Origin of the sequence: Aestuariivivens insulae, from assembly GCF_022662195.1 — a bacterium.
GTDB lineage: Bacteria > Bacteroidota > Bacteroidia > Flavobacteriales > Flavobacteriaceae > Aestuariivivens > Aestuariivivens insulae.
Genome location: NZ_JAKMCS010000002.1, coordinates 346,029 through 402,904, shown reverse-complemented (window position 1 = coordinate 402,904; position 56,876 = coordinate 346,029). Strand labels below are relative to the sequence as shown.

General features: G+C 35.8%; 54 protein-coding genes and 2 tRNA genes (1 of these 56 only partly in view). 33 read left to right on the top strand and 23 right to left on the bottom strand.

Features of this window, described 5'->3' with window-relative positions; all coding sequences use genetic code 11:
* Positions 1–404: 404 nt before the first annotated feature.
* The 14 genes from cyoE (at position 405) to tsaB (ending at position 12,271) form a co-directional block, all read left to right on the top strand.
* Positions 405–1,298, top strand: a complete 894-nt coding sequence (gene cyoE, locus MR062_RS04375) for a heme o synthase (protein WP_317235774.1) — start codon at positions 405–407, stop codon at positions 1,296–1,298.
* A 1-nt stretch (position 1,299) separates the two neighbouring features.
* Complete coding sequence (locus MR062_RS04370; RefSeq protein WP_242202861.1) at positions 1,300–1,881, top strand: cytochrome c oxidase subunit 3; 582 nt, start codon at positions 1,300–1,302, stop codon at positions 1,879–1,881.
* Positions 1,882–2,018: 137 nt separating this feature from the next.
* Entirely contained in the window at positions 2,019–2,999 is a 981-nt protein-coding gene (locus MR062_RS04365) for a cytochrome c oxidase subunit 3 (protein WP_242202860.1), read from the top strand.
* A 94-nt stretch (positions 3,000–3,093) separates the two neighbouring features.
* A complete protein-coding gene (locus MR062_RS04360; RefSeq protein ID WP_242202859.1) occupies positions 3,094–3,474 on the top strand; it encodes a cytochrome C oxidase subunit IV family protein in 381 nt (126 codons plus the stop codon).
* Positions 3,475–3,567: 93 nt separating this feature from the next.
* On the top strand, positions 3,568–4,269 hold the full coding sequence (locus tag MR062_RS04355) for a hypothetical protein (protein ID WP_242202858.1): 702 nt from the start codon (positions 3,568–3,570) through the stop codon (positions 4,267–4,269).
* 3 nt (positions 4,270–4,272) lie between these two features.
* Positions 4,273–5,019 (top strand): SCO family protein, encoded by a 747-nt coding sequence (locus tag MR062_RS04350; RefSeq protein WP_242202857.1) that lies wholly within the window; start codon positions 4,273–4,275, stop codon positions 5,017–5,019.
* 35 nt (positions 5,020–5,054) lie between these two features.
* The gene (locus MR062_RS04345) at positions 5,055–5,576 is read left to right on the top strand and encodes a DUF420 domain-containing protein (RefSeq protein ID WP_242202856.1); all 522 of its coding nucleotides are present in this window, start codon (positions 5,055–5,057) and stop codon (positions 5,574–5,576) included.
* Between the two features lie 90 nt (positions 5,577–5,666).
* Positions 5,667–5,885, top strand: coding sequence for a hypothetical protein (locus tag MR062_RS04340; protein WP_242202855.1), 219 nt, complete (start codon positions 5,667–5,669; stop codon positions 5,883–5,885).
* 92 nt (positions 5,886–5,977) lie between these two features.
* The gene (locus tag MR062_RS04335; RefSeq protein ID WP_242202868.1) at positions 5,978–6,679 is read left to right on the top strand and encodes an ABC transporter ATP-binding protein; all 702 of its coding nucleotides are present in this window, start codon (positions 5,978–5,980) and stop codon (positions 6,677–6,679) included.
* Complete coding sequence (locus MR062_RS04330) at positions 6,672–7,901, top strand: ABC transporter permease (protein ID WP_242202854.1); 1,230 nt, start codon at positions 6,672–6,674, stop codon at positions 7,899–7,901. The genes MR062_RS04335 and MR062_RS04330 overlap by 8 nt, the downstream gene beginning before the upstream one ends.
* Position 7,902: 1 nt before the next feature.
* Positions 7,903–9,147: an ABC transporter permease gene (locus MR062_RS04325; RefSeq protein WP_242202853.1), complete on the top strand. Its 1,245-nt coding sequence runs from the start codon at positions 7,903–7,905 to the stop codon at positions 9,145–9,147.
* Between the two features lie 19 nt (positions 9,148–9,166).
* A complete protein-coding gene (locus tag MR062_RS04320; RefSeq protein WP_242202852.1) occupies positions 9,167–10,285 on the top strand; it encodes an efflux RND transporter periplasmic adaptor subunit in 1,119 nt (372 codons plus the stop codon).
* Positions 10,278–11,600 (top strand): TolC family protein, encoded by a 1,323-nt coding sequence (locus tag MR062_RS04315; protein ID WP_242202851.1) that lies wholly within the window; start codon positions 10,278–10,280, stop codon positions 11,598–11,600. Before MR062_RS04320 ends, MR062_RS04315 begins: the two co-directional genes overlap by 8 nt.
* Positions 11,600–12,271 (top strand): tRNA (adenosine(37)-N6)-threonylcarbamoyltransferase complex dimerization subunit type 1 TsaB, encoded by a 672-nt coding sequence (tsaB, locus tag MR062_RS04310; protein WP_242202850.1) that lies wholly within the window; start codon positions 11,600–11,602, stop codon positions 12,269–12,271. Before MR062_RS04315 ends, tsaB begins: the two co-directional genes overlap by 1 nt.
* Before the next feature lie 47 nt (positions 12,272–12,318).
* Here tsaB and MR062_RS04305 read toward each other — a convergent pair whose 3' ends face one another.
* From MR062_RS04305 to MR062_RS04290, 4 genes are all read right to left on the bottom strand, one after another.
* Entirely contained in the window at positions 12,319–13,134 is an 816-nt protein-coding gene (locus tag MR062_RS04305; protein ID WP_242202849.1) for a mechanosensitive ion channel family protein, read from the bottom strand.
* Positions 13,135–13,152: 18 nt separating this feature from the next.
* On the bottom strand, positions 13,153–13,506 hold the full coding sequence (locus MR062_RS04300) for a DUF1304 domain-containing protein (protein WP_242202848.1): 354 nt from the start codon (positions 13,504–13,506) through the stop codon (positions 13,153–13,155).
* Positions 13,503–15,614, bottom strand: a complete 2,112-nt coding sequence (locus MR062_RS04295) for a thioredoxin domain-containing protein (protein ID WP_449500924.1) — start codon at positions 15,612–15,614, stop codon at positions 13,503–13,505. Before MR062_RS04295 ends, MR062_RS04300 begins: the two co-directional genes overlap by 4 nt.
* 186 nt (positions 15,615–15,800) lie before the next feature.
* Positions 15,801–16,706 (bottom strand): NifU family protein, encoded by a 906-nt coding sequence (locus MR062_RS04290; RefSeq protein WP_242202847.1) that lies wholly within the window; start codon positions 16,704–16,706, stop codon positions 15,801–15,803.
* A gap of 160 nt (positions 16,707–16,866) precedes the next feature.
* Here MR062_RS04290 and MR062_RS04285 point away from each other — a divergent pair, with 160 nt between their 5' ends.
* Positions 16,867–17,874: a PorP/SprF family type IX secretion system membrane protein gene (locus tag MR062_RS04285; protein WP_242202846.1), complete on the top strand. Its 1,008-nt coding sequence runs from the start codon at positions 16,867–16,869 to the stop codon at positions 17,872–17,874.
* A 94-nt stretch (positions 17,875–17,968) separates the two neighbouring features.
* Here the strand turns inward: MR062_RS04285 and MR062_RS04280 are convergent, their stop codons facing one another.
* Positions 17,969–18,691: an SIMPL domain-containing protein gene (locus MR062_RS04280; protein ID WP_242202845.1), complete on the bottom strand. Its 723-nt coding sequence runs from the start codon at positions 18,689–18,691 to the stop codon at positions 17,969–17,971.
* 216 nt (positions 18,692–18,907) lie between these two features.
* Here MR062_RS04280 and MR062_RS04275 point away from each other — a divergent pair, with 216 nt between their 5' ends.
* From MR062_RS04275 to MR062_RS04260, 4 genes are all read left to right on the top strand, one after another.
* Positions 18,908–21,070 carry a histidine kinase gene (locus MR062_RS04275; RefSeq protein ID WP_242202844.1) on the top strand — a complete coding sequence of 721 codons (2,163 nt, stop codon included), beginning with the start codon at positions 18,908–18,910 and terminating at the stop codon, positions 21,068–21,070.
* Positions 21,071–21,282: 212 nt separating this feature from the next.
* The gene (locus MR062_RS04270) at positions 21,283–21,597 is read left to right on the top strand and encodes a GIY-YIG nuclease family protein (protein WP_242202843.1); all 315 of its coding nucleotides are present in this window, start codon (positions 21,283–21,285) and stop codon (positions 21,595–21,597) included.
* 84 nt (positions 21,598–21,681) lie between these two features.
* A complete protein-coding gene (locus MR062_RS04265; RefSeq protein WP_242202842.1) occupies positions 21,682–22,458 on the top strand; it encodes a LytR/AlgR family response regulator transcription factor in 777 nt (258 codons plus the stop codon).
* A gap of 300 nt (positions 22,459–22,758) precedes the next feature.
* Positions 22,759–23,274, top strand: coding sequence for a gamma carbonic anhydrase family protein (locus MR062_RS04260; RefSeq protein WP_242202841.1), 516 nt, complete (start codon positions 22,759–22,761; stop codon positions 23,272–23,274).
* Positions 23,275–23,505: 231 nt separating this feature from the next.
* Here MR062_RS04260 and murI read toward each other — a convergent pair whose 3' ends face one another.
* From murI to MR062_RS04220, 8 genes are all read right to left on the bottom strand, one after another.
* Positions 23,506–24,285: a glutamate racemase gene (murI, locus tag MR062_RS04255; protein ID WP_242202840.1), complete on the bottom strand. Its 780-nt coding sequence runs from the start codon at positions 24,283–24,285 to the stop codon at positions 23,506–23,508.
* A gap of 107 nt (positions 24,286–24,392) precedes the next feature.
* Positions 24,393–24,899, bottom strand: a complete 507-nt coding sequence (locus MR062_RS04250; RefSeq protein WP_242202839.1) for an OmpH family outer membrane protein — start codon at positions 24,897–24,899, stop codon at positions 24,393–24,395.
* A 34-nt stretch (positions 24,900–24,933) separates the two neighbouring features.
* The gene (locus MR062_RS04245; RefSeq protein ID WP_242202838.1) at positions 24,934–25,962 is read right to left on the bottom strand and encodes an OmpH family outer membrane protein; all 1,029 of its coding nucleotides are present in this window, start codon (positions 25,960–25,962) and stop codon (positions 24,934–24,936) included.
* A gap of 324 nt (positions 25,963–26,286) precedes the next feature.
* Positions 26,287–28,971, bottom strand: a complete 2,685-nt coding sequence (gene bamA / locus MR062_RS04240; protein ID WP_242202837.1) for an outer membrane protein assembly factor BamA — start codon at positions 28,969–28,971, stop codon at positions 26,287–26,289.
* A complete protein-coding gene (locus MR062_RS04235) occupies positions 28,904–29,644 on the bottom strand; it encodes an isoprenyl transferase (protein ID WP_242202836.1) in 741 nt (246 codons plus the stop codon). Before MR062_RS04235 ends, bamA begins: the two co-directional genes overlap by 68 nt.
* On the bottom strand, positions 29,645–30,334 hold the full coding sequence (gene porG, locus MR062_RS04230) for a type IX secretion system protein PorG (protein ID WP_242202835.1): 690 nt from the start codon (positions 30,332–30,334) through the stop codon (positions 29,645–29,647).
* Positions 30,335–30,469: 135 nt separating this feature from the next.
* The gene (locus MR062_RS04225; RefSeq protein ID WP_242202834.1) at positions 30,470–31,354 is read right to left on the bottom strand and encodes an NAD kinase; all 885 of its coding nucleotides are present in this window, start codon (positions 31,352–31,354) and stop codon (positions 30,470–30,472) included.
* A 6-nt stretch (positions 31,355–31,360) separates the two neighbouring features.
* Positions 31,361–32,020: a CBS domain-containing protein gene (locus MR062_RS04220; RefSeq protein WP_242202833.1), complete on the bottom strand. Its 660-nt coding sequence runs from the start codon at positions 32,018–32,020 to the stop codon at positions 31,361–31,363.
* 89 nt (positions 32,021–32,109) lie between these two features.
* On the opposite strand from MR062_RS04220, the gene MR062_RS04215 reads away from it, so the two are divergent.
* The 7 genes from MR062_RS04215 to clpX all read left to right on the top strand — a co-directional run bounded on the left by MR062_RS04215 (position 32,110) and on the right by clpX (position 38,804).
* Entirely contained in the window at positions 32,110–32,826 is a 717-nt protein-coding gene (locus MR062_RS04215; RefSeq protein WP_242202832.1) for a pyridoxine 5'-phosphate synthase, read from the top strand.
* A 90-nt stretch (positions 32,827–32,916) separates the two neighbouring features.
* Positions 32,917–33,678, top strand: a complete 762-nt coding sequence (locus MR062_RS04210) for an alpha/beta fold hydrolase (protein ID WP_242202831.1) — start codon at positions 32,917–32,919, stop codon at positions 33,676–33,678.
* 9 nt (positions 33,679–33,687) lie between these two features.
* On the top strand, positions 33,688–34,551 hold the full coding sequence (locus MR062_RS04205) for a class I SAM-dependent methyltransferase (protein ID WP_242202830.1): 864 nt from the start codon (positions 33,688–33,690) through the stop codon (positions 34,549–34,551).
* Positions 34,552–34,557: 6 nt separating this feature from the next.
* On the top strand, positions 34,558–34,905 hold the full coding sequence (locus MR062_RS04200; RefSeq protein WP_242202829.1) for a phage holin family protein: 348 nt from the start codon (positions 34,558–34,560) through the stop codon (positions 34,903–34,905).
* A gap of 194 nt (positions 34,906–35,099) precedes the next feature.
* Positions 35,100–36,428, top strand: a complete 1,329-nt coding sequence (gene tig, locus MR062_RS04195; RefSeq protein WP_242202828.1) for a trigger factor — start codon at positions 35,100–35,102, stop codon at positions 36,426–36,428.
* A 215-nt stretch (positions 36,429–36,643) separates the two neighbouring features.
* Positions 36,644–37,318 (top strand): ATP-dependent Clp endopeptidase proteolytic subunit ClpP, encoded by a 675-nt coding sequence (gene clpP, locus MR062_RS04190; RefSeq protein WP_242202827.1) that lies wholly within the window; start codon positions 36,644–36,646, stop codon positions 37,316–37,318.
* A 253-nt stretch (positions 37,319–37,571) separates the two neighbouring features.
* Positions 37,572–38,804, top strand: a complete 1,233-nt coding sequence (gene clpX, locus MR062_RS04185) for an ATP-dependent Clp protease ATP-binding subunit ClpX (protein ID WP_242202826.1) — start codon at positions 37,572–37,574, stop codon at positions 38,802–38,804.
* A gap of 230 nt (positions 38,805–39,034) precedes the next feature.
* Here the strand turns inward: clpX and MR062_RS04180 are convergent, their stop codons facing one another.
* A complete protein-coding gene (locus tag MR062_RS04180; RefSeq protein WP_242202825.1) occupies positions 39,035–40,549 on the bottom strand; it encodes a GH3 auxin-responsive promoter family protein in 1,515 nt (504 codons plus the stop codon).
* A 42-nt stretch (positions 40,550–40,591) separates the two neighbouring features.
* Between MR062_RS04180 and MR062_RS04175 the strand changes: the two genes are divergently transcribed.
* Positions 40,592–41,386, top strand: coding sequence for a DUF2797 domain-containing protein (locus tag MR062_RS04175; protein WP_242202824.1), 795 nt, complete (start codon positions 40,592–40,594; stop codon positions 41,384–41,386).
* On the opposite strand, the gene MR062_RS04170 is transcribed toward MR062_RS04175, so the two are convergent.
* Positions 41,379–44,045, bottom strand: a complete 2,667-nt coding sequence (locus MR062_RS04170; protein WP_242202823.1) for an AsmA-like C-terminal region-containing protein — start codon at positions 44,043–44,045, stop codon at positions 41,379–41,381. The two genes, MR062_RS04175 and MR062_RS04170, sit on opposite strands and share 8 nt — an antisense overlap.
* A 198-nt stretch (positions 44,046–44,243) precedes the next feature.
* Positions 44,244–44,948, bottom strand: a complete 705-nt coding sequence (locus tag MR062_RS04165; RefSeq protein WP_242202822.1) for a queuosine precursor transporter — start codon at positions 44,946–44,948, stop codon at positions 44,244–44,246.
* A gap of 72 nt (positions 44,949–45,020) precedes the next feature.
* Between MR062_RS04165 and folK the strand changes: the two genes are divergently transcribed.
* The gene (gene folK, locus MR062_RS04160) at positions 45,021–46,154 is read left to right on the top strand and encodes a 2-amino-4-hydroxy-6-hydroxymethyldihydropteridine diphosphokinase (protein WP_242202821.1); all 1,134 of its coding nucleotides are present in this window, start codon (positions 45,021–45,023) and stop codon (positions 46,152–46,154) included.
* Between the two features lie 13 nt (positions 46,155–46,167).
* On the opposite strand, the gene MR062_RS04155 is transcribed toward folK, so the two are convergent.
* The 3 genes from MR062_RS04155 to MR062_RS04145 form a co-directional block, all read right to left on the bottom strand.
* On the bottom strand, positions 46,168–46,671 hold the full coding sequence (locus tag MR062_RS04155; protein ID WP_242202820.1) for a hypothetical protein: 504 nt from the start codon (positions 46,669–46,671) through the stop codon (positions 46,168–46,170).
* A gap of 253 nt (positions 46,672–46,924) precedes the next feature.
* On the bottom strand, positions 46,925–47,584 hold the full coding sequence (locus MR062_RS04150) for a class I SAM-dependent methyltransferase (RefSeq protein ID WP_242202819.1): 660 nt from the start codon (positions 47,582–47,584) through the stop codon (positions 46,925–46,927).
* A 52-nt stretch (positions 47,585–47,636) separates the two neighbouring features.
* On the bottom strand, positions 47,637–48,173 hold the full coding sequence (locus MR062_RS04145; RefSeq protein ID WP_242202866.1) for an RNA methyltransferase: 537 nt from the start codon (positions 48,171–48,173) through the stop codon (positions 47,637–47,639).
* Positions 48,174–48,460: 287 nt separating this feature from the next.
* Between MR062_RS04145 and mutS the strand changes: the two genes are divergently transcribed.
* From mutS to MR062_RS04130, 3 genes are all read left to right on the top strand, one after another.
* Entirely contained in the window at positions 48,461–51,088 is a 2,628-nt protein-coding gene (mutS, locus tag MR062_RS04140; protein WP_242202818.1) for a DNA mismatch repair protein MutS, read from the top strand.
* A 98-nt stretch (positions 51,089–51,186) separates the two neighbouring features.
* Positions 51,187–51,258 (top strand) — tRNA-Gly (locus MR062_RS04135).
* A 26-nt stretch (positions 51,259–51,284) separates the two neighbouring features.
* A tRNA-Leu gene (locus tag MR062_RS04130) sits at positions 51,285–51,369 on the top strand.
* A gap of 128 nt (positions 51,370–51,497) precedes the next feature.
* Here MR062_RS04130 and MR062_RS04125 read toward each other — a convergent pair.
* Positions 51,498–51,806, bottom strand: coding sequence for a hypothetical protein (locus tag MR062_RS04125; protein ID WP_242202817.1), 309 nt, complete (start codon positions 51,804–51,806; stop codon positions 51,498–51,500).
* Between the two features lie 87 nt (positions 51,807–51,893).
* The gene (locus tag MR062_RS04120) at positions 51,894–53,156 is read right to left on the bottom strand and encodes a 3-deoxy-D-manno-octulosonic acid transferase (protein WP_242202816.1); all 1,263 of its coding nucleotides are present in this window, start codon (positions 53,154–53,156) and stop codon (positions 51,894–51,896) included.
* A gap of 310 nt (positions 53,157–53,466) precedes the next feature.
* Here MR062_RS04120 and MR062_RS04115 point away from each other — a divergent pair, with 310 nt between their 5' ends.
* Both MR062_RS04115 and galE read left to right on the top strand, forming a co-directional pair.
* Positions 53,467–54,600 carry a DegT/DnrJ/EryC1/StrS family aminotransferase gene (locus MR062_RS04115; RefSeq protein ID WP_242202815.1) on the top strand — a complete coding sequence of 378 codons (1,134 nt, stop codon included), beginning with the start codon at positions 53,467–53,469 and terminating at the stop codon, positions 54,598–54,600.
* Positions 54,593–55,612: a UDP-glucose 4-epimerase GalE gene (gene galE / locus MR062_RS04110; RefSeq protein ID WP_242202814.1), complete on the top strand. Its 1,020-nt coding sequence runs from the start codon at positions 54,593–54,595 to the stop codon at positions 55,610–55,612. Before MR062_RS04115 ends, galE begins: the two co-directional genes overlap by 8 nt.
* Before the next feature lie 59 nt (positions 55,613–55,671).
* Here galE and MR062_RS04105 read toward each other — a convergent pair whose 3' ends face one another.
* A complete protein-coding gene (locus MR062_RS04105) occupies positions 55,672–56,790 on the bottom strand; it encodes a sensor histidine kinase (protein ID WP_242202813.1) in 1,119 nt (372 codons plus the stop codon).
* 6 nt (positions 56,791–56,796) lie between these two features.
* Positions 56,797–56,876, bottom strand: partial view of a LytR/AlgR family response regulator transcription factor gene (locus tag MR062_RS04100; protein ID WP_242202812.1) — the end only. 703 nt of this gene lie beyond the right edge of the window; 80 of the gene's 783 nt are visible here — the last part of the coding sequence; its start codon lies beyond the right edge, outside the window; it ends in the stop codon at positions 56,797–56,799.

Sequence of the window (56,876 nt, the reverse complement as noted above, 5' to 3'; positions counted from 1 at the left end):
TGGGGATTGATCATGATTAAAAGATTAACGATTGAAGATTAAAGAAATTTGATTAACAGAACATAGAACATAGAGCATAGAGCACTGAACACCCCTGTGCTCCGTGGCCTTTGTGAAAACCTTTGTGGCCTTTGTGGTTAAAGATTGAAGATGGGTGATTGATGGGGTTGATGGGAGATTGAATGGGGATTGATTATGATTAAAAGATTAACGATTGAAGATTAACGAAATTTGATTAACAGAATTAAGAGCAATGAACAAAGAACTGAACACTGAACCCCTCTTATTTTAGGCAAACATGAAAAAAGCGGTGATGGCTAAATTACACATGAAAAGCATTGCTCAAAATGCTGCAATAAAGTATCTTTGCACTCGCAATTAAAAAGCTAGCAATAAAAAGCACATTGGGCAGTTCAAAAACTTCATTAACAACCCATTCTGTAATTTCAGACTTTAAGGAAATTACAAAAATGCGATTGGCATTGAGTGTGGTATTCTCATCATTGGCCGGCTATTTGCTGGGTGTTGAAACGGTAGATTATAAAACTTTAATTTTATTGGCTTTAGGGGGCTATTTTATGGTAGGGGCTTCCAATGCCTTTAATCAAATTATAGAAAAGGATCTTGATGCCTTAATGGACCGCACCAAGAACAGGCCCATACCGGCAGGGCGCATGTCGGTTAATACGGCATTTGTTATAGCAGCGATTTTTACCATTCTTGGGATTGTTATTCTGTATACCATTAACAAGCAAACGGCAATGTTTGGTGCCATATCCATATTTTTATATACCTGTGTATATACACCCTTAAAAACCAAAACTTCTTTGGCCGTTTTTGTGGGCGCTATCCCAGGTGCCATACCATTTATGTTAGGGTGGGTGGCGGCTACCAACGATTTTGGAATAGAACCGGGAACATTGTTTGCGCTTCAGTTTTTTTGGCAGTTTCCCCATTTCTGGGCCATAGGCTGGTTTTTATATAACGATTATGAAAAGGCAGGATTTTACATGTTGCCTACAGGCAAACAGGATAAAGGGACCGCAGTACAAACCATAATGTACAGTATTTGGACCATGCTGGTTTCTATAATACCTGTTTTTGGGTTTACGGGTAAGCTGCAATTATCTATTGTAGCTGCCGTTATTGTATTGCTTTTGGGAGTGTGGATGCTATATTATGCGATCCGCTTGTTTAATATTATGACCGAAAAGGCGGCAAAGCAATTAATGTTGGTGAGTGTGTCTTACATTTCGCTGGTACAAATAGTATATGTGGTCGATAAATTTATAAACTAAAATGGATTTAACTCAAGGAACATTAGAAGAAAAGAATAACAGGGCAAAGAAAATGATGCTTTGGTTTGGGATCGTTTCATTGATTATGACCTTTGCGGGATGGACAAGTGCCTACATTGTAAGTAAGTCCAGACCAGATTGGTTAAATAACTTCGATTTACCCAATGCATTTATTGTAAGTGTGTTCATTATAATAGTTAGTAGTGTGACGTTTATTTTGGCCAAAAGAGCCTTAAAACATGGAGATAGGTCTAAAACAACCTTGTTTTTAATGTTAACACTGGCTTTAGGTTTGGCTTTTATTTATAACCAATTTATAGCCTTTGGTGAAATTATTGGCAGTGGGTACCATTTTACGGGTCCTACCAGTAATATTACTATGACCTTTATTTTTATTATAGCATTTATGCATATCCTGCATGTTGTTGTGGGCTTAGTTTGTTTGGGGGTAGTGGTTTATAAGCATTTAAAGCAAAAGTACACTCCTACTAATTTACTTGGTTTTGAACTTGCTGCAACCTTTTGGCACTTTTTAGATCTATTGTGGGTGCTACTCTTTTTGTTTTTATATTTTTTTAGATAGATACTATTGTTTTTAAAGGATTAAAGAAACTTCCATTTAGATATTTATTTAGAACCATAATTTATTGTTGGATGTTTCTTTCGTTAATAAATAAAATGATTATTTTTGTGCAACTTTTTAAATAACAACCATTATATATGAGTACTACAGTTGTAAATGCTGGAACAGAAGGTAAAACATGGGGTGGTGGAAATGAACCACTAAAGGCTAGTTATGGTAAAATGATGATGTGGTTTTTCATCGTTTCCGATGCATTAACCTTTTCTGGGTTTTTAGCAGCCTACGGATTTTCAAGATTTAAATTTATTGATGCGTGGCCAATTGCCGACGAGGTGTTTACCCACGTACCATTTTTACATGGTCAGGAGTTGCCAATGATTTATGTGGCATTTATGACCTTTATCCTTATTATGTCGTCTGTAACTATGGTGTTGGCGGTAGATGCTGGTCATCATTTAAATAAGGCGAAAGTTACCCTTTACATGTTCTTGACCATTATAGGAGGTTTGATCTTCGTTGGTTCACAAGCTTGGGAATGGGCCACTTTTATTAAAGGAGATTATGGGGCAATACAGACCAAGGGAGGCAATATTTTACAGTTTGTTGATGCAGAAGGGCATCGCGTAGCTTTAAGGGATTTTGCTGTGGCAGAGCATAAAGACAGAGCAGCTCACGAACGTAAAAATGGATTATGGTTTGTTAGCGAAGGAACGTTGCCAACTTACACTGTTGAAGAAGTAATAGCTGGTTTGGAAAGCCATGAAAATGTTTTGGTAAGAACACAGTTGCTAGATGAGCATGGTGAAAAAACAGTGCTTTCTAGAGCAGAGTCGCTTAAGCAAGTTAAGGAAAACGGTAAATTGGTAGTTGAGGGTGCTAATCTTCATGTTAATGAGTATGGGTCGCCATTGTTTGCAGATTTCTTTTTCTTCATTACTGGATTCCATGGATTCCATGTATTCTCGGGAGTTGTCATTAACATCATTATTTTCTTTAATGTAGTTCTTGGAACTTACGAAAGACGTAAAAGTTACGAAATGGTAGAGAAAGTAGGGTTGTATTGGCACTTTGTAGATTTGGTTTGGGTATTTGTATTTACCTTCTTCTATCTGGTATAATTAAAAAAATAACTCCGGACACTATGTGTTGCGGTAACTTATAAATTTGTCATTCCCATGTAAACGGGAATCTAAAAAAAGAGAGATTAAAAAAATGGCACACGGACATAATTTAGCAATATTAAGAGGATTAATAAAGTTTAAGAGCAATACCCAAAAAATCTGGGGTGTATTAATTTTGTTATCTATTGTAACGGCAGTAGAAGTAGTTTTAGGTATATACAAGCCAGAAAGTATGTTTATTAAAGTGTTGGGTATGAAATTGCTTAACTGGATATTCATTATTTTAACTATTGTTAAGGCCTATTATATTACTTGGGATTTCATGCACATGCGTGATGAAACCAAAGGTTTAAGAAGAGCGGTTGTATGGACGGCTATCTTCTTGATTTTATATTTAATCTTCATTTTATTGCAAGAAGGAGGTTACGTCTTTGATGTTTACGATGCAGGTTACATCAAAAGAGATTTTTAAAAAAAAGACCTAAAAGGTTAATTATATGTTATTAGGCGGTTTTTAAACCGCCTTTTTTTATTTTTGCAATCCTAAAAACGATTAAGTTAATAGATGAATTATAAAAAGATAAGCGGGTATGTTGTTTTGGGGATATTGTTTTTTCTTCCAGTAACCTTTTTATTGTTTTTATATCCTGCAACACATAATTATACGCCCTTAGAAATTGTTAACGAAAATGTTGTAGAACTATCCAGTTTAGACGAATTAAAGCTGGAAGGGCATATTACGGTACTTGCTTTCTTTGGGAAAAAACCTTTAAATAAAGTCATCTCTGCCTCTAATTTAAAGGAGTTAGTATACGATAAATTTAAGGGGTTTAAGAAGTTTCAGATTATTGCGGTCTCACCTAAGTCTTCTAAGCAAGAGTATGTCGAGTTAGACAAGGAAATAAAACGTTATGAAGAGTTAAGGTTTTGGCACTATGCGTACAGTTCTGAAGAAGATATTTTAAAACTATATAATAGTCTAAAACATAAGCAGCCACTAGATGGTGATTTGTCTACTGATGCTGTTTTCATAATTGACAAAGATAGAAGCCAGCGCGGAAGGTTAGACGACAGAAGTGATAAAGAGATCGAAAAAGACAAGCCTATTTATGGTTTGTATAGCTACAACTGTGTTGAAGTAGACGAAATAAAAAATAAGATGAACGACGATTTACGGATTCTATTTACAGAATACCGTCAAAAACGAAAAGGTAATTTTAATACCGACACACGTAGAGCAAACGATTTAAAAGAAAAGGCCGATTAAATTATGAGCAAGAAAACGAATTATTCATACATAGGTATTGCGTTTATTATTTTGGTATTTGGAATTATTTTCGTCCCAAAAATAGTGGATCGCATATCCAATAACGATATTATAAGAAACGAAAGCCGAAGTGATTCTGCAAATGACAGAAAAGCTAAGGCAGATCCTTTAGCCTTTATAGAAACCAATGGAGTGAAGCGACAAGTACCTAGTTTTAGTTTTACGGACCAGAATGGAAAGACCATTACTAACGAGGATTACTTAGGAAAAGTTTACGTTATTGAATTTTTCTTTACCACCTGTCCAACCATTTGTCCGCGTATGAACGCCAATCTAGTACAAATTCAAAATACATTTAACGAATTTGAAGATTTTGGAGTGGCATCATTTACCATAAACCCAGAACACGATACGCCAGAAGTCCTTAAGGCCTACGCCGATGATTATGGAATAACCAATCCTAATTGGCATTTGTTAACAGGTGACAAAGATGCTATATATAAATTGGCTAACGAAGGTTTTTACATCTATGCCGCCGCCAATGAGGATGTCTTGGGCGGATTTGAACATTCAGGCAATTTTGCCTTAATAGATAAAAATGGCTATATCCGTTCCAGAAAGGATAGTTATGGTAACCCTATCATTTATTACAAAGGTATTATTTCTGAACGCGAAAAAGTAAACGATGAAGGTGAAAAAGAAGAAATAAGCATGTTAAAGGAAGATATAAAAAACTTGCTTGATGAATAATTTGTCATTCAGAGCAAAGCGAAGAATCTAGGAAAATGGAAGAAAAAGAAATTTTAGACGATAAGAAATATAACAAGCTAATTGTAATACTATCAATAGCTATACCCATAGCTGTAGCAGCACTATTTGGAATTAGGTTGGATTTTGAGCTTCCTGTTTTTCTGCCTCCAATTTACGCAACCATAAATGCGTTTACTGCGCTTATTTTAATAGCCGCTTTTATTGCCATTAAGAATAAAAAAATAGTGCTGCACGAAAATCTAATGACCACAGCCATTTGGTGTTCTGTAGTGTTTTTGGTGATGTATGTATTACATCATATGACAAGTGACTCAACGAGTTATGAAGGTAATTATAGAGCATTGTACTTATTCATTTTAATAAGTCATATTGTGCTATCGGTTGCGGTGATTCCTTTTGTTTTAATAACCTATGTTAGGGCGATTACCAAGAATTTTGAAAAGCATAAAAAAATAGCGAAAATCACTTTTCCGTTATGGTTATATGTCGCCGTAACTGGGGTGATTGTTTATATTATGATTTCGCCATATTATTAATGAAACTCTAATTTGTGAAGTTTGCAAAACGAACACAAATTAGTAAGTTGAATTAACAATGATGAAAATCGGGGTCTCACAAAATTTAAAATGAAACAAAAACTAGCCTTTTTTATTTTTTCTTTTATCTTTTTTTTAGAAAGTAATGCACAATGCGCAATGTGTCGTGCTGTTCTGGAAAGCGAGGAAGGTAAAGGGGTTGCCAAGGGTATAAACGATGGTATTGTATATTTGATGCTTATTCCTTACATCCTTGTAGGGGGCATTATTTTCATAATCTACAAGAAATACAGTAAGTTAAAAAAGTAATAAAAAGTTTTCGGAATAATTTTTGTAACATTTCTTTGTTTTATAAGTCTAACTATTAAGCTTTAGGGCTTAACAATCTAATCAAAGAAATGATACTAGAAATTAAAGACCTCCACAAATCTTATCCCATTGGCGATTCCAGTTTACATGTTTTAAAAGGTATTAACCTTTCTGTTAAAGAAGGCGAAATGGCAGCTATTATGGGCTCTTCAGGGTCTGGGAAATCCACCTTGTTAAATATTATTGGGATGCTCGACGAAGCCGATTCTGGCGACTATATCCTAGATGGGCTACCCATTAAAAACCTTACCGAAAAGAAAGCAGCCGTTTACAGAAACAAATTTTTAGGCTTTATTTTTCAGTCCTTTAACCTTATAAACTATAAGAATGCACTAGAGAATGTTGCATTGCCTTTGTATTATCAGGGAATGAAGCGGAAGGAACGTCAGGAAAAAGCATTGTTTCATTTAGAGAAGGTAGGTTTGGCCGATTGGGCGCATCATTTACCAAAAGAGCTGTCAGGTGGTCAAAACCAGCGTGTTGCTATTGCCAGGGCATTGGCGGCAAACCCTAAGCTACTTTTAGCCGATGAACCTACAGGGGCACTAGATACCAAAACATCATACGAGATTATGGAATTCATTCAGCAATTGAATGATGAAGGCAAAACCATTTTAATGGTAACCCATGAAGAAGATATCGCTAATATGTGCAAGCGTATTGTTAGGTTACGGGATGGTGTTATTATGGAAGACAAAGTAATAAATCAGGTAAGGGTAGAACAATATGCTTGATTTAGATCTTTGGCGAGAAATATTTCAAAGTATCAATAAAAATAGAACTAGAGCTATTTTATCTGGTTTTACAGTAGTGTTCGCCATTATGTTGTTTGGCATTCTTTTCGGAATGATTAATGGTTTGAACAATACCTTTACAGAGGCTTTCGCAGACGACGCCAATAATGTCATTTTTATAAATTCAGGGACCACTTCCAAAGCCCACAAAGGGCTACAGGCGGGCAGGCGCATTCAGTTTGAAAATAAAGACCTGCAATATGTAAAAGACGATAACGGCGATAAAGTAGAATATATTACGGCCAGACTATACAAAAATGTCACCGCTTCCTATAAAAACGAACAGAACAATTATAATGTAAGGGCTTGCCACCCAGACCATCAATACCTCGAAAACACCTTGATGAGAGATGGTCGGTTTATCAATCAAACAGACATAGAACATAGGACCAAAGTTGTAGTTATCGGCCGATTAGTAGAAAAGGATTTGTTTTTAAGAACATCGGCTTTGGGAAAATACATTAGCCTAAACGGTATCATGTATAAGGTGGTTGGAGTTTTTGAGGATGCTGGTGGGGATAATGAGGAACGGATGATCTATATGCCAGTTACTACAGCACAATTTATTTACGGCAATAAGGAATATATAGACCAAATCAATTTGACCTACAACCCCAAAATGGATTTTGACCAGGCCTTGGCTTTTAGTAATGATTTGGAGAAAAAACTAAAGGCTAGATTCTCTGTGGCTAAAACAGACCAACGGGCCATAAGGGTGAGGAATATGGCCGAAGCGAAAAAGAACGTCAACCAAATGCTATTTGTGTTGAAACTTTTAGCAATCGTTATTGGGATGGGGACCCTAATTGCAGGTATTGTGGGGATTAGCAATATTATGATTTTTATTGTGAAGGAACGCACTAAGGAAATTGGTATAAGAAAAGCGCTTGGAGCATCACCACGATCCATTGTATCCATAATCATTTTAGAAGCAACGCTTATTACCTCTATAGCAGGGTATATTGGGTTGTTTATAGGTATGTTTATTCTGCGCCAGTTCGGGCCTGCTTTAGAAGAGTATTTTATTAAGGATCCTTCAGTAAGCCCTTCATTGCTTATATCGGCTACAATTATTTTGGTCTTATCAGGGACTTTAGCTGGTTATTTGCCTGCAAAAAAAGCTTCTAAAATTAAACCCATTGTAGCACTTAGAAACGATTAGTATGCTTAGATTTTTATTCGATAGAGATACCTGGCAGGAAGTTTACGATAGTATGAGTAAAAACAAACTACGTACTGTAATAACCATGATAGGGGTTTGGTGGGGTATTTTATTACTTATTGGTTTGTTGGGTGCCGCTAGAGGAATGGAGAATTCATTTAACCGACTCTTTGGTGATTTTGCAACGAATAGTGTATTTATCTGGGGACAAAGCACAAGCAAACCCTTTAAGGGGTTTCAAGAAGGTAGGCGGGTAAGGCTGTCGCTTACCGATGCCAAAAAAGTTGAAGATAATGTAGAAGGTATTGAATTTGTTGTGCCTAGAAACCAAAATCAAGGCAAGGTAGTTAGAAATTTTTTGTCGGGTTCATTCAATGTTGCTGGTGATTACCCCTTATTGGATGTTGTTCAAAAAAAGAAAATGCTATTCGGGCGGTTCATTAACCAAAATGATATCGACAACAACAAAAAGGTTGCCGTAATATCCGAAGACGTTTATAAACAACTATTTGAAAAGGACGAAGAACCTATTGGGGCCTATATGCAAATTAACGGTATGAATTTTACCGTAATTGGTGTTTTTGATGTAGGGAATGTTAATATGGGGCCGAGTTCAGACATACATATACCCTTTACAACCTTTCAACAAATTTATAATCAAGGGGATGAGATAGGGTGGATTATGGTTACCGGAAAGCCAGAGTATAATATAAAGCAAATAGAGTTGGATGCCAAACTGTTGCTTAGGACTTTAAACAAGATTCACCCAAGGGATAACCGTGCGTTTGGAAGCTTTAATTTAGGGAATGAGTTTGCCAAGATTACGGGCTTTTTAACAGGAATGCAATTTTTAACCTGGTTTGTGGGTATAGCAACGCTCATTGCGGGAGTGATTGCCATTGGCAGTATTTTGTTGATAACCGTTAAAGAGCGCACCAAAGAAATTGGGGTGCGTCGTGCTTTGGGTGCAACACCTTTTGAAATTAAAAGACAAATAGTTATAGAGGCTGTCTTTTTAACTTTAAACGCAGGTATTTTTGGAATTATATCAGGAGGATGGATATTAATTTTTCTGGATAATAAGTTTGGACAAGGAGATGATGCGACTTTAGTTAATGCTTCTGTATCCATAGCCGTTGTTTTTGCAGCCCTTTTAATATTGGTGGTGCTAGGCACATTAATAGGACTCATACCAGCATTTAAAGCTACAAGTGTAAAACCTATAGAAGCGTTAAGAGAAGAATAGAATAATCAATCAATAAAAAATGAAAAAAACATTAAAAATTATTTTAGGCATTGTACTACTGGTTTTGTTAGTAGTTGTTATTAAGTATTTTAAGGATTCTAATACTGAAGCCATTGAGGAGTTTACAACCGAAGAGCCATACTTAGATACAGTAAAGACTAAGGTGGTGGCTACCGGTAAGCTTAATCCCGAAGAAGAAATCGAGCTTAAGCCACAAGTGTCTGGTATAGTAGATAAAATTATGGTAGAAGAAGGCGATATCGTTAAAAAAGGAGACCTTATTGCTAAAATAAGGGTAGTACCCAACGAGCAAAATTTGGCTAGTGCAAACAGTCGTATAAAAGCAGCGCAATTAAGCGCCAATAATGCGGAAACTTTATACAAGCGGAATAAAGCCTTGTTTGAAAAAGGGGTGATTTCCCAACAAGATTTCGAAAACAGCGAACTGTCTTATAATCAATCTAAAGAAAGTTTAAAGCAAGCACAAAACGATTACCAAATTATAAAACGAGGCTCGTTATCAGGTGGAAGTTCGGCCAACACCAATATCGTGGCCCAAATATCGGGAACTGTTCTGGAAATTCCGGTGCGCGAAGGTGATCAGGTAATTCAAAGTAACAACTTTAATGCGGGAACGACCATAGCCACTATAGCCGATATGAGTATTATGATTTTTGAAGGGAAAGTAGACGAAGCCGAAGTTGGAAAAATTGAAGAAGGTGAAGCTATAAAAGTTGTCTTGGGAGCTATTAATGATAAAGAGTTTCCGGCTAAGTTAACCTTTGTGGCACCAAAAGGAGTTGAAGAAAATGGCGCGGTACAGTTTACTATAAAAGCCAATGTAGAAGTAGAGCAATCCAAACAAATACGGGCTGGGTATAGTGCCAATGCTGAAATTGAAGTGGAAAATAAGGACAGTGTTTTGGTCATCAAAGAGGCTTTAGTGCAGTTTAATCGGTTTACAGACGAACCATTTGTTGAGGTATTGGGCGATGATGGAAAATTTAAAAAGAAGGATGTTAAATTGGGAACTTCTGATGGTATTATAGTAGAAGTGTTGGATGGTATAGAAGAAGGCGATAAAATAAAAGTGTGGAACAAAGCATCAAAAGAAGATGAGGAGGAAGACAATGACTAAAATAAAATTGACATTCATACTGCTAACGACTTTAGTAACAGCTTTTGCCCAAGACAAAACATGGACCTTACAGGAATGTGTAGATTATGCTTTAGAGCATAATATTTCGGTAAGGCAGGCACAAAATACGTTGTTGATAAATGAACAGGATATAAAAGCAGCCCAAGGTAATTTCTTGCCGTCGGTTGGTGTTGGATTAAGACAGTCCTTAAGTTTAGGGCAAGCTGAATTATTTCCTGGAAATTTTGTGGATAGAACCTTCCATTCTACCAGTGCAGGTTTAAGTGTTTCCCAAAGTGTGTTTAATGGTTTTAGAAATACTTATATACATAAGCAGGCCCAATTGGGGTTGAAAACCAATCAATTGGAGCTAAATAGGATAAAAGACGACATTGCTTTGAATGTCGTAAATGCCTATTTAAATGTATTGTTCAATAAAGAAAATTTGGAAACCGCTCAAGTTCAATATGAGTTTAGTAAAAAGCAATTGGAGCAGGTTAAGGAGTTGGTAACTGCTGGGGTACAGCCCCAAGCCAATATTTATGATGCTGAGGCCACGTTGAGTAGGGATGCTCAACAGGTAACCATTTCAGAGAACAATTTTAATCTGGCATTGTTAAATTTATCTCAGTTATTGCAATTGCCTTATAATGGTTTTGCAGTTGAGGTGATTGATGTGGGGACACCTTCCGAAAGTTTATTATACGCCGATGTGTCTCCTATATTGGATTATGCATTAGCCAATCGTATTGAGATAAAAGTAGCAGAAAAGAATATTGAGAATGCACAACTAAATACCAAAATATCTAAAAGTGGCTATTACCCAACGGTAAGCTTGGGGTACGGATTTAATACTGGGGCTAATTTTTCCAATCTTTCAAGCTCCAATTCATTTTTTCAGCAAATTAACGACAACAAAGGGCATAGCTTTAATTTAAGCGTTAATATCCCTGTTTTTTCCAGATATCAAAACCAAACCGCTGTTGCAAAATCCAAAATACGAGAAGAAAATAGCAAGCTTAATTTAGAGCAGGCTAAAATCACCCTTGAATCTAATGTACAACGAGCTTATACTGATGCACAAGCTGCATTTAAGGCCTACGATGCCGCCATGAAATCTTTAAGATCGCAAGAATTGGCTTTTAACAATGCCAAAGAACGTTACGATATTGGTAATATGACAGCCTTCGATTTAGAACAATCCCGCGTACAGCTTGTAAATGCACAATCGTCGTTAATAAATGCGAAGTATGATTTTGTTTTTAAGACAAAAGTTTTAGACTTTTACATGGGCAAATTTTTAACGCATTACTAGTGGCTTATATTTTAAGTATAGAAACAACAACAACCAATTGTTCTGTGGCGCTTTCCAAAGAGGGGCAAACAATTGTTTTAAAGGAAGATTACGACAAAAACTATTCGCATGCCGAACGCTTGCATGTCTACATAGATACTGTTTTAAAGGAGGCTAACATATCCCAAGAAGATTTAGAAGCCATAGCCGTAAGCAAGGGGCCAGGGTCTTATACTGGTTTGCGTATTGGCGTTTCGGCTGCAAAGGGGTTGAGTTATGCATTGGGGATTCCGTTAATAGCCATTTCTACTTTAGACGCTTTGGCACATCAAGTGGTAGCTCAAGAAGGGTTTATTGTGTCCATGTTAGATGCCAGAAGACAGGAAGTCTATTCTGCTGTTTTTGATGTTCAACATCATCAAGTTCGGGAAACCCAAGCCCAAATTTTAGACGAACATGCTTTTACCGACTATTTAGAAAAAGCTAAAGTCTATTTTATTGGGAATGGCGTTGCAAAGACAAAAGATATTATTAGTCATCCCAATGCCTTTTTTATTGAAGGCAAATTACCATCGGCTAACGAAATGAGTGTGTTGGCTTATAATAAATACAAAATAAGCGACTTTGAGGATGTCGCTTATTTTGAACCTTATTATTTAAAGGATTTTATGGCCTTAAAACCGAAATCTTAACTAGTATAGACCTTACAGGTTTTAAAATCTGTGAGGTCTACATTTTTTTAGCCTTTTCGCTGTATTTCCACTTGATGCGGATATGGAATTTCTATACCTGCAGCATCCAAAGCTTCTTTGGTTTGTTCTGTAACATCAAAATATACCGTCCAATAATCTGCAGTGTCGCACCAAGGTCTTACGGCAAAGTTTACTGAACTATCTGCTAGCTCCAATACGGTAACAGCAGGTGCTGGATCTTTTAAAATTTTTGGGTGATTGGTTAGTACATTCATTAAAACCTCTTTGGTTTGCTTAATATTGGCATCATAGCTTACCCCAAAAACCAAATCCACACGACGTGTACCTTCAGTAGTGTAGTTAATAATATTACCATTGGAAAGGGATCCGTTGGGGATAATGATCTCTTTGTTGGACAGTCCTGTAAGCTTGGTTGTGAAAATTTCAATTTCCTTAACCACCCCTATTTCACCTTGGGCTTCAATTAAATCTCCAATTTTAAAAGGTTTAAAAATCATAATTAAAACGCCTCCGGCAAAGTTGCCTAGGGATCCTTGTAAGGCCATACCAACGGCTAAACCTGCGGCGGCCAGAATAGCAGCAAACGAAGTGGTTTCTACACCTAGTTTTGCAAGAATGGCAAGAATCAATAAAATTTTTAAAATCCACCCAAGCAGATTTAACAAAAACTTTTGTAGGCTTTCATCATAATTACTTTTAGACATTACTGCCTTAGTCCCCTTTAACATCCTTTTAATAACCCAGGAACCAATAAGCCATATTATTATTGCAGCAATAATTCTAAGCCCGTATTCGGTAGCTAGGTTAATCCATTTTTCCATGTTTAGATGTTCCAAATCCATAATTTTATATTAATAGTTTTAAATTAAAGCAATTATTAAGGCCATGATGGCGGGTATTGCCTGAACATAAAATAGTTTCACTTTCTTTGTTGAATAAGACCCATAAATTCCAGCAATAGTCACACAAATTAGAAAGAAAGATGCTATTTTTATATCTTTCTCGATAATAGAAAACAATAAGCCGGCCGCTAAGAAGCCGTTGTATAGTCCTTGATTGGCAGCCAGTACTTTAGTGTCTTCAGCAAAAGCCTTAGATTTTAAGCCAAAAACTTTCATGCCTTTTGGGCTTGTCCAAAGAAACATTTCCAGAATTAAAAAGTATATATGCTCAATGGCTACCAAAGCGATTAAGAAGATACTTAATGTGCTCATTTTTTTATTAGATTGATGGCGTGCTCCACTTGAGTGACAGGCAGTTTACAAGCCTTGTTAACGCAAACGTATATATAGGTGTCCTCTGGAGTAAACCTGTTTTCTAATAAAGGCATGTTGCTATCGCTAGTGCTTCCTGCAATTAATTTATTAGGAATATAAGTTTTACTAAATTCCTTAATTTTTTCTTTGGCATCTTTACCTACAACGGCAACCTCGTAATATGGATTGGTGTAATTGAGCATTAAGTCGAACCAATTAGAATATCCAGAGGGATACTCCTGCATTTCTGGTTTTACATTATTAAGCATGGTCATGGCTGTATTACTATAGTGTTCGTTATCGAAATAATGAGATAGTTTAAACAAGTTTTTTGCCATAATAGAGTTGCTGCCCGGTATAACATTGTCACGATATTCGATGCTTCTGGAAACTAAGGAAGCATCACTATTTGATGTAAAAAAGAACAATTTGCTTTTGTCATCAAAAAAGTGATCGAAAGCGTAATTGGCGAAATCCCTTGAAGCATTGAGCCATTTGGGGTTTAGGGTAGCTTCATATAGTGCTATAAAGGCATCGATAGTAGCAGCATAGTCTTCAAGATAACCATTAATGCTACTCTTCCCTTCTTTGTAGTTATGGTTTAATCCGCCATCTTCACGTAATTGTTTGTTCAATATAAAATGGGCATTTTTTTCTGCTGAAGCAAGATAGTCTTCATTCCCTAATACACGATAAGCATCAACATAACCTTTTAACATTAAAGCATTCCATGAGGTTAGGGTTTTGTCGTCCAGTCTTGGTTTTGCCCTGGTATTTCTTGCTTTTGTTAGGATAGCTTTCCAGTTTTGCTTTTTCTCTTTTAAAGCATCTAAGGAAAGACCGTACTTTTCAATAATGTTTTCATCGCTATCTTTTCTAATAAGAACATAATTGTCATGTTCCCAAAACCCAAAATCATTAATATTGTAATAGTCTGAAAACAATTCGAAATCGTCTTTTAGCAATGATTTTAAAGCTTCTTTTTTCCAAACATAAAAAGCACCTTCTTCCAATTTGCCTTCTGGGGTAGTGCTATCGGCATCAAGCGAAGAGTAAAATGCACCTTCGCTATTGGTCATTTCTTCTTTTATATAATCTAATGTTTTAGTAATAACTTCCTTATACAAGTCGTTGTTGGTTAGTAGGTATGCATCGGCATAAAGGCTTACCAATTGCGCGTTGTCGTAGAGCATTTTTTCGAAGTGTGGCACGTGCCATTTGCTATCTACCGAATATCTTGAAAACCCACCGCCAACATGATCGAAAACCCCGCCATAGGCTATTTTGGTTAGTGTAAGGTTAACATAATCCATAAGCTCTTGGTCATTATTTTGGTATGCGTATCGCAGTAAAAAGTGATAGTTGTTGGGCATCATAAATTTTGGAGCTCTATTAGGCCCCCCAAAGCTATGATCGAATTGTTTGGACCAATGTTTTACGGCATCTTCAATGTAATTTTTTTCAAAAATAGGTTCATTGGTGTTTAATTGTACCACATCCAACGATTTGATGCCTTCTTCCAGTTTATCGGCATACTCATGTAACTTTTCTGGTTTTTCTTGGTAGAGCTTCGAAATTTGTTCAAGGGCGTTTATCCATTGCTCTTTCTTAAAATAGGTGCCACCCCAAACTGGCCTACCATCGGGTAAGGCTATGGCATTTAAGGGCCAGCCGCCACTACCTGTCATAAGCTGCACGGCATTCATATAAACTTGATCTACATCGGGGCGTTCTTCGCGATCTACTTTTATGTTTATAAAATTTTTGTTCATGACCTGGGCCACAAGGCTGTCTTCAAAGCTCTCATGCTCCATCACATGGCACCAATGGCATGCAGCATACCCAATACTAATGAGCAGCAGTTTGTTTTCAGACTTGGCCTTGTTAAGGGTTTCTTCATTCCAAGGGTTCCAATCAACAGGGTTGTGCGCATGTTGCAAAAGGTACGGGCTTGTTTCGTTTACAAGGGCATTGGTGTATTTGTGTTCCATGTTGGTCTGGTTCTGTCCTCTACAGCTTAGTAAAATGGTTAACAAAAGCAGTAGAATATAAGGTGTGTGCTTCATAGTTTTTTAAAACATAAATATAAGATATAAAAAAGCGTTCAAGAAACTTGAACGCTATAAATTATTTTGTGGCCATTTGAAGCAATATATACTGCCTTAAATGTGATTTTTTGGCTCGTTCTAAGTTTGGTGAGCTATTTGATTTTGAACTTTAGCCCAATAACATTAAATAAAAACAACATCAAATTAGCCATTGATGGCATCTACCATTTCTACTTTTCCTGGCAGCATTTGTTTTAGCATATTCTCGATACCATTTTTTAAGGTAAACGTAGATGATGGGCAACCACTACAGGCCCCTTGAAGAAGAACACTTACACTTTTTCTTTCTCCATCGTAGGATATAAATTGAATATTGCCTCCATCGCTAGCTACAGCCGGTTTCACATATTCTTCTAGAATGTTTACTATTTCTTTGGAGGTATCGTCTAAGGCTTCAAACTGGGCATCTAATTGATTGGTGGACTTTTGAAGGGTCTCTTCGGCTTCGGGCAACACTACAGTTTTACCTGCTTCAATAAAATTCTTAATAAATTCACGTAGCTCAAGGGTAATATTTTCCCATTCTGCCATGTCGTATTTGGTAACAGATACATAGTTTTCTTCAATAAATACACGCTGTACAAATGGGAAGTGGAATAATTCTGTTGCTAAAGGTGATAGCTTGGCTTCGTCTATTGAAGTAAACTCAAACAGGGAAGTTACAATTTTTTTGTTGGCAACAAATTTCATTACCGAAGGGTTAGGAGTACTTTCGGCATAAACTGTTACAGGTACTTTTTTGGGTGTGTTATCGGTTTCTTCAACAACGATACCGCCATCGTTTAAATAGGCTTCAATTTGTTGGGCGACTTCATCCTGTACATCATTCCATTCCACAATATTGTAGCGTTCTACAGCAATAAAATTGCCGGAAACGTAAACTTTCTTAACAAAAGGCAGATAAAATAATTGCTGGGCTAAGGGCGATGTTTTAGCCTCGTCTATATTATTAAATTCAAAGCTTTGGTGCTTTGTTATAAACTGATTTACCTCAAATTTAACTATGGCTGTATTGCTTGTTTCTTGCACGGAAACCTTGAAAGTGTTCATTTTAGCTATTTTTTTACAAAAATACTAAAAGAAAACTATAGATATCCATATATTTGAGTTTTGTTGCCTTGAATTTATTGGTTGAATTTGAGTGATTTTCATGTAATTTTTTAATCATCAAAACGTTTATATAAACTAAACCAGCCTTGATAAACTATTTATGAAATTAAAATATGTATTAGTACTTGCAATAGGCTTGTTAGTTAGCCATGTTAGCACTTCCCAGGAAGGATTACCAGTATACACCGATTATTTAACAGACAACTATTATCTTATTCATCCGTCTATGGCAGGTGCAGCTAACTGTTCCAAGGTTAGACTTACCGGACGGCAGCAATGGTTTGGGCATGAAGATGCTCCTAAACTTTTAACATTAAGTTTAAATGGTAGAATAGGCGATTCACCATCTGGAATAGGTGGTATTTTATATACCGATAAAAACGGTTACCATTCCCAAACAGGAGCCTATGCGACCTATGCACACCATTTAATGTTTTCCAGAAATGAGATTGATTTAAATATGCTTTCCTTTGGATTGAGTGTTGGATTTATACAATACAAGTTAGATGCAACGACATTTATTAATGAAGGATTTGATTCTTTATTTATAAATGGTTATGGAGTAGAAAGCCAAACTAATTTAAACATCGATTTTGGGTTCTCTTACCATTATCTGGATTTTTATGCTCATGCTACTGTTAAGAACCTTTTGAAAAACTCTGGAATTAATAATGATATTGAAATCACGAGTAATTTAAGACGTTATTTACTGTCGGTAGGAGGTGTTTTTGGAAAGTTGGGTAGTGAATGGAGTTATGAACCCTCTATAATGTTTCAATATAAAGATGGAACTCAAGAAGCGTCTATAGATTTTAATGCCAAAGCTTACAAGCAAACGGAATTTGGGAAAGTCTGGGGGGGATTATCTTACCGAAGAAGTTTTGACGGAGCAGAATATAGAGATGGTTCTGGAGTTAGCAGTCAAAAATTGCAATTGATTTCTCCAATCTTGGGTGTTAATTATAACCAATTTATGTTTGCTTATAATTACACTTACCAAGCAAATGCGTTGGTATACACCAATGGCGGGTTTCACCAAATTACATTAGGTTATAATTTTAACTGTAAGAGAGAACGTTACGAATGTAATTGCCCAGCAGTGAATTAAAAGCCCCTGTTTAAGCTTTTAAACCATTCGTTTCTTAATGACATACTCCCCTTAAAGGGGAGTAGTTTTTTAATAAGAATACCAAAAGAATTTACTAATTAATAGTAAACCTCGCCAATACGGAAGCGCTAACCGTTATATTCTTAAAATTTAGATCTTGGATTTTATCTTGTAGTGCGCTAGATTTATAATTGTTACTAATCCCTCTTATCGCAAACCCATTGGCGCTACCATATAATCCATTTAAATTATTAGAATTAACTTCTTGAATAAAAATAGCCTTTCCAATAGTTTGGTCAATGGCTTGCGCATAATCGTTAGCTTTTGCTTTGGCGGCTTTTAATGCTTTAAGTTTAGTCTCCCTTGTTATGTTTTCAATATCTGAATGGTCGATTTTAGTAATCGATATATTAGAAATATTGAGGCTGTCCAATGCTTGATAGACTTTGCCAAGGGTTTTACCGTCATGGACTATAAGTTCATAACGTTTGGTTTTTGTAACCTCATTTTCACCCAAAAATTTTCTTTTGAAATAGCCATTAAAATCCTGAATGGCAAAATCTTTTTCCAAATCTATTTTCAGCGATTTTAATGTAGCGATCATTTGGTTTTCCATTTCTTCTACACTTTTCTTTCCTTTAGTATTGTTTTCATTTAAAACAATGTTTAAATAAATTTCGTTTGGTATAATTTCGGTTTCAACAGTTCCCGTAACTTCAATATAAGGCTGGTCTATAAAGTTTTTTCCGCTCTGTTGCGCAAAAGTATAAGACGTAACTGTAATGAATAGTAATAGGGTTTTAAGTTTTGTTTTCATAGATTTTTCTTTTTTAATAATGGCATAAAACTAAGTTTAAAGTTTTTAATGTAAAAGTAATAATGCGTGAGCGGTATGTTGTAATGCGTAAATAGCCCATTAGAATTAGCCAACCCAGCTTTTTGGAGCGAAATGTGGCATTTTTTGCATGGTCTCCATTTTATTATACGAAGTAAAGTGCGTAAGTTTAGCATGATAAAATCATATATGGAGCTATTGAAAAAACACATATTGTGGTTATGGCTTATTCTGGGGGTAGTTACCATTAATGCTCAGGACAGGGATTTTAATGGCGTTAAACCAAGGTTTACGGTGCGGGGCACGGTTATAGAGAAGGATACAAGAAACCCTATCCCAAATGTCAATATTAGTGTTAATGGAGGGGCCTATACTACAACCAATGCTTTTGGGGATTTTAGAATTGAAGCGAGCAAAGGCGATGAATTAACGATAAGCCATGACGAATTTCAAACCATCTATTATATCATACAAAGTAACGAGCGTATTGAAGTTCAAGTAGAACCTAGTCAAGATGAGGTTCAATACATCTCAGACAAAAAGAAACTAACCAATAAGCCAACATTCAATGCGCTTGTCGATTCTGCGGAAGCCTATTTAAAAACCGATGCCCAAAAAAGTATTCAGTTTATAACCGATGCTCTTGCTGTAAGTAAGTCGGTTAAAGAAAATAGTGAAATCTATGAGGTTTTGGGCGATATTAATATGCATTGGAAACAATACGACTTGGCGGTTTCTAATTATAAAATAAGCCTTCAAAGTGTAAAAACTAATGAAACCACATTAAAGTTGGCCCAAGCCTATAAGCTCAATAAGAACTACCCTGAAAGTTTGCAAACCTATAACCGTATTGATAAAAGTGAATTGTCCCATTGGCAATTAGTGACTTTATATGAAGGCTTAGGAGATGTATACCATCTAACCCAAGATTTTGATGCCGCAATTAGTGCCTATAAAGTAGGGTTGGACACTGCCGAAAAATACGCTATTAAACCAAAAACCACCGATTTAAACTCTAAAATAGCAGAGGTCTATAGCGCTAAAGGAGAAGATAAGGCCGCAAGAGGCTACTTTAATAAGTCGCTTAAATTGGCCAATACAGTGAACAAAAAGCGGGCAGTTGAAGAAAAATTAAAAGTAGCCGATTTTGAAAATGAAGTCAATGATTTTTCAAGTGAAATTTCCCTGCGTAAAGAGGCTTTAAACGATATTAGCGAAATAGAGCAAGACTCTGCTTTTAGTAATGAAAGTGCTCTAACACCACAAAAGCAAAACTATAAAATAGGGACGGCTTATGCGTTGCAAGGCGATTATAACAAAGCAATACCCTATTTAGAAAAGAGTATCGAAGAAGCAGACCATAAGGCCGATTTAATCGTAAAAAAGGATGCGACCAGAAAACTTTCAGAAGTATTTAAAGATGCAGGCGATTATGATAAGGCCTTATCCAAATATCAGGAGTATGTTGACTTGGTAGACCAGGTTTATGCTAAAAGGGAGCAGGAGATATCACAAGCCGAACGCATTAGAAGGGATCTTAGCGCAAAGCAAAATCGTATCTTAAGCCTAGAAAGTAGTCGCGCCCTTTCCGAAAGTAAATATCAGCTTTCAATTGAACAATCCAAGCGGCAAAAATTGATTATTTATTCACTTATAGGTGGTGTATTACTATTGTTGCTTACTGCTTCTTTAATGTTTAAAAATATCAAGCAACAGCGATTGGCCAATAATTTATTGGCGTTAAAAAGTTTGCGCAGTCAAATGAATCCACACTTTATATTTAATGCCCTAAACTCCGTAAACAGCTTTATTGCGTCTAACGACGAGCGAACGGCTAATAAATATTTAACCGATTTTTCTTTGTTAATGCGTGCCGTTTTAGAAAACAGCGAAGAAGATTTTATACCTCTGGAAAAAGAAATTGAATTACTCCAGTTATATACCAAACTAGAACATTTTAGGTTCCAGGATAAATTTGATTATTCCATAAACGTTGATGAGAATATTAAAGTAGATGATTTTGTAATACCTCCAATGTTATTGCAACCATACGTTGAAAACGCAGTGTGGCATGGCCTTAGATATAAAAAAGCAAAAGGGCATTTAAATATTTCCATTACACAATCTAATGCAGATGAAATAAAGATTACCATTACCGATGATGGTATTGGTAGACAAAAATCCAAGTCCTTAAAAACCAAAAACCAACAAAAACAAAACTCAAAAGGTATGGGTAATATAAAGAAGCGTGTTGCTATTTTAAATGAAATGTATAAAGATAGAGTTGATGTATTGGTGAGTGACTTTCAAGATGAAGAAGATAAGGGAACGCAAGTGGTCGTGACCTTGAAAAAGGATTAACAATTAGAGACATAGATATTAAGAAGATGTTGTCATGACGAGCTTGCGGAAGCATAATAAAAAGCAAGATAGATAAGGTTGGTCCTCGACAAGCTCGGACTGACATATTGATTTTGATTTGACAATTGGCTGTAATAATTAAAAATGAACTTAAAAAGGGCAATTAAATAGCCTGATGTCATGCTGAGCTTGTCGAAGCATATTAGATTAAAATGAAATTTTACTACGTATATATATTACTTTGTTCAGATAATACTTATTATACAGGAATGACTAATGATTTGGAAAGAAGGGTTAATCAGCATCAGTGTGGTTATAAAGCAGATGGTTATACGTTTTCACGTAGGCCAATTGAACTTAAGTGGTATTTACAATGTACAAATCCGATGGAAGCAATTAAAATTGAAAAACAAATTAAAGGATGGTCTCATAAAAAGAAGAAGGCTCTAATTAATGGGAATTGGGAAGATTTGGTTGAGTTTTCAAAAAATTATTCGGAATATGGACATCCAGATAAACGAGGTTAGTCCTCGACAAGCAGTGCTGGGGCAAATCGAAGAACTCGACCGACATACTACTTTTATTTTAATACTAACGTGTAATTAAAGCATATGAAACTAAAGGCCATTATTGTAGAAGACGAAGAAACCAGTAGGGATATTTTAAGGAATTACCTTAAAAAGTATTGTCCTAATGTGTCTGTTTTAGGTGAAGCTTCAAATGTAGACGAGGCTTTGGTCTTAATACGAAACAACGATTTGGATTTGGTGTTTTTAGATGTAGAAATGCCCTATGGTAATGCCTTCGATTTATTGGAAAAAGTAGGCGATATTAATTTCGAAACTATTTTTGTAACGGCCTATAACCATTATGCTATTGAGGCTTTGAATGCCCATGCATCTTACTACTTAATGAAACCCATTTCTATAGACGAATTGATTAAGGCCGTTGATTATGTTGCCGAAATAAAAGATAAAGAAGAAGCCTTGCAAAACCAAGTATTGGTTCCAAAGACGAATACTGTTAATGGTAAAATTACCATTCCGTTATTGGATGGTTTTGAGGTTATTGAAACATCGGCCATTTTATATTGTAAGGCTGATGATAATTATACCGAAATCTTTTTAAAGAACCCGAACGCTGCCCGCCAGTCGGACGGACAGGGACGGGCAGGCAATAGAAAGAAACTGGTTAGTAAAACCCTGAAATATTTTGAAGAAGCCCTCACTAATGCTAGCTTTGCACGTATACATAAATCGTATTTGGTTAATGTAAATGAGATTATCAAATATCAAAAGGGTAAAGGGGGGAGTGTTGTGTTAAGTAATGGAAAGGAAATTATGGTATCGGCCTCCAGAAAATCGGAATTGCTAGCTTATTTTAAATAGTTAGGTCATTACGAAGCGTTGCATTGAGCTTGTCGAAATGAGTACGACTGAAGTAAAATCTGTTTATTGATATTAATGAGATTGCCACGTCGTTCCTATGTCTCTCCCCGCAGTGACAAATTAATTTAAAACAACTTTAAAATAAAGAGGCAAACAGGGTTTAAATGAGAAGAAGAGGAGTGAGGGAGTGAAGTAATCTTTCAAATAGAACCTTCAACTATTCTAGCTTTTTTTAAATAGTAATAAGAAACTCAATAAAAAACATTATTAATTTACAATTATTCATTATTAATTATAATTATGCCAATAATAAAACCAGTAAACGGAAAATCCCCTCAAATACCTGAGGATTGTTATATAGCTGAAAATGCAACCATTGTAGGCGATGTTGTTATGGGTAACCAATGTAGTGTGTGGTTTAATGCCGTGGTGCGGGGTGATGTGCATTACATAAAAATAGGAAACAAGGTCAATATACAGGATGGGGCTGTAATACATGCCACTTATCAAAAGTCACCAACTACTATAGGAAATAATGTCTCTATAGGGCATAATGCCATTGTACATGGCTGTACCATACACGACAATGTACTAGTAGGTATGGGCAGTATTATTATGGACGATTGCGAGGTAGAAAGTAATAGCATTATAGCCGCAGGAGCTGTAGTGACCCAGAACACACACGTTGAAGCCGGAAGTATTTATGCTGGAGTTCCTGCTAAGAAAGTAAAGGATATTTCTCTTGAATTGATTTCAGGAGAGATTGATAGAATTGCCAATAACTATATTAAGTACTCTGGATGGTTTAAGGAATAAGTTAGATTAACCTGAATTTAAGCGTATATAACAAAAAAAGTTTGCGTCATTACGAGGTGTTGCATTGAGCTTGTCGAAATGAGAACGATGAAGTAATCCCGACAATAAAACAAACAAATTGCTTTGTTATATCTGCCTACCGACAGGCAGGCTCGCAATGACATTTCAGAATGTTTTAGAGTATTGACTTTTAGTGTATTACTTGGTTTATTGTCCAAGATTCATGCAAAATTAGAAATTTAAAAAATCAACCTTATAATTATTTTCCAAAAGCGATTCCATTACCTCTGGGTTGCCATTAGTAAAAAAATGAAGTTGTGCCTTTACTTTTAAAGAATTGAGTAATTGATGCTGCTCTAAAACCGCTTTGGTCTGTCGTGCTACAGCTTCGCCAGAATCTATAATCTTTACATGTTTGGGGAGTAGGTCCAAAAGCAATGGCATTAAATAGCGGTAGTGTGTGCAGCCTAAAACCAGATAATCTATATTGGCATCCAGCATTGGTTTTAAGTACAACTTTAAAAGGGAAACCATCTCGTTAGAATATAGTTTGCCTTGTTCAATAAGTTCTACGATGCCGTCACCAATTTGTTCCACTACTTTAATATTGCTGGCAAATAAGGTTGAGGTTTTAGAAAATAACGAGCTGCTTAAAGTGCCTTTGGTAGCTAATATGCCAACAGTTTGTGTTTTGGTTTGTAAAGCCGCCGGTTTAATGGCTGGTTCAATACCTATAAAAGGGACATCAAAAGTTTGCCTGAGGTAATCTATGGCATTGGTTGTTGCCGTGTTACAAGCCACCACAATGAGTTTGCTGTTTTTCTCTAAAAGAAATTGGGTGTTTTTAACACTCAAATCAATTATGGTTTGTTTACTCTTTATGCCGTAGGGTGCATTAGCACTATCGGCAAGATAGATGGTGTTTTCGTAAGGTAGAAGTTGGTGGATTTCCTTCCAAATGGATGTGCCTCCAACTCCAGAATCGAAAATGCCAATAGGGTGTTTGCTCATGTTTACAAAAATAAAAAAGCTACTTTATTAAAAGTAGCTTTTCAATTATATTATAAATAAATTCTGTCTTCACCTTTATTTGTTCAGTGAGACTTTCAGAAAGACAATTAAATGCCCAATTCTTTTTTAACATCATCCAATAAGTTTTTACCATCAGACATGATTACCATACTTTGAGAAGAATCCAATACGTAGTCGAACCCTTGAGCTCTTGCTACTTTTAAGATCGCCGTTTTAGCTTTTTCGGTGATAGGTTTTAATAAATCGAATTCTTTTTTCTGTAAATCTTGTTGAGCATCTGCTTGGAATTGTTGGATGCGCTGTTGTTTTTCTTGAAGCTCAATGCCTCTTTTTTGGTTTTCTTCGTCGGTTTTTGTTGCCGCTTCAGCTTCATATTGCTTTACCGTATTTTGGTACTCGGTAATAGAAGCTTGCATATCGGCTTGGTAGGTTTTGCCCAATGTTTCCAATTCAGATTGTGCTGCTTTCATTTCGGGCATGGCTTGAATCAATTCTTGCGTATTTATATGTGCAACCTTACTTTGGGCCTGTGTAAAACTAACCGTTCCTAAACATAATGCCGTCGCTAATAAAATAGTTTTTAAGTGTTTCATTTTTTTTAAAAAGTATTAAATGTGTTATAAATTGTTAATTGTTATTTAGAGAGTCCTTAGCTTTTTTCCGTTCTTCAATTGCTTTTTGGCGCTCTTCTAATATTTTCTTTTTTCGTTCTTCTAATTCTTTTTTCCGGGCTTCTCTGTCCCTTAATTTTTTTTGTCTATTTTCTTCAATAATCTCAGCTCTGGTTTTTGGAGCCTCTGTTTTTGTTGAGTCTTTACTAGTTTCCTTTTTACTTTCTTCAGAAACATTACTATCGTTTGTTTCTATGCCTTTTTCTTCTGTACCTAGTTTTTCCTGTCTTGCTTTTGCGCGTTCATCCAATATTTTTTGTTTGCGTTCTTCAGCCGCTTTCTTTTTGGCCTCACGGGCAGCTAAAATCTCTTGCCTTCTTTTTTCTATGGCACTTTCACGCTCGGCTTTTTTGGCCTCTAAAGCCTTTTCACGTTCTTCTAGTTCGTAATTTATTTCTGGAACCAATTCTTCCTCTTCGGCCGCTTTACGTTCGGCTTTTGACGAGACTTGTCTGCGTTTGGATGATCGTGTTATGGCCCGTAATATTTGTTCGCTTAAATCGTAGGTTTTGTTTGAATATAACATGACCACATCTGCCGATTTATCGAAAATGAAATCGTATTTTCTGCCAGTTGCTACATCTTGTACTGCTGCAAAAATTTGATCTTGTATGGGCTGCATCAACTGTTTTTTCTGAATGAACAAATCGCCGTTGGGCCCAAATCGCTTTTGCTGATAGTCTAAGATTTCCTTTTCTTCGTAATACAAATCTTCCTCACGCTCATCGATAAGCTCTTTAGTTAGTAAAGCCTTTTCATTACTCAAGGTAGTACGTTTTTGGTCCAGTTCACTTAATCGCTCATCAATTTCACTCTTCCATCTCTGCGCTTTGTTTTCTAATTGCGATGTGGCTTCCTGGTATTCCGGTACATTCTCTAAAATATACTCGGTATCTATATATCCAATCCTTACACCTCTTTGCGCTTGCAATGATAAGCAGAACAAGAATACGAATGTCAATAAAAAAAGAACTTTATTTTTCATCTGATTAATTCATTAATTTTTAGCTGTTGGATGTTATCCGCAAAATAAACATTTTCAATGGTATTAAAAATTTTAGATTGCCTATTTCAAAATTAACGAATTTTAACCTTAAAAATTTCACACGTTTAAATTTTAATAATTAAATCATGATATTAATTATAAAATTAAGAACGTATGTTACCACTTGTTTCACTCATTCTCTCATTAAGAAATTTTATTATTTCTTTTACTAAGTTATTTTCAAAATTTCTTAATGTTCGTTTCATTTAAATTCAAATCATTATACAGATATTAGAAAATATCGTGCCAAAATTAAATGTTCATTTAAAACTGTTGACCAATTATAAAGTGTGTTTCCCAACCGTGTTTGTTTCCTGTATCTCCAGGAATGGTGTCGAAACCATGTCCAAAATCAATACCTAATAAACCAAATGCAGGCATAAAGATTCTTACTCCTAAACCAGCAGAACGTTTAATATTGAATGGATTATAATCCCTAAAACTATTATAGGAAGCACCACCTTCTAAGAAGGCCAAGCCATAAATTTTTGCCGAAGCCCCTAATGTTATAGGATAACGTAATTCAAGGGAAAATTTGTTGTAAATTGAAGCGCCATCGTTTAAGGGTCTTCCGTTTCTGTCTATAGGTACAACAGATTGGTTTGGATAACCACGTAAAGCAATAGTTTCACGGCCATCTAAACTATAGCCTCCTAAACCATCACCTCCCAAGAAAAAGCGCTCAAAAGGAATAATACCTCTATCATTATTGTAAGCCCCTAAAAACCCAAACTCCATACTTGGTCTTAATACCAAATCTTTGGCAAGTTGGGTATACCATTCTCCTTTGAAGCTTATCTTATAGAATTCTAACCATTTGTAGCGTTCTTGGTCTATTTCACTAATTTCTTTACTGGCTTCAATATAATCTGAATCTGTGGTGCTACTTGCATTGTTACGTGTTTCAATGGCTGCATTGTAGTCTTCGGATAATTGTTTGTAATCTACTCCATTAAATAAAGAATATGGTAAGGATAGTTTTGCGGTAACTCCAAAGCTAGAACCTCCAGTAGGATAAATAGGGTCAATGCGCGTATCATTTCTGCTTAGTCCTATGGTATAGGATAAATTGTTGGAATAACCATTTCCAAAGGTAAATAGACCCGTATTGTAATTATTCAAATCGTAGCGTTGGAAGCTAATAGCTTGGGATAATGTAAAGTAATCGTCTGGAACCGTTAGTCGTTTTGCCAATCCAACAGTAATCCCTGTAATGTTAAAGTTTTGACTTTTATCAGCTCTTCTTGTTAAATAATTATATTGAAATTGTTTGGTATGCGACAGTGATACCGAAAATTGTACAGGACGTTTACCACCCATCCAAGGCTCTGAAAATGAAAAGCTATAGGTTTGGTAAAAACGACTGGCTTGTAAACGTAAGGCTAACTTTTGGCCATCTCCCATTGGGATAGGCTTATAGGCTTTTTTATTAAAAATATCCTTAATGGCAAAATTGTTGAACGACAATCCTAAAGTACCTATAAAGCCACCGCCACCGTAACCACCTTGCAATTCAATTTGGCTCGATCCCGCTTCTTTTACCTTATATTCAATATCTACGGTGCCTTCATTAGGATTAGGGTTTTTGATGTCTGGTGTCAATTCCTGAGCATCAAAAAAGCCTAATTGTCCCAATTCCCTTATGGTACGCACCACATTGGCTTTGCTATAAAGCTGTCCAGGGCGTGTGCGCATTTCACGGTAAATTACATGGTCGTTGGTTTTATCGTTTCCGGAAACACTAACATTGTTAAAATATGCAGGTTTACCTTCAATAATTCTAATTTCCATATCAATAACGTTGTTGTCGGCACTAACTTCAACAGGGTCTATGGTAGAAAACAAATACCCATTATTTTGATACTGGTTAGTGATGTCGATCGCATCTGGTTTGGAAGGATCTGCTATTCTTTCTTCCAATAAAATACCGTTATAGGTGTCTCCCTTTTTTATACGTAGGATTCTATTAAGGTATTGGTCGCTGTAAACGGTATTTCCAATAAATTTAATATCACCAAAAGTGTATTGCTCACCTTCATTAACTTTAATTTGAAGTGAAATGGTTTTATCGTCGTTTATAATTAAACTATCCGAAATAATACGGGCATCTCTATAGCCATTTTCCTTATACTTATCTATTACATGGCCTAAATCGGCATGGTAAGCCGAGTCAATATATTTTGAGCGTTTAAGAATGCGTAAACGATTAATTTTTTTGGTGCTCTTCATGGCTTTTCTAAGCTTCTTGTCGCTTAAAACTTCATTGCCATTAAATACTATATCCTTAATCTTAACCTTTTCGCCTTTGTCTATGTTCAATACCATATTAACACGGGCCGTTTTTAAGGAATCCTTAACCTCTATGGTATTAATATGTACTTTAGTGTTTAAAAAACCATCTTTTTTATATTTGGTCTCTAGAAAGTTTTCGGTAGTTTTAATAAGGTTTTCGGTAACTTTTACCCCCTTGTTTAACTTATTATCCTTAATGATACCCTCAACTTTACCTTTTTTTACTCCATTAACTTTTATCTCATTGAGTTGTGGTAAATCAGATAGTTTTATTTGTAAATAAGCGGTGTTGCCTTCTACCTTAGTTAAATAAATTTCTATATCACTGAACAGTTTGGAACCCCATAATTTCTTAATGGCATTGGCAATATCTTCACCGGGAATGGTTATTTCCTTGCCTTTTCTTAAACCAGAATATGAGACAATGGTTTGCTCGCTAAACGAAGAATTTCCAGAGACAGAAATGTCTCCCAAAATGTATTTTTTGCCGTCGTTGTATGATGTGTTTTGAGCTTGTAGGCAGTTAAAACTAGCAATGATAACTAATGCTAATGTGCAAGATTTAATAAAAGCAGCTAGGTATAAACGCTTAGCTGAGTTGTTCACTTGTTTTCCCAAATCGTCGTTCTCTTTTTTGATATTCAATAATAGATTCATACAAATGTTGCTTTGTAAAATCTGGCCAAAGCGTATTGGTGAAATACAATTCGGCATAAGCAATTTGCCATAGTAAAAAGTTACTTATACGTTTTTCCCCACTGGTTCTTATAAGTAAATCTACGTCTGGTAAATTTTGCGTGTAAAGATGCTCATTTATAATCGATTCATCAATTTTTTCGGGCGAAATTATATTATTTTTAACTTTAATGCTAATTTCTTTAACAGTGTTTAGCAATTCTTCCCTAGAACCGTAGCTTAATGCAAGGGTTAAGGTCATTCGATTGTTAGTTTTTGTGGTGTTTATAACATCGAATAACTCATTATAGACCTTAGTAGGGAGACTTTTTAAGTTGCCTATAGCGGAAAGTTTAATGTTATTATCCTGTAAAGTTTTGATTTCTTTTTTAAGTGAAGAAACCAAAAGTTTCATTAGGGTTTGCACTTCCAATTTAGGTCTTTTCCAGTTTTCTGTAGAAAAAGCATAAAGGGTTAGGTTTTCTATGCCTAATTCTGCCGAAGCTTCAACAACTTGCTTAACAGCTTTGGCTCCATTTTCATGTCCAAAGGTACGTAGCATACCTTTTTTTTTGGCCCATCTGCCGTTGCCATCCATGATGATGGCCACATGTTTGGGTAATGCTTTACTTTTTATGTCTTTAATTACATTCATTTAATTTTCTGGGCAGTAACATGGGTTTAATCCAAAGGTATAGGTTAGTGTAATACCCGAAAACACATACCAATCGTAATTATTAATATTTCCAAAGCGGTATTGCTGTAGGTTTTTGTCATTGGGGACACTGCCATCCAAACCGTCTGAAAATGTATATCTGGCACCAACCTCCAAACTTAAAATAAAATTATCTAAAACGGTCGTTTTTAAACCTAAAGCCATAGGGATGCCAAAGGTCCAATTTGAGGTGTTCTCTTGTGTTTGTGAACCATTTAGGAAATAATAATCATCGTGATGGGCTACACTTATACCACTATATAAATAGGGAGTGGTTAACTTTTTTCCGGTATGAAGATCGAAATCGAAGAACGAAAACTCCATGCCGGCAGATAATTCTATAATGTCATTTTTGAATTCGTATCCCCTTTGTATACGTCTTGGGTCGTTCGAATTGGTGTCAATCCCTTCAAGTTCTGAAAAAATAAGGGAGACTCTCCATGAGTGTCTAGCGCTTCGGTTCCATTTGTAAACGCCACCAAAGGCAAGCTGATTTGGAGCTATATAATTTGTAGCGCCAATATCGCCAATAAAATTGCTGCCACCTAAAAAAAGACCTACTTCATTAATTTGGGAGTGGCTTAAATGGATGCTTAAAATGCTTAATGTCAATACGATTATATATCTCATAAAGATTCAAAAGTTTGCAAATATAATAAATAAGACGAGCCCATAATAATTTGAACTCATTAGTATTGTTTAAAACTGCAATTGCATTAAAATATTGTTTAGAAGAGGGAAGGCCCCATAATCACTTTGGAAGGTTTAGTTGCGCTTATCTTCACCCCAAAGTAGTTTTTTTCGAAGGGTCACCAAAAAGCTTTCGTTTAAAAGATCTATCATTTTAATCTTAAAACTGGCCTTTTTAATGGTTATTATGGTGCCGTTGTCGAGTGTAGCTATCCTGGAGTCCAATGATATTAAATGTTGTGCTTCCCTGCCATCTACTTTTAATTGAATTTGTGTTGAGTCTGGAATAACCAACGGACGAACCCCTAAATTATGGGGTGCAATGGGGGTTAAGACAAAACTATTGGCACCTGGGGTAATTACCGGGCCACCACAACTTAAGGAATAACCAGTAGAACCAGTAGGGGTTGAAATAATTAGGCCGTCACTCCAATAGGAAGTTAGGTATTCTCCATCTAAAAGGGTTTCGACGGTAATCATAGAGGCCGTATTTTTTCTACTAACGGTAATCTCGTTTAATGCAAAGTTAAGCGATGAAACACTACTGTTTGTGGGGGATGTTTCAACAGACAGTAGGCTGCGTTCAGAAATTTTATAGTTACCATCAATAATGTCTTGTATGGCATGCTCTATCTCGTCGTCTTGAATCGTAGCCAAAAAACCTAAGCGTCCAGTATTAATGCCTATTATTGGAATGTTCATGTTTTTAAGAAAGGTAATGGCTCTTAAAATAGTGCCATCGCCACCAACGCTTACAAACAGATCGAACGAATTGTCTAAGGTGTCAAAGGTCTTGAAAGATTCAAAATCCTTAATTATGGTAGAATTGTTTTTTATAAGGTCATAGAATTCGGTTTCAATATAGGCGTCAATATTTTTTTTAAGTAGATAATTAAAAAGCGTTAGTACCGAAGCACTTGTTGTTTTATTGTAAAAGCGTCCAAAAACAGCAATCTTCATAATGCATTACATGTTTAAATATTTGTTCAAGTAGTCCGATCGATCCTTGAGCGTTTGGTTATAACTATCATCTTCGTGTCCCGATACAACATTATAACTGTATCTTCTAAATGTTTGTAAAATATCGCTTAAGGATGCATTGCCAATTTTAAGGGTTACCTGTGCCACATCGTTTTTTGTTTTTGAAATAAATGCCCCCAATAATTTGCCGCCATTAGATTCTACAATTTGGCTAATTTCACTAAATGAATAATCGTTAATGCCTTTTTCAACAACTATAATGCCACCAGCATCTATAAAAAAAGGAGATTCCCCAAATAGGCTTATCACATCATTAAGCTCGTAATACCCCAAATAATTGTTTTTTTCGTCTAAGACAGGCATAATGTTACTGGAGTTTCTGGCAAAAGCTTCAAGAACGTCCAGCCATAGCGTGGTATTCTTAACATAAAAATCTTCGAAAGCATAAGTGTAATCGCTTATGGATTTACTGCTGTCGAAACAATGCACATCGGTCTCGAACAAACTGCCCAAAAAAACATGATTGTTGTCTACAATAGGGATATGCGAATAGGTTAGCTGATTAAACAACTGTTGTAAGTCGCCAATTTTACCAGAGCTGTTAACTGGTTCGATGTCGTTTATTACTAATTCTGAAAGTTTCACCTAAGTGGGGTTTATGCTTATGCAAATTAATTAAAAAAATAGTATTAATGCCTTTTCTACTTTGTATTTTTGCCTTTTAAACTTATTACATGACAAAGTTAAGTGTAAATATTAATAAGATAGCCACGTTGCGTAATTCCAGAGGTGGCGATGTGCCTAATGTGGTTCAGTTTGCCAAGGATGTTCAACGTTTTGGGGCAGAGGGGGTTACCATTCATCCTAGGCCAGACGAGCGTCATATCCGTTATCAGGACGCCCGCGATTTAAAACCAGAGGTCTATACAGAATATAATATTGAGGGTAATCCTATTGAATCGTTTATTAATTTGGTTCTTGAGGTAAAACCTACTCAAGTGACTTTGGTTCCAGATGCCGTTGATGCCATAACCTCTAATGCTGGTTGGGATACCATTAAACATAAAGATTTTTTAGTAGATGTGATTAAAGAGTTTCAGAATAATGGTATTAGAACCTCTATTTTTGTAGACCCTGTTATGTCGCAAGTTGAAGGCGCTAAGGCTACAGGAACCGATAGGGTTGAGTTGTATACCGAAGCTTTCGCGCACCAATATAGTTTAGGAAACAAACAAGCTGTAGCACCTTATGCAGCATGTGCGGCATTGGCCAGTAATTTAGGTTTAGGGGTTAACGCTGGGCATGACCTGTCGTTAGATAACATTGAATTTTTTAAGAAGGAGGTGCCAAATCTATTGGAAGTCTCTATAGGCCATGCTTTAATAGCCGAAAGTTTATATTTGGGTATTGAAAACGTGGTGCAAATGTACCTGCATAAACTTAAAGGTTAAATTGTTTGGAGACAAAAGCTCTCGAAGTCTCCCTTTTGAATAATATTTAAATTAACGTGGCTTCGAGAGCTTTTGCCACGAAGTGGGTAGATGCTTTTACATTCAAATATTATAGGCGAGGGAAAACCATTTATAATTCTGCATGGGTTTTTGGGGATGAACGATAATTGGAAAACACTTGGGAAACAGTTTGGCGATCAAGGGTTTCAGGTGCATTTGGTGGACCAAAGAAACCATGGTAGAAGTTTTTGGAGCAATGATTTTAATTACGAGCTCCTTGCTGAAGATTTAAAAACCTATTGCGAACACTATCAATTAAAAGACATTATTTTATTGGGACACTCCATGGGTGGAAAAACAGCCATGTTGTTTTCAGCCTTATACCCAGAAATAGTTTCAAAATTATTGGTGGCCGATATATCTCCGCGATTTTATCCAGTACACCACGATATGATTCTGGAAGGCCTTTCGGCATTAAATTTCGATGAAGTAAAAAGCAGGGGTGAAGCCGATAACATTTTAAGTAACTATGTTTCCGAATTTGGGACGAGGCAGTTTTTACTAAAAAACTTGTATTGGGTAGAAAAAGGGCGTTTAGGGTTGCGTATTAACCTAGACGTTTTAAAGCGTGAGGTTAGCGAGATAGGTGAAGCTTTACCTGCATTTGCTGTTTTTGAAAAGGAAACTTTGTTTTTGCGGGGTGATCGATCAGAATATATAGGTGTTGATGATGAAAGTATCATTACCAATCATTTTCCAAATGCTAAAATTGTAACCATTGCTAATTCTGGGCATTGGTTGCATGCCGAAAATCCAGAAGATTTTTTTGATGAAGTTATCAAGTTTGTATAAAATTATTATATGAAGAAAACAAATAGGTTAAGAAATATTTGGTATGGTTTATCTGTAAAGCAAAGGTTTTTTTTACGAAGATTATATTATTTTCCAATAGATTTTTTTGATAAGGTTTTGTCTAGAAGACATAAATATGTACCATCTAGAGGAATGATTTATACAGGGTCTTCAATAGGTTCAAAAGAATATATCAAGCAAGGTCTGTTCCAGTTAAATTTACTGAAAGAAGAAATAGATCTATTGCCAAATGATAAAATTTTAGATATAGGTAGTGGAGTAGGCAGAACAGCTATAGCTCTAACAAGCTACCTTAATTCAGATGGGAGTTATGATGGATTTGATGTTGTTGAACAAGGTGTAAATTGGTGTAATAAAGGTATAGGTAAGGATTTTTCCAATTTTAAGTTCAAATATGTGCCTCTTTTTAATGATTTGTATAATACCTCTAAGTTAAAGGCAACAGAATTTGAATTTCCTTATGCCAATAATAGTTTTGATAAGGTGTTCTCAATTTCGTTATTTACACATATGCAGTTAGATGAAATTCAACATTATTTTTCTGAAATAGCAAGGGTTGTGAAGCCAGAAGGGTTGTGTTTTTCTACGTTTTTCCTATATGATTCGGATGATGAAGATGATATAGCTAAAAGAGAACATTTTAGCTTTCCATACAAAAGAGAAGGGTATAGATTGATGAATGGCAATGTTAAATCTGGTAATATTGCTATACATAAAGATGTCTTGAGAGGCATGCTTAAAAAGGCTAACTTAGAATGCTTGAGTATTACAGATGGCTTTTGGAAAAGTAAAATGTTTGATGGGACAAAGAAAGAATTCCAAGATATAGTTATTTTTAAACGTTTAAATTAAAATATCATGAAACTCATACTTAAACTTTTGTTAAATGCCGTTGCGGTAGTCTTACTTGCCAATGCCTTGTCGGGTGTATATGTAGATGGTTATATGACAGCCTTTGTTGTTGCGGTGGTATTGTCTGTTTTAAACTTATTGGTAAAGCCTGTTTTAATCATTTTTACATTGCCCATTACCATTGTAACCTTAGGTTTGTTTTTGCTTATCATTAACGCCTTAATTATTTTATTGGCCGATAGTTTAATCACTGGGTTTTCGGTGACTAATATTTGGTGGGCATTAATTTTTAGTGTGTTACTTTCTATACTGCAATCCATACTTCATTCACTTTTAAAAGAAGATAAAAAATAGCTTCAAAATCAAGCAATTAAAACTTTGTCGGGATGCAAAAAATGTTATACTTTTGCATCCCGATTTTAGTCAATAAAAACTTTTCGAGAATTGTCTCGAAATTTCGATTGAGATTGTCATTCCCTTGGAAAAGGGAATCTATATTAAACTAAATATATTTTGTTAAATACCTGTTTAGGTTAGATATCATTAAAATGAATATTACAAGAGAAAACGTTGATGCATTAAATGCGGTAGTAAAGGTAGATATTGCTAAAGAAGACTATAGCGATAAAGTTGAAAAAATCTTATCCGATTATCGCAAAACAGCTAACATTCCCGGATTTAGAAAAGGACAAGTGCCTATGGGGATGGTAAAAAAGCAATATGGTAAAGCTGTATTGGTTGATGAAGTGAACAAATTATTGCAAGATGCGTTAAACAAGTACCTAACCGAGGAGAAGTTGGATGTTTTAGGGCAACCGTTACCAAAACCTCAAGATAATATCGATTGGGATGCCGAGGCGTTTACCTTTGAATTCGAATTAGGATTGGCTCCAGAGTTTGAAGTGGAGTTAAAAAGTAAAAAGGCCATTACGCAATATAATATTATTGCTGACGATAAAATGATTGACGAGCAAGTAGAGCGTATCCAAAAGCAGTATGGAAAATTGGTGTCCCAAGATGTTGTAGAAAATGATAGTGAGGTTACTGGAACTTACAAAAATGAAGAAAAGGAAATTGACAATACAGTAACTTTAACTTTAGATAAGTTTAAAGGAAAAGCTACCGAAAAGAAATTTGTTGGGGCTAAAGTTGGCGATGTTATCACCTTAAAGACCAAAGGACTTTATAATGATGACCATGAGTTGATGCATGCCTTAAAATTAGGTCATGATGAGGTTCATGGGTTAGATATTGAGGTCACTTTTACCATTACTGAAATTAATAAGCGCGAATTGGCCGACTTAGACCAGGAATTGTTCGATAAGCTGTTTGGTAAAGACGTGGTGAAGTCTGTAACAGAATTGAAGACAAAAATAAAAGAAGATGCCGAAAAGCAATTCGTTCAGCAAGCAGATCAAAAACTGTTAAACGACGTTACTGAATATTTGGTTGAAAATACCAAGTTTGATTTGCCAGCTGAGTTTTTGACCAAATGGTTGCAAAATGCAGGGGAAAAACAATTGGACCAAGCCCAAGCTCAAGAAGAATACGAAAAGTCTGAAAAGAGTTTAAGATACCAGTTGATTGAAGGTAAATTGATTGAAGAAAATAACGTTCAAGTTACTATGGACGATATTAAAAATCATGCCAGAGAAATGATTAAAGCGCAAATGGCACAGTTTGGTCAAATGAGTCCTTCAGACAAAGAATTAGATGATATCGCTGCACGTGTGTTGTCTAACCAAGAGGAAGCCCGTCGTATTTCAGAACAGTTAATTAGCCAGAAATTGCTAGAAGTTTATAAGGAAAAGGCGAATATAAAAGTAAAAGAATTAAGTTACGAAGACTTTGTTAAAGAAGTTTACGGAGATAAATAAAACAAATAATAATTCATTATATTTAAGCGCTTAAACCAAGACAGTTTAAGCGCTTTTTTATTCAGGGGAAACAGGTATAAAAGTTCACTGATTAAAGTATAGTTAATTGTCGTTCAGGGCGTAAGAAAAGCATCTTGATTTATTTAGGGATTTTTCATTTCATTCAGAATGACACTTATCAGATAATCGATTCAAATAAAATTAGAATAAACATTATGAATTACGCAAAGGAATTTGAAAAATTCGCGATAAAAGACCAAGGTATCAGTAGTACCTATTATAACAAAATTGTTAGTAGCATGTATCCTACTAATTTAACGCCAAACATTATAGAAGAGCGCCAGATGAATGCTGTAGCAATGGATGTGTTTTCAAGATTAATGATGGATAGGATTATATTTCTAGGTACAGCAATTAACGATCAGGTAGCCAATATAGTTCAGGCCCAGCTTTTATTCTTGGAAAGTACAGATGCTTCAAAAGACATTCAAATTTATATCAATTCGCCAGGAGGAAGTGTTTATGCAGGTTTAGGCATTTACGATACCATGCAGTTTATCAAACCAAATGTAGCAACTATTTGTACAGGTATGGCAGCTTCGATGGGAGCCGTATTGCTTTGTGCTGGAGAAAAGGGCAAACGTAGCGGGCTTACCCATTCTAGGGTAATGATCCATCAACCCCTTGGAGGTGCTCAAGGCCAGGCCAGCGATATAGAAATTACGGCGAGGGAAATATTAATCCTAAAAGAAGAACTGTATAAAATTATAAGTAAGCACTCCGGTCAAGATTACGACAAAGTATACAACGATAGCGATCGAGACTATTGGATGAAAGCCGATAAAGCCAAGGAGTATGGTATGATAGATGAAGTGCTAGTAAGGAATTAAAATAAAATTTGTAGATTTATAAAGCCTTATTAACTTGAGTTTTTTAAAGTTAAATAGATAATTTGTCATTTCGACAGAGCGAGGAACGAGCGACGAGAAATCCCATAGAACTATTAAATGATGAGATTCCTCCTCGTCCCACGTTCGAAATGACAACCTAATTTTTAATGTAGTTTTATATAATTCATTTTTAAGTGTGGAAAATATAAAAACTTAGAATAAGGTGTTAATAGAGGGATTAAAAAAGTAATTAATGGCAAAAGAAGAATTAGAATGTTCGTTTTGTGGTAGAAAAAAACCAGAAACCAACTTGTTAATAGCAGGATTAGATGCCCACATTTGCGATAGATGTATTGAGCAAGCACACGGTATTGTTATTGAAGAATCTAAACAGAGTGACAGTAGTGACCTTTCGGCAGAATTGAAACTGCGTAAACCACAGCAAATAAAGGAGTTTTTGGATACTTACATTATAGGTCAGGATATGACCAAAAAGGTAATGTCTGTAGCTGTTTATAATCATTATAAACGTTTGTTACAACCCGTTTCAAATGATGATATTGATATTCAAAAGAGTAATATCATTATGGTGGGGCAAACAGGAACTGGTAAAACCTTAATGGCAAAAACAATAGCAAGGATGCTTAACGTACCACTAGCTATTGTTGATGCTACGGTGTTAACCGAAGCAGGTTATGTTGGTGAAGATGTAGAGAGTATTTTAACACGTTTATTGCAAGCGGCAGATTATAATTTGGATAAAGCCGAAAAGGGTATTGTCTTTATTGATGAAATTGATAAAATTGCCCGTAAGAGTGATAATCCATCTATAACCAGGGATGTTTCCGGTGAAGGAGTGCAACAGGCCCTGTTGAAACTTTTAGAGGGTACTGTGGTTAATGTGCCACCAAAAGGGGGTAGAAAGCACCCAGACCAAAAGTTTATTGAAGTTAATACCGAAAATATTTTGTTTATAGCTGGTGGAGCTTTTGATGGTATTGAACGTGTTATTTCCAAACGTTTGAATATGCAGGCCGTGGGTTATAGTGCATCCATATCTGATGATGTTGTAGATCAAAACCACTTGTTACAATATATTATTCCTAAGGATTTAAAAGATTTTGGACTTATTCCTGAAATCATTGGGCGTTTACCTGTATTAACGTATATGGATCCGTTGGATGCCAAGACCTTAAGGGCTATTTTAACAGAGCCAAAAAATGCCATTATCAAACAGTATAAAAAGCTGTTTGCTATGGACGATATAGACTTTACTATTACCGATGGCGCTTTGAATTTTATAGTCGATAAAGCCATTGAATATAAATTGGGTGCTCGCGGGTTACGTTCGCTTTGTGAGGAAATCCTAACCGATGCTATGTTCGAATTGCCTAGCAGTGATGAGAAGAAATTCAATGTAACTAAACTGTATGCCGAGGAAAAATTAACAAAGACCACGCTTAAGAAATTAAAAGCGGTGTCATAAATAAATTATTAGTTTGATAAATAAAAAACCACGCTTTTAAGCGTGGTTTTTTATTTTAATATGGATAGTTAATTAATATAAAAGCACTATGAGGAAAGTCTTTACTAATTATGGACTAAAAATATACTGAAATAACCAGCGTACAAAAGTTTTTAAAGGCTTTTAGATAAGACGAAAAAATACTCGTTAAACAACTTTTGGGCATACAGTTGGTCGATTAAAAAGTAAGATTATAAGTTTAGTTTTAAAAGCGCTTCTAAATAATTTCTAGTGTTTGAAAGTCTAGGAACTTTATGCTGTCCTCCTAATTTATTGTTTTGTTTTAGCCAATCGTAAAACAAATGCTCTCGGGCAACATGTATAGTTGGTTTGTTTAAGGTCATGTTATTGTAGCGTTTGGCTTCATAATCCGAGTTCAAAGCTTTTAATGCATTGTCAAACAGTTCGGTAAAATAATTTAGGTCTTTGGGGGGTGTTCTAAACTCAATAAGCCATTCGTGGGCTCCCTTTTCCTTGCCGTTCATAAAGATAGGGGCGGCCGTAAAATCTACAATTTCGGCTTTGGTACGTTTGCATACCTTCTTTAAGGCCTCTTCTGCATTTTCAATAATGAGTTCTTCGCCAAAGACATTAATATGATGCTTGGTCCTGCCCGAAATTTTTATCCTATAAGGGCTTAAGGAGGTGAACCTAACAGTATCTCCTATTTTATAGCGCCATAAACCAGCATTGGTGGTTATAATGACTGCATAATTTACATTAAGCTTTACTTCACTAAGGGGAATGGCCTTTTCTTCTGGGGTCGCATAAATGTCCATAGGAATAAATTCATAGAAAATCCCATAGTCTAGCATAAGTAATAATTCACTGGAGTTGTTTTGGTCTTGTATGGCAAAGAATCCTTCCGAAGCATTATAGATCTCATAAAACTTAAATCCACTTTTAGGTAAAATCTTTTTATACTGGTCTATATAAGGGGTAAAGCTAACTCCACCGTGGAAATAAACTTCTAAATTAGGCCAAACCTCCGTTAGGTTAGTTTTGCCGGTTGTTTCCAGAACGTTATTCAGGAGCACCAACATCCATGACGGAACACCGGCAAGGCTAGTAACATTTTCCTCTATAGTTTCATTAACAATAGCTTGCATTTTATGTTCCCAATCACTCATTAAGGAAACTTTATTACTTGGGGTGCTACTAAATTCTGCCCAAAATGGCATATTGTCAATTAAAATAGCAGATAAATCCCCAAAAACAGTTCCATTTTCTTTATATAGCTCTTTGCTTCCACCCAAACGCAGGCTCTTGCCGGTAAAGAGTTGAGAGTCTTCATTATTGTTTAGATACATGCAAAGTAAATCCTTACTGGCAGCATAGTGGCAATCTTCAAGCGATTCTTCGCTAACCGGAATGAATTTACTTTTTGCGCCTGTTGTACCACTGGATTTAGCAAACCATTTTATGGGTGTTGGCCAAAAAATATTGGATTCTCCTTGGCGGGCACGTTCTATGGTATCTTGCCAGCCTTCATAGTTCTTAATGGGAATGCGTTCAGTAAACGTCTTATAGTTTTTAATGGATGCAAAATCGTATTGTTTGCCAATTTCCGTATGTTTGGCATAATCCAGAAGACTTAACAGTAATTCGTTTTGGACTTCATGCGGATATTTAAGAAACAATTCTATTTGGTGAAACCTTTTCTTGAGAAACCAAGAGGCTATAGAATTAACTAAAGGAATTGGCATATTTATTTTATCTTTAAAATTTCTAAAGTAATACTTTTTTTCATGTTCTACCAAGGTGTGTTAACAAAAATGGAAACGGAATTTTCCAACCCTATTCAATACTATTTAGTGTTTGAAAACGACTTTATAAATGTCAATCAGTTGCTCAATAAAACCATAACAATTCAATTTGTTAAGTATCAATGTTTAAACTGTGGATTGGATAAGCCTATTTATAGGCAAGGTTTCGATAAACAGTGCTTTTATGAAGTGCCACAAGCGGCAGATTGGGTCATGCGTCCCGAATTAAGTACGGCGCATTTGGGTAAGGAAGATCGAGATTTGGAATTTGAAAAGCAAGTGCAGTTACAGCCCCATATTGTGTATTTGGCCAATTCCAGTAATGTGAAAGTTGGGGTTACCCGAAAAAATCAAGTGCCTACACGATGGATAGATCAGGGTGCCCATGAGGCCATTGAAATTGTTGAAGTGCCCAACAGGTACTTGGCAGGTATAACGGAAGTTGCTTTAAAAGACCATGTAAGCGATAAAACCAATTGGCGTACCATGCTTAAAAATGAAATAAAAGATGAAGATTTAGTAGCATGGCGGGAACGTTTAAGACCATTTATTCCAGATGAGGCTAAAGATTACTTTATTGAAAGCAATACGGAAACTAATTTGGAATTCCCCGTCAATCGATTTCCGGAGAAGCCCAAAAGTTTAAATATTGTAAAAGCACAAAACTATACTGGTAAATTGGTTGGTATAAAAGGGCAATACTTCATTTTTGAAGATGATACGGTTTTTAATATTCGTGCTAATGAGGGATTGGTAGTTAAGATTTCTATTAATTAACTGTATCTTTTTGTTTTTTCTTTTTCCCCAATAAACCTCCCAATACATTTTTAACCGTATTGGTAGTACTGGTTTTGGTAGAATCCGATGGTGTTTTATTGCCTATAATACCACCTAAAACATCCTTGACCGTATTGTTTTGCTCTTCTTTAAGGGAGTCCGTTTTGGCTTTATTGCCACCAATAAGGTTATTTAGCATGTCTTTAGCCTTGTCTTTTCCTTGGTTGAGCAGTTTTTGTTTTTGAATTTCAATAAGTTGTTGGGTTAGGTTTTTTACACCACTGGATAAATCGGTTTTAACAGTAGGGTTCGTAAAAGAGCCTGTAATATTGGCCGTAACTGGTATGGCAATCGTATTGGCTTCGGCAGTATTTATTTTGCCGATAAGGTTGTTTACTTCGCTTCCTAAATACTTGGCGGGTACATTAAATACGGCGTTGTAGTTTACAGTTTTGTCAAAACCATGCGAACCAGAAACTTCAATGTTGATGTCCTCATAGGTTAACTGAAAAGGTTTTACGACTACTTTACCCTCTGCAAATTCAAATTTGGTTTTAATGTCATTTAAATTCAGTTTGTCAAAATCTATAAAACTTAAGGCGCCTTCAAGGTTGCTAATCAAATTTGTTTGATCGGTGCTAATTTTGGTGCTTAACAGTTCGGCTAATGCATTTCCGGAAACCGTACCTAAGTTAGGCGTAAACTCTTGGTCTAAATCACCAGAAAAATTAAGATTGGTATTCAATTTCCCTTGAAGCAATTTGGCTATGGGAGCTAAGTTTTGAAGAAGTTCCATACCGTTAAAAGACTTGGCAATATCAAAATCGTTAGCGTTTAAATTTAAATTAAAGCGGGGTGTTTCTTCTTTTGTAGAAACGTCTCCCGTAACAGACAGTGCGCCGTCAAATATACTAGATGTTAGATCGTTCAATGATGCTTTTTGGTCTTTTATTACCAAAGAACCCTTAACGTCTTTTAAGTTTAAATTGTCGTAAACCACCGTGTTGGCATTAGCATAAATAACACAATCCAAAAAAGCAGGTATCTTTAAAGGTTCGGTATTTACGTCGGTTTTATTTTCCGAAGCAGTTTCGTCTTCAACCATAAAATCATTCACCTTAAACACATTGGAGTTTACTTTAAATTCGCCTTGTAAATTTCCATCACTTAATAAAAATCCCATTAAATTTTTAAGGTTGCCAGTAGCATTTAAATCGCTATCCCCAGTTTTAGCCTTAAAGTTGTTTAACGAAACAGTATCTGGGTTAAATACGATGTCTGCATTGGAGATATGAATAGGGTTCGCCATATCTTTTGAGGTATAAACAAAGTCTGTAATACTTGCCGAGCCACTATTTTTAATGCGTTGGTAAGCATTGGTTTCAATGGCATTCATGTCGAAAGCCGTATTTAAGTTGGCTTTCAGAATACCTGTTAAAGGCGTTTCCAGTGTAATGGGGTATGCCTTTGAAATGTTGTCTAAATTTAAAAGGCCATTTATGTTGGCATTTACCAACATGTTTTCGGTAAGATGCTTTAAGGTTGCCGAAGATTTAAATTCGTCTCTGTCAATTTTAAAATTAAGTGCTTTAATGTCTATATAGGTGTCTTCGTTTTTACCTGTTTCATTTTTAATGGAGGTGTTTATGGTAATGTTTTCAACACTTTTTGGCAGGTCTGGATACTTAAATGAAGCATTGTTGGACGTAATTGAAATATCGAAGTGAGGAATGGTTTTTTCAGAGCTTCGTCCTTTTATAATACCTTTTACTTTAAAATCCCCCGAGGTTTGGACATTTTCAATGTTTTTAGAATAGGCTTCCGGTATTAATGCTAAAAAGTTTTTAAATGAGGACTCTGGGTTTTCAAACGTAATATCAATATCCTGCCCGTTTTCCAATCGCTGTAAATAACCCGAAAATTCGATAGGCAACTTATTGATAAATCCTTTATTGTCCTTAAAGCTGTATTTGCTGTTTTTGAGATCAAGCCCAATTATGGCATCCAGTTTAATGGAGTTTTTGTTTAGGTAATTGGTGCTGTCCATGGAAAAGCTAACCAGGGCATCTGTATGGGTGTCTAGGTCCGATTGGTCTGCTGAAAAACTACCTTTGCCCTGATGGTTCAATTGGGATATTAGCATGTTCATCTTAGAGCTGGCGTCGCTAAAGCTTATGGTGCTATTCGTTATTTTGTAATCCTCTATGTCGAAGGCGAAGTTGCTGTCTTTGGTTTCTGTAGCTTGGCTTTCCGATGGTTTAGCAATGTCGTAATTTACATGGCCATCTTTATCTGTTTTTAAATTCACAATGGCTTCATCTATATAGATAGATTGGATGGTCATAGGGTCTTGGTCTGCAGATTTAAATAATTCTTTCACAGACATGGTAAAAGCGATGTTGTTAATCGCGGTAAGGGTGTCATTTTCAAAAGGTTTGAAATTGGTGATGAGCAAATCGTTTACACTTACATGGGCTTTTGGAAAGTGTCTAATAAAGCTTAGGCTCACATCGCTAAATTCAACTTTTGCATTAAGGTTCTGATTGATAAATTGTTTAACGAGATCGTTAATTTTGCCTTGAAATACAAAGGGAATGGCTATAAGGAGTGCGAATATAATTAATACGGCAATACCAGTGATTTTTAGGGCTTTTTTCATAAATCAGTTTTTATATATAAATATACGACAGCAATTTTAGTTTGGTTGGAATAAGTAAAAATAATAAACTTAATCTTTCCAACAGATGTACATGTGTCTTCGTTTAAAAAAAGAATTATGTTTTGTGCTTTCTCTTTTTAAGAGTGGAGGTATTCTTCTCGATATTTGGGGATGAAGATATGTTGGTTTACATAAACGCTAAAGTAAATCTATTTCTTCATTCACCTTTAAGTTGAACCGTTTTCTAAAGAGATAGACTCCTAGATATAAGAATGGCGTATCACAAGCAGCGACCAATACTTTAAAAAGAAACCCGCTAATTAAAAGGCCTTTAAAGATGTCCCACGGTAATACCTTAAAAAAGCAAAGCAGGAAAACTACCGAAAAGGTGTCAACAAATTGTGAAAGCCATGTGGAGAAATTATTTCTTAACCAGAGGTGTTTGCCTTGGGTAAGGCGTTTCCAAAAATGATAGATCTGTATGTCGATAAACTGGGCAAACAAATAGGCAATCATACTAGAGGCTACTGCTAAAATAGTGCGGCCAAAAACATGGGTAAACGTAGGGTTGTCTATTGGAGAGTTTGGAATAGCCGGAACACCATTGGCAGCATAAATAATGAATACAGAAAATAACGATGCAAATATGCCAGCAACCACAATGTCGTTGGCTCGTTTTTTGCCATAAATTTCACTTATTAAGTCGGTAATTAAAAAGGTAATGGGATAAGGCAGAATACCAACCGATATTTCAAAAAGTTTACTTCCAAAAATTTCAACATCAAAGGGATACCAATAAAAGAATTTTTGAAAGATAAGGTTGGATACCACTAACGAGGTTATAAACAGTGCACCTAAGAGGATGTATATGCGTTGGGCGGCGAGTTTGTCTTTTTGTGTCATTTGTAATTGTGGATAAATACGTTCAGTAAATATAACGGATTAAAAATTGTTTTAGTTATTTTGCCTTTCGTTATGGTGAACGCAACAACATACCATATTGCTTTGGGCAGTAACAAGGGCGATAAGTTTAAAAACTTGCAAGATGCCGTTAATGCTATACATGAGCGTATTGGTAACATTAAATTGATTTCCAAAGTCTATCAATCTCCAGCTTTTGGTTTTGAAGGAGACGACTTCTTTAATTGCTGTTTGGTTTTGGAAAGTGATTTGGAACCGCAAAGCGTTCTTGAACACTTGTTGGCTATAGAAAAGACTTTGGGGCGTGTACGTAGCCATAGTCATGTTTATGAGGCCAGAACCATCGATTTGGATATTGTTTTTGCCGAAGACCAAATAATAAATACCCAAACCTTGCAGGTGCCGCACCCCGAAATGCAAAAACGTAGGTTTGTGCTCTTGCCGTTAAACGACATAGCATCGAAGGTAATGCACCCCAAGTTGGATAAAGTTGTGTCGGTGTTGTTGGATGAAAGTAAGGATGAATCGGTTTTAGAGCCTATTAACATTTGGCTGAAAAACCCAAGCAAGCAGTTTAAATTCTCAGATTATAATTACATCGCTATAGAAGGTAATATAGGGGCTGGGAAAACCAGTTTAGCGACAAAGTTGGCCCGAGATTTTAATGCCAAATTAATTTTGGAGCGCTTTGCCGATAATCCCTTTTTGCCGCAATTTTATAAAGAGCCAGAACGTTATGCGTTTCCTTTGGAAATGTCGTTTTTGGCCGATCGTTACCAGCAAATTAGTGACGACCTATCGCAACTCGATTTGTTCAAGGATTTTGTGGTAAGCGATTACGATGTGTTTAAGTCGTTGATTTTCTCGAAAATTACCTTGCCAGAAGATGAATTTAACCTCTACCGTAAGCTGTTTTATTTAATGTATAAAGACATAGCCAAGCCAGAGTTGTATGTGTATCTATATCAGAGTACCGAGCAATTGCAGCAAAACATCAAAAAGCGAGGGCGCGATTACGAGCAAAATATAGCTAATGACTACCTTGAAAAAATCAATGCAGGTTATTTGGACTTCCTAAAAACCCAAACCGATGTTAATGTGAAAATCATTGATATTTCAGGGAAGGATTTTATGGAGAACCGTGCCGATTATTTATGGGTATTGGATGAGATTTGTGGGGAAATGTAAAATCTATTGCCTTTTATTTATATATTAAGGTATTCCACATTAAGTCAATTATCTTTTGACCTTGAGTGCCTTCATCATCATCCATTCTCATTGTTATAATAATAATTCCTTCATCTCTATTGCCAATTGAGGCTATTTCATAAATGTTTATCTCGTCTTTGTACTTTAAAATGGCTTTGTCAACATTTATCTTTTGTCCAGAGATTAAATCTCTGTTATAATCTTGTCTCTTCATTTTAAATCCATAATTAATGCTTTCCTTGGTCGCTTCGTTTATCATCATTTCATTAAGCATTGTAGGGTTAAAATTGATATATTGTTGAATTAGAATGCCACTTCCTTCAGCGGTCATAATCATTATCTGGTGAATTCCATCATCAATGATAGCTTTTGAGACTTTGTAGTCTTTAGGGAATTTGAAGCTATAAAGGTTGTCGTCATGTGTTAAAGTGTCTTTAGCTTTTAGCTTAATTGTAAAAATCTCCCCCTTTGATATTAATTTGATAATTCGTGTCAAGGGCTAAGTCAAATAGAGAATCGTTTACCTGTATAACAAAATCACTTTGCCCAAATGTTGTTGCGCTTATTGCAAGAAAAAGAAAGTTAATAATTAATTTCATACTTCTTTATGGTTGAATTGAATTAATGTTTGGGTATTCTTTGTGGTTTTCAAAGGATAAACACCAAATGATTATTGATCTAGCTATGTTATAAATGAAGTTAATTTTTCTTACTTTAAGAATCAAATAAAATTACAGTGAATTTCCAATTTAAAACATAGTATACAATATAGTAACAATACGTCCTTTGTTATTTTCTAAAATATGTTCGTCAAGTTGTTTTTTGTTTTTGATCTTTAAATTAAAGGGTGCTTCAAGAATATTAACCCCGCTATGTTGCTTTATTCGAATACCTTGTCCGGAAATGATGTCTTTGTTTGGCGTAAAGTTGCCTAACGGGATATGTTCGGTTAAAATAAGATATTTATATGCTTGTAATTGGGTTACTATGCTTTGTATTTCAGGATTTGATAAATGCTGAAGCACTTGCCTAATAATCACGCAATCTGCCGTTGGAAGTTGGTCTTTTGCAATATCTAAACAATGAAATTCTAAATGGGCTGCTTTAAATAGGTTTTGGTTTCTTTCAATAAGGGCTTTAACAATATCAATGGCAATATATTTTTTTGAAAGCGGAACTAAGTGTTTGCCAATATTAAAGTCACCGCAACCAAAATCACAAATGGTTAATGGTTTGGAAAACGATTTTAAAAAAGCTGTTACGGCATTTATATATGTGGTTACAATTTCTGTATCATGAGATCCTGTCCCAGAATAAAAATCGAAGTCCTTGCCGCCCCAGAGTTTCATATCGTAAATCTGGGTCATAACAGCTTTGGTAGGCCACGGCTTTTTAGTTTTAGTTGCCATATATTATGAGATTTCTCACTACGTTCGAAATGACAATAAGGTTAAGTATGTTCTAACTTCTAGCTTCTAGCTTAGAAAACACATCCCAAACCACAACGCCGCAGCTCACCGAAATATTTAAGGAATGCTTGGTGCCATACTGTGGAATTTCAATAACCATATTACTAGCGTTAACCACATCTTGTGCAACACCTTTTACTTCGTTGCCAAAAACCAAGGCGTAACGGGTTTTGGCTTCAGGAGTAAAGTCGTTGAGCATGGTAGCGTTTTCAGCCTGTTCTATGGCGCAAACCTTTACACCTTCAGCCTTTAGTTTTTCAACCACCTGTAAGGTGTCTTTGGCGTATTCCCAGTGTACGGTTTCGGTACTGCCCAAAGCCGTTTTATGGATGTCTTTGTGAGGTGGTGTTGCCGTAATACCACAGAGGTAGATTTTTTCAATTAAAAAGGCATCACTCGTTCTAAATACCGAACCTATATTGTTTAAACTTCTAATATTGTCCAATACAATAATAAGAGGTGTTTTTTGGGCTTCTTTAAAAGCATTAATGCTTAGTCGGTCTAATTCGCTATTTTTTAGTTTACGCATCATTACTGGGCGCTGAGGCTCTCGAAGCGCCATTTTATTTGTTTTATGTGACTTGCAGAGCCTCAGTCACCAATGTTTCTGCCATTACTAAGAGGTGTGGCTTCACCATTCACGCAATGACGATTGTATTGTTGAAATCTCGATTCAATTGTAAATAACTTATGAAAAATCAACTTCAAAAAGCATGAAATTAATAGTACATTGCGTGTTACAATTTTCAACAAAAGTAAAACTTAAAAACCATTTTACCATTGAGATTCCCATCTTCATGGGTATGATAGAAGACTATGAGTAAAAAAGCAAAAAAGGAAACCCCGTTAATGAAACAGTATAATGCCATTAAAGCTAAATATCCCGATGCTTTGCTGTTGTTTCGTGTGGGCGATTTTTATGAAACCTTTGGTGAAGATGCCGTTAAGGCAGCGGGTATTTTAGGTATTATTTTAACCAATAGGAACAATGGTAGTGAAAGGACCGAATTGGCAGGATTTCCACACCATTCCTTAAACACTTATTTGCCCAAGTTGGTTAAGGCCGGAGAGCGCGTGGCGATTTGCGATCAATTGGAAGACCCCAAACAAACCAAAACCATCGTAAAACGGGGGGTAACCGAATTGGTTACGCCTGGGGTAGCCCTAAACGATGAGGTGTTGGTATCTAAGTCGAATAACTTTTTGTGTTCGGTGCATTTCGATGCTTCGACGAAATCGGCATCCAAATATATAGGGATTTCCTTTTTAGATATTTCAACAGGTGAATTTTTAACCTCACAAGGCAATGCCGAGTATATCGATAAATTACTCCAAAATTTTAATCCAAGTGAAGTCTTGGTGTCCAAACAAAAACGAGCATTGTTTAACGAAACGTTTGGCGACGATTTCCATACGTTTTATTTGGAGGACTGGGTCTATCAAACCGATTATGCCTATGAAACCCTAATCAAGCACTTCAATACCAAAACCCTTAAAGGCTTTGGGGTTGAAGATTTATATGAAGGGATTATTGCTTCGGGGTCTGTTTTGCATTATTTAGGAGAAACCCAACACCATAAATTACAGCATATCACTTCCATTTCCAGAATTGCTGAAGACGATTACGTATGGATGGATAAGTTTACCATTCGCAATTTAGAACTTTACAATTCTACCAATAACAATGCAGTAACGCTTTTGCATATTATCGATAAAACCATTTCACCAATGGGCGGAAGAATGCTAAAGCGTTGGTTGGCCTTGCCCTTAAAAAGTTTGGATAAGATAAAGCAACGCCATGAGGTGGTCGATTTTCTGAACAAAGAAAACACGGTGCTTCAAAAAATACAAAGCCATATTAAGCATATTGGCGATTTAGAACGTTTAATTTCCAAAACGGCAACTGGTAAGGTGAGTCCTCGTGAGGTCATTCAACTTAAAAATTCCTTGGAAGCTATTGTGCCTATCAAAGGTTTGGCCACTAATTGCAATAACGAATCACTTAAAATTATTGGAGATAATCTTCAAGGTTGTGATGTCCTTAGAGAGAAAATAAAGGAAACATTAAACGAAGAAGCCCCTGTAAATGTATTAAAAGGGAATACCATTGCTAGTGGGTTTTCTAATGAGTTAGATGAGTTAAGGGATCTTTCAAAATCTGGGAAGGACTATTTAGATAATATGTTGGAGCGAGAAACAGAACGTACCGGTATTACCTCGCTTAAAATAGCATCCAATAATGTTTTTGGATATTATATTGAAGTGCGCAATACGCATAAGGATAAAGTGCCAGAAGAATGGATTAGAAAGCAAACCTTGGTGAGTGCAGAGCGTTACATCACCGAGGAGCTTAAGGAATATGAAGCCAAAATCTTAGGGGCAGAAGAACGAATATTAGCCATAGAACAACAGTTGTTTGCTGAGTTGGTGGTCTGGATGAATCAGTATATCAAGGCTGTGCAGCAAAATGCTTACTTAATTGGCCAGTTAGATTGTTTATGTGGTTTTGCCCAATTGGCAAACGATAATAACTACGTGTATCCAATTATTGATGATAGTTTCGATTTAGATATTAAAAACGGCCGCCATCCTGTTATAGAAAAGCAATTGCCAATAGGAGAAGCCTATATTGCCAACGATGTGTTTTTAGATAGGACTTCACAACAAATTATCATGATTACAGGGCCCAATATGTCTGGTAAGTCGGCAATTCTAAGACAAACGGCACTCATAGTTTTGTTGGCACAAATAGGAAGTTTTGTGCCGGCCAAGGAGGCTAAAATAGGGCTGGTCGATAAAATTTTTACAAGGGTTGGCGCCAGTGATAATATATCGATGGGCGAAAGTACCTTTATGGTAGAGATGAATGAAACGGCTTCAATACTTAACAATATTTCAGAAAGGAGCTTAGTGTTATTGGATGAAATTGGCCGTGGAACCAGTACTTATGATGGTATTTCCATTGCCTGGGCCATAAGCGAATATTTACACGAGCATCCAGCCAAGCCAAAAACCTTGTTTGCTACCCATTATCATGAGCTTAATGAAATGACCGAAACCTTTGAGCGTATTAAAAACTATAATGTTTCGGTTAAGGAATTAAAAGACAATGTGCTTTTTTTAAGGAAACTAGTGGCTGGAGGTAGCGCACATAGTTTTGGTATTCATGTAGCTAAAATGGCAGGTATGCCACAGCAAGTATTGCATAAAGCCAATAAAATTTTAAAGAAGTTAGAACAATCGCATTCCAGTGAAGAGCTAACCGATAAGGTAAAATCCCTTAACGATGAGATGCAACTTAGCTTTTTTAATTTAGACGACCCATTACTGGAAAACATAAAAGACGAAATTTTACACACCGATATTGATACCCTAACCCCTGTAGAAGCCCTTATGAAGCTTAATGAAATAAAACGTATGCTCGTAAAGAAAAAGCAAGCTTAAAATAAAAACAATTTATTTTAAGAAAAGGCTTTGGTTTTATTAGAAATATTTTAAATTTGCATCCGCAATCGAGAGGTTGTACGTTCTTTTTAGGAACTGCGAAAGTAGCTCAGGGGTAGAGCATCACCTTGCCAAGGTGAGGGTCGCGGGTTCAAATCCCGTCTTTCGCTCTGATACTTTCTTAAAATATACCAATGCTGAAGTGGTGGAATTGGTAGACACGTTGGACTTAAAATCCAATGGCCATTATGGCCGTGCGGGTTCAAGTCCCGCCTTCAGTACAAAAGCCTTTGCAAGATTTCTTGTAGAGGCTTTTTTGTTTTTAAATGAATTTCATTTCGTTTTAAGCAAAAAAAAAGACCGTAAAAACGGTCTTTTTTGTAACGTTACATTTTTAAAGCACCATTTATTAGGCTTTGTCAATGGCCTCAGCAGCTTTTTCAACAGCTTCACCTGCTTCTTCAACAGCTTCATCTGCAGCTTTTCCAGCTTCTTCTAGAGCGCCTTCAGTAGCTTCAGCCGCATCTTCAACAACTTCTTCAACAGCTTCGGTAGCCTCTTCAACGGCTTCACTTGCAGAGTTAGCAGCTTCTTCAACAGCTTCACTAGCATTTTCAATGGCTGCTTCAGCAGAATCAGCTTTTTTAGTGTCTCTACAAGACGTAAAAGATAACCCTAGGGCTAAAACAAGCGCCATGCTTAAAAGTGTTTTTTTCATAATTTTCGATTTAGTGTTAATTGTTTTTAGTAAAAATAAACATTAATGTCTTTTGTTAAACATATAATGGTTAGGTTTTTTGACACACTATATACGTAAGTAGTCGCATATTTGGATTACGGCGCCCTTATTTTCTTTTATAAAGTTGGCGTTTTTTTCGCCGCACTGCAGTCTGAAATCATGATTTTCGATTAATTGGTTTAGAATTAAATTAAGACCATTTGAATTTGAAATTGAAAACATGCCTCCTTTTGTAATCATTGCTTTGGCCTCGGGAAATTTTTCATGATGGTTTCCTATAATGATAGGAATGCCAAACACAGCAGGCTCTAAGGTGTTGTGCAAGCCTGTGTTGCCTATGGCGCCTCCAACATAGGCAATATTAGCGTAGCTGTAAATTTTGGTAAGTAAACCAATGGTATCTATAATTAGAACTTTGCTGTGTTCCAAGGAAGCTGTGTCTTTTTCTGAAAACAATACCGTTTCTGGAGTTATACGACTTTTAAGGTTGTTTATTTGTGATTTCTTTATGTTGTGTGGCGCTATTATAAATTTAACATCTCGTGATGTTTCGGTGTTAAGGTAGTCTATAAGTAAACTTTCGTCTTCTGGCCAAGTACTGCCTGCAACAATACAAAGTTTATCCTGTTTAAAGGTTTCTACAAAATCTAAGGTGTTGTTTTGGTTGATTTGGTTTGAAACCCTGTCAAAACGAGTGTCTCCAGATACTGTGGCATCTAAATAATTGATAGACTCTAGCAGGGTTTTAGAGGTTTCGTTTTGGGTGAAAATATGTTCAAAAGCAAACAGGGCATGTCTAAATAAACCACCATAAAATTTAAAAAAGCGTTGGTTCTTTCTAAAAGCAGCAGAAATTAATATGGCCCGTAAATGTCTCTTTCTAACTTCATTTAAATAGTTAGGCCAGATATCATACTTCACAAAAACAGTTAATTCTGGATTTACTAGGTCTAAGAAGCGCTTGGCGTTAGATTTTGTGTCTAACGGGAGGTAAACCACAAGGTCTGCAATGGGGGCGTTTTTACGAATTTCGTAACCAGAAGGCGAAAAAAAAGTAAGCAGGATTTTATGGTTTTTGTAATGCTGCCGCAAAGCACTAAAAACTGGTAAGCCTTGCTCATATTCGCCAAGTGATGCGCAATGGAACCATAGTGTTTTGTCTTCTTGGTTTAAATTTTGTTTAAGTATGCTAAAGGTTTTAGAACGTCCTTTAACCCCAGATGCGATTTTTTGGTTAAAGTTCGCAACAAATTTCAACCCTAAATTAGCTAATGGAATGATGTTATTATATAAAAACCCCAATGTTTCGTTGTTTGTGCTAAAATACATTTCTTTAGAATAAAACTATAGAAAACTCATTTAGACTTTTTGAGTTGAATCGAAAATTAGGTGTTTTTTGCACATTTGAAGGCTTTTTTGAGTTGCATCCGCTTGCCGGTCGGGCAGGTGGCTCGGCTACGGAAGGAGAAAAGACAAAGAATAGGTAAAAGAGGACCATTTTATAGCCAGTTGAAAAAGTCTAAATGAGTTTATAGATAACAAGTATGAATTTTGTAATTTTGTAGGCTTAAAAATGCATGTGAATGCAAATCTGAAAAGGCTATGTTTTTCAGGTTAATGATTATTAAAATTTAAACGTGTGAAGAAAATCCAAATGGTTGACCTCAAAGGTCAGTATTCCCAAATTAAAGATGTTGTTAATCCTGCTATACAAGATGTTATTGAAAACACAGCATTTATTAATGGGCCCAAGGTCCATGAATTTCAAAAGAATCTAGAAAATTATTTGGATGTAAAGCATGTTATACCTTGTGCTAATGGAACGGATGCCCTGCAAATAGCTATGATGGGCTTGGGATTAAAGCCAGGTGATGAGGTTATTACTGCCGATTTCACCTTCGCAGCTACCGTTGAGGTAATAGCCTTGTTGCAGTTAACACCTGTTTTGGTTGATGTTAATCCAGATGATTTTAATATTAATGTTGAAGCCATAAAAAAAGCCATTACCACAAAAACTAAGGCTATAGTACCAGTACATTTGTTTGGGCAATGTGCCAATATGGAAGCTGTGATGGACATAGCCAAAGCACATAACCTATATGTTATTGAAGACAACGCACAAGCTATTGGAGCCAATTATACCTATGCAAATGGAGAAAAGGTAAAGGTTGGAACCATAGGGCATGTGGGAGCCACTTCGTTTTTCCCATCAAAAAATTTAGGCTGTTATGGCGATGGAGGAGCAATTTTTACTAACGATGACGATTTGGCCCATACTATAAGGGGGATTGTTAACCACGGTATGTATGAACGGTACCATCATGATGTGGTAGGAGTGAACTCTAGATTGGATAGTATTCAAGCTGCTGTGTTGGCCGCTAAACTCCCTCATTTAGATAGCTATAATAATAAGCGTATCGCAGCCGCAAATAAATATGATGCCGCTTTTAAAAATGTACCTAGTATAGAGACTCCTGTTAGAAATGGCGATGTGGACAATCATGTATTCCATCAGTATACTTTAAAACTCAAAGGAGTTGATAGAGATGCTTTGGCGAAACATTTAAATGAGAAGGGTATCCCTTGTGGTGTGTATTACCCCATTCCACTTCACCAACAAAAAGCGTATGCAGATGAGCGTTACAATGAAGCAGACTTTGTTGTAACGAATCAATTAGTGAAAGAAGTGATTTCGTTACCTATGCATACCGAATTGGACAATGAACAAATAGAATACATAACATCAACAATAATTAAATTTATAAATGGATAAGATATTAGTAACTGGCGGATTAGGATTTATTGGGTCGCATACGGTAGTAGAATTACAAAATGAAGGGTACGACGTTGTTATTATTGATGACTTGTCAAACTCTTCAATTAATGTTTTGGATGGTATAACTTCAATAACGGGCAAGAAACCTATTTTTGAAAAATTAGACTTAAAGGACAAAGCAGGTGTTGAAGCCTTTTTTGAAAAGCATAATGATGTTAAAGGCGTTATTCATTTTGCAGCAAGCAAGGCTGTAGGTGAAAGTGTGGAAAAACCATTGTTGTATTACGAAAACAATATAGGCACCTTAGTTTATTTATTAAAAGAACTAAAAAAATTACCTGAAGCTTCATTTATTTTCAGTTCGTCTTGCACTGTTTATGGACAGGCAGATGAATTGCCAATAACGGAAAGTGCTCCAGTTAAGCAAGCGGAGTCACCTTATGGTAACACCAAGCAAATAGGCGAGGAAATTATTAGCGACACCTGTAAGGTAACCCCAAGTATAAAAGCAATAGCTTTACGTTATTTCAATCCAGTTGGTGCGCACGAATCTGCCAATATTGGAGAATTGCCAATAGGTGTACCTCAAAACTTAGTGCCTTTTATAACGCAAACAGGAATTGGGTTACGCGAACAATTATCAGTTTTTGGTGATGATTATCCAACGCCTGACGGAACCTGTATAAGAGATTATATTCATGTAGTCGATTTGGCAAAAGCCCATGTTGTAGCGCTTAAACGTTTATTAGGGAATAAAAATAAAGCCAATTATGAAACCTTTAACTTAGGAACAGGTAAAGGAAGTTCGGTATTGGAAGTTGTCCAGGCTTTTGAGCGTGTTTCTGGTAAAAAATTAAACTATAAGATTGTAGGGAGAAGAGAAGGCGATATTATTTCGGCCTATGCAGACACAACTAAAGCAAATGAAGAATTAGGTTGGAAAACTAAATTAACCTTAGACGATGCTTTACGTTCTGCTTGGAAGTGGGAGCAAAAGATTAGAGGTTAATTAAGACTTTATAAATAAATGATTAAAGGGGCTGTAAGGCCCCTTTTTATTTGTTGTAATTACAGATGGCCTTCGGCTATTTCAGAAATTGAAAATTGTAAAGGGAAAATAATTTCTGTGATCACTTTATTGTTGCGATTATAGATTTTGAGATTATAATCGGTTTTATATAATGTTTTAAGTCTTTCGTTAATATTACTAAGTCCATTGCCGTTTTTTAATAAAGAAGATTGGGGTTTATTAATTGGCCTGCCTGTATTTTCAATATTAACTTTAACACGGTCTTTATGTTTTTTAATTGAAATGGAAACAGCTATGGTTTTATGTGTATCGCTAAAACCATGTTTGGTTGAATTTTCTATAATGGGCTGTAAAATCATATTTGGTACCAGTACATTTTCTAGGCCTTCTTCAACCTCTAAATTAAAAGTTAGTTGATCAGAAAAACGGGTCTTTTTAATATGGATGTATTTTTTAAGGATGTCCAATTCATCCTGAAGTTCTATTAGGTTTTGATCTTTTTTGTCTAAAACATTTCTTAAGAGATCGCTCAAGTCGACAATTATGGCTTTAGATTTTTCAACATTTATATCTATTAAAGAATGGATGCCATTAAGCGTATTGAACAAAAAATGTGGGTGCATTTGGCTTTGCAGAAATTTTAAATGCGCTTGGGATAGTTGATCCTGCAATTTTATGGTTTGCAGTTTACTTTCTTGTGTTTTTTTAAAGTAATAATACATATAAATAATGGTCACCAAAGAGAGGTAAATTAGAAAATGTAAATCTATTAGTCCAATATAGCCCCTTATCACCCCACTTAAACCACTTTTAAATTCCATTTCGGGATTGCTCAATAGTTCAATGCCCCATGAAATGCCAACAGTAAAAGCGCCAATAAAAAATGAAAAAAATAAATGGAAGGCAATTATGTAGGCAAACTTGGTTTTCTTTACAATTAAGTACTTTGTAGTAATGGCAATGAATACCATGAAGATTGTTATAAGGAACCAATCTAAAATATTTCCAAAAATAAATTCTCCCCAGTTCGTTTTTCTATTATAATGCATTCTAAGGTATGCATTTTTACAGGAGTATATTATTACAAAAACAGCGTAGGCAAAAGACAAGATGCCTAAAAGTTTAAAGTCTATATGCTTTTTTAGGTTTTTCATCATTTAAAATTAAATCCCCATCTTTTTTTGAAATTCCTTTTTGTAAGTTTTACTAATTCTAAACAGTTTTTCATCTTGCATTTTTACAT

Excerpts from the sequence above, each read along its gene's own strand:
- MR062_RS04370 (WP_242202861.1), top strand. The coding sequence starts at position 1,300 with ATGGATTTAACTCAAGGAACATTAGAAGAAAAGAATAACAGGGCAAAG.
- MR062_RS04365 (WP_242202860.1), top strand. The coding sequence starts at position 2,019 with ATGAGTACTACAGTTGTAAATGCTGGAACAGAAGGTAAAACATGGGGT.
- MR062_RS04360 (WP_242202859.1), top strand. The coding sequence starts at position 3,094 with ATGGCACACGGACATAATTTAGCAATATTAAGAGGATTAATAAAGTTT.
- MR062_RS04355 (WP_242202858.1), top strand. The coding sequence starts at position 3,568 with ATGAATTATAAAAAGATAAGCGGGTATGTTGTTTTGGGGATATTGTTT.
- MR062_RS04350 (WP_242202857.1), top strand. The coding sequence starts at position 4,273 with ATGAGCAAGAAAACGAATTATTCATACATAGGTATTGCGTTTATTATT.
- MR062_RS04345 (WP_242202856.1), top strand. The coding sequence starts at position 5,055 with ATGGAAGAAAAAGAAATTTTAGACGATAAGAAATATAACAAGCTAATT.
- MR062_RS04340 (WP_242202855.1), top strand. The coding sequence starts at position 5,667 with ATGAAACAAAAACTAGCCTTTTTTATTTTTTCTTTTATCTTTTTTTTA.
- MR062_RS04330 (WP_242202854.1), top strand. The coding sequence starts at position 6,672 with ATGCTTGATTTAGATCTTTGGCGAGAAATATTTCAAAGTATCAATAAA.
- MR062_RS04325 (WP_242202853.1), top strand. The coding sequence starts at position 7,903 with ATGCTTAGATTTTTATTCGATAGAGATACCTGGCAGGAAGTTTACGAT.
- MR062_RS04320 (WP_242202852.1), top strand. The coding sequence starts at position 9,167 with ATGAAAAAAACATTAAAAATTATTTTAGGCATTGTACTACTGGTTTTG.
- MR062_RS04315 (WP_242202851.1), top strand. The coding sequence starts at position 10,278 with ATGACTAAAATAAAATTGACATTCATACTGCTAACGACTTTAGTAACA.
- MR062_RS04305 (WP_242202849.1), bottom strand. The coding sequence starts at position 13,134 with ATGGATTTGGAACATCTAAACATGGAAAAATGGATTAACCTAGCTACC.
- MR062_RS04300 (WP_242202848.1), bottom strand. The coding sequence starts at position 13,506 with ATGAGCACATTAAGTATCTTCTTAATCGCTTTGGTAGCCATTGAGCAT.
- MR062_RS04295 (WP_449500924.1), bottom strand. The coding sequence starts at position 15,614 with ATGAAGCACACACCTTATATTCTACTGCTTTTGTTAACCATTTTACTA.
- MR062_RS04290 (WP_242202847.1), bottom strand. The coding sequence starts at position 16,706 with ATGAACACTTTCAAGGTTTCCGTGCAAGAAACAAGCAATACAGCCATA.
- MR062_RS04285 (WP_242202846.1), top strand. The coding sequence starts at position 16,867 with ATGAAATTAAAATATGTATTAGTACTTGCAATAGGCTTGTTAGTTAGC.
- MR062_RS04280 (WP_242202845.1), bottom strand. The coding sequence starts at position 18,691 with ATGAAAACAAAACTTAAAACCCTATTACTATTCATTACAGTTACGTCT.
- MR062_RS04270 (WP_242202843.1), top strand. The coding sequence starts at position 21,283 with ATGAAATTTTACTACGTATATATATTACTTTGTTCAGATAATACTTAT.
- MR062_RS04265 (WP_242202842.1), top strand. The coding sequence starts at position 21,682 with ATGAAACTAAAGGCCATTATTGTAGAAGACGAAGAAACCAGTAGGGAT.
- MR062_RS04260 (WP_242202841.1), top strand. The coding sequence starts at position 22,759 with ATGCCAATAATAAAACCAGTAAACGGAAAATCCCCTCAAATACCTGAG.
- murI (WP_242202840.1), bottom strand. The coding sequence starts at position 24,285 with ATGAGCAAACACCCTATTGGCATTTTCGATTCTGGAGTTGGAGGCACA.
- MR062_RS04250 (WP_242202839.1), bottom strand. The coding sequence starts at position 24,899 with ATGAAACACTTAAAAACTATTTTATTAGCGACGGCATTATGTTTAGGA.
- MR062_RS04245 (WP_242202838.1), bottom strand. The coding sequence starts at position 25,962 with ATGAAAAATAAAGTTCTTTTTTTATTGACATTCGTATTCTTGTTCTGC.
- bamA (WP_242202837.1), bottom strand. The coding sequence starts at position 28,971 with ATGAATCTATTATTGAATATCAAAAAAGAGAACGACGATTTGGGAAAA.
- MR062_RS04235 (WP_242202836.1), bottom strand. The coding sequence starts at position 29,644 with ATGAATGTAATTAAAGACATAAAAAGTAAAGCATTACCCAAACATGTG.
- porG (WP_242202835.1), bottom strand. The coding sequence starts at position 30,334 with ATGAGATATATAATCGTATTGACATTAAGCATTTTAAGCATCCATTTA.
- MR062_RS04225 (WP_242202834.1), bottom strand. The coding sequence starts at position 31,354 with ATGAAGATTGCTGTTTTTGGACGCTTTTACAATAAAACAACAAGTGCT.
- MR062_RS04215 (WP_242202832.1), top strand. The coding sequence starts at position 32,110 with ATGACAAAGTTAAGTGTAAATATTAATAAGATAGCCACGTTGCGTAAT.
- MR062_RS04210 (WP_242202831.1), top strand. The coding sequence starts at position 32,917 with ATGCTTTTACATTCAAATATTATAGGCGAGGGAAAACCATTTATAATT.
- MR062_RS04205 (WP_242202830.1), top strand. The coding sequence starts at position 33,688 with ATGAAGAAAACAAATAGGTTAAGAAATATTTGGTATGGTTTATCTGTA.
- MR062_RS04200 (WP_242202829.1), top strand. The coding sequence starts at position 34,558 with ATGAAACTCATACTTAAACTTTTGTTAAATGCCGTTGCGGTAGTCTTA.
- tig (WP_242202828.1), top strand. The coding sequence starts at position 35,100 with ATGAATATTACAAGAGAAAACGTTGATGCATTAAATGCGGTAGTAAAG.
- clpP (WP_242202827.1), top strand. The coding sequence starts at position 36,644 with ATGAATTACGCAAAGGAATTTGAAAAATTCGCGATAAAAGACCAAGGT.
- clpX (WP_242202826.1), top strand. The coding sequence starts at position 37,572 with ATGGCAAAAGAAGAATTAGAATGTTCGTTTTGTGGTAGAAAAAAACCA.
- MR062_RS04180 (WP_242202825.1), bottom strand. The coding sequence starts at position 40,549 with ATGCCAATTCCTTTAGTTAATTCTATAGCCTCTTGGTTTCTCAAGAAA.
- MR062_RS04175 (WP_242202824.1), top strand. The coding sequence starts at position 40,592 with ATGTTCTACCAAGGTGTGTTAACAAAAATGGAAACGGAATTTTCCAAC.
- MR062_RS04170 (WP_242202823.1), bottom strand. The coding sequence starts at position 44,045 with ATGAAAAAAGCCCTAAAAATCACTGGTATTGCCGTATTAATTATATTC.
- MR062_RS04165 (WP_242202822.1), bottom strand. The coding sequence starts at position 44,948 with ATGACACAAAAAGACAAACTCGCCGCCCAACGCATATACATCCTCTTA.
- folK (WP_242202821.1), top strand. The coding sequence starts at position 45,021 with ATGGTGAACGCAACAACATACCATATTGCTTTGGGCAGTAACAAGGGC.
- MR062_RS04150 (WP_242202819.1), bottom strand. The coding sequence starts at position 47,584 with ATGGCAACTAAAACTAAAAAGCCGTGGCCTACCAAAGCTGTTATGACC.
- MR062_RS04145 (WP_242202866.1), bottom strand. The coding sequence starts at position 48,173 with ATGCGTAAACTAAAAAATAGCGAATTAGACCGACTAAGCATTAATGCT.
- mutS (WP_242202818.1), top strand. The coding sequence starts at position 48,461 with ATGAGTAAAAAAGCAAAAAAGGAAACCCCGTTAATGAAACAGTATAAT.
- MR062_RS04125 (WP_242202817.1), bottom strand. The coding sequence starts at position 51,806 with ATGAAAAAAACACTTTTAAGCATGGCGCTTGTTTTAGCCCTAGGGTTA.
- MR062_RS04120 (WP_242202816.1), bottom strand. The coding sequence starts at position 53,156 with ATGTATTTTAGCACAAACAACGAAACATTGGGGTTTTTATATAATAAC.
- galE (WP_242202814.1), top strand. The coding sequence starts at position 54,593 with ATGGATAAGATATTAGTAACTGGCGGATTAGGATTTATTGGGTCGCAT.
- MR062_RS04105 (WP_242202813.1), bottom strand. The coding sequence starts at position 56,790 with ATGATGAAAAACCTAAAAAAGCATATAGACTTTAAACTTTTAGGCATC.